Annotated in this window: 49 protein-coding genes and 4 tRNA genes (1 of these 53 only partly in view); 28 read left to right on the forward strand and 25 right to left on the reverse strand. The window is 66.6% G+C overall.

The genetic code is table 11. From position 1 onward, the window contains the following. Window positions 1-178, forward strand: partial view of a TonB-dependent siderophore receptor gene (locus J2X70_RS17395; RefSeq protein ID WP_309911412.1) — the 3' portion only. 2,018 nt of this gene lie to the left of the window's left edge; the window shows 178 of its 2,196 coding nt (coding positions 2,019-2,196); its start codon lies off the left edge, out of view; its stop codon occupies window positions 176-178. A 54-nt stretch (window positions 179-232) separates the two neighbouring features. Here J2X70_RS17395 and J2X70_RS17400 read toward each other — a convergent pair whose 3' ends face one another. Continuing rightward, complete coding sequence (locus J2X70_RS17400; RefSeq protein WP_025878940.1) at window positions 233-934, reverse strand: pirin family protein; 702 nt, start codon at window positions 932-934, stop codon at window positions 233-235. A gap of 140 nt (window positions 935-1,074) precedes the next feature. Between J2X70_RS17400 and J2X70_RS17405 the strand changes: the two genes are divergently transcribed. Continuing rightward, window positions 1,075-1,995 carry a LysR family transcriptional regulator gene (locus J2X70_RS17405; RefSeq protein ID WP_025878941.1) on the forward strand — a complete coding sequence of 307 codons (921 nt, stop codon included), beginning with the start codon at window positions 1,075-1,077 and terminating at the stop codon, window positions 1,993-1,995. Between the two features lie 611 nt (window positions 1,996-2,606). On the opposite strand, the gene J2X70_RS17410 is transcribed toward J2X70_RS17405, so the two are convergent. From J2X70_RS17410 to J2X70_RS17455, 10 genes are all read right to left on the reverse strand, one after another. After that, window positions 2,607-2,683, reverse strand: a tRNA-Arg gene (locus J2X70_RS17410). Window positions 2,684-2,715: 32 nt separating this feature from the next. Further along, window positions 2,716-2,792, reverse strand: a tRNA-Arg gene (locus J2X70_RS17415). A gap of 58 nt (window positions 2,793-2,850) precedes the next feature. Continuing rightward, window positions 2,851-2,927 (reverse strand) — tRNA-Arg (locus tag J2X70_RS17420). After that, window positions 2,918-3,844 (reverse strand): alpha/beta fold hydrolase, encoded by a 927-nt coding sequence (locus J2X70_RS17425; protein WP_309911415.1) that lies wholly within the window; start codon window positions 3,842-3,844, stop codon window positions 2,918-2,920. The genes J2X70_RS17420 and J2X70_RS17425 overlap by 10 nt, the downstream gene beginning before the upstream one ends. After that, a complete protein-coding gene (thiD, locus tag J2X70_RS17430; protein ID WP_032977907.1) occupies window positions 3,841-4,650 on the reverse strand; it encodes a bifunctional hydroxymethylpyrimidine kinase/phosphomethylpyrimidine kinase in 810 nt (269 codons plus the stop codon). The genes J2X70_RS17425 and thiD overlap by 4 nt, the downstream gene beginning before the upstream one ends. A 319-nt stretch (window positions 4,651-4,969) precedes the next feature. Continuing rightward, window positions 4,970-5,638 carry a YoaK family protein gene (locus J2X70_RS17435; RefSeq protein WP_309911417.1) on the reverse strand — a complete coding sequence of 223 codons (669 nt, stop codon included), beginning with the start codon at window positions 5,636-5,638 and terminating at the stop codon, window positions 4,970-4,972. A 10-nt stretch (window positions 5,639-5,648) separates the two neighbouring features. Continuing rightward, the gene (locus tag J2X70_RS17440) at window positions 5,649-6,155 is read right to left on the reverse strand and encodes a hypothetical protein (RefSeq protein WP_099783589.1); all 507 of its coding nucleotides are present in this window, start codon (window positions 6,153-6,155) and stop codon (window positions 5,649-5,651) included. Beyond that, entirely contained in the window at window positions 6,152-7,552 is a 1,401-nt protein-coding gene (locus tag J2X70_RS17445) for a PhoH family protein (RefSeq protein ID WP_025879446.1), read from the reverse strand. The genes J2X70_RS17440 and J2X70_RS17445 overlap by 4 nt, the downstream gene beginning before the upstream one ends. An 84-nt stretch (window positions 7,553-7,636) precedes the next feature. After that, window positions 7,637-8,116, reverse strand: coding sequence for a peroxiredoxin (locus J2X70_RS17450; RefSeq protein ID WP_032977901.1), 480 nt, complete (start codon window positions 8,114-8,116; stop codon window positions 7,637-7,639). A gap of 91 nt (window positions 8,117-8,207) precedes the next feature. Further along, entirely contained in the window at window positions 8,208-8,768 is a 561-nt protein-coding gene (locus J2X70_RS17455) for a glycine cleavage system protein R (protein WP_025879444.1), read from the reverse strand. 164 nt (window positions 8,769-8,932) lie between these two features. On the opposite strand from J2X70_RS17455, the gene dapA reads away from it, so the two are divergent. Continuing rightward, window positions 8,933-9,826, forward strand: a complete 894-nt coding sequence (gene dapA / locus J2X70_RS17460) for a 4-hydroxy-tetrahydrodipicolinate synthase (RefSeq protein ID WP_309911421.1) — start codon at window positions 8,933-8,935, stop codon at window positions 9,824-9,826. 32 nt (window positions 9,827-9,858) lie between these two features. Next, window positions 9,859-10,374, forward strand: a complete 516-nt coding sequence (locus tag J2X70_RS17465) for a hypothetical protein (protein ID WP_025879442.1) — start codon at window positions 9,859-9,861, stop codon at window positions 10,372-10,374. Window positions 10,375-10,850: 476 nt separating this feature from the next. Here J2X70_RS17465 and fdxA read toward each other — a convergent pair whose 3' ends face one another. After that, entirely contained in the window at window positions 10,851-11,174 is a 324-nt protein-coding gene (fdxA, locus tag J2X70_RS17470) for a ferredoxin FdxA (RefSeq protein WP_005409054.1), read from the reverse strand. 186 nt (window positions 11,175-11,360) lie between these two features. Here fdxA and J2X70_RS17475 point away from each other — a divergent pair, with 186 nt between their 5' ends. Next, window positions 11,361-12,785 carry a sugar porter family MFS transporter gene (locus tag J2X70_RS17475; RefSeq protein WP_059063791.1) on the forward strand — a complete coding sequence of 475 codons (1,425 nt, stop codon included), beginning with the start codon at window positions 11,361-11,363 and terminating at the stop codon, window positions 12,783-12,785. Window positions 12,786-13,246: 461 nt separating this feature from the next. Here J2X70_RS17475 and J2X70_RS17480 read toward each other — a convergent pair. Then, window positions 13,247-13,321, reverse strand: a tRNA-Glu gene (locus J2X70_RS17480). A 49-nt stretch (window positions 13,322-13,370) separates the two neighbouring features. On the opposite strand from J2X70_RS17480, the gene pcnB reads away from it, so the two are divergent. From pcnB to J2X70_RS17520, 8 genes are all read left to right on the forward strand, one after another. Beyond that, window positions 13,371-14,750, forward strand: coding sequence for a polynucleotide adenylyltransferase PcnB (pcnB, locus tag J2X70_RS17485; RefSeq protein ID WP_033830828.1), 1,380 nt, complete (start codon window positions 13,371-13,373; stop codon window positions 14,748-14,750). 3 nt (window positions 14,751-14,753) lie between these two features. Beyond that, window positions 14,754-15,239: a 2-amino-4-hydroxy-6-hydroxymethyldihydropteridine diphosphokinase gene (gene folK / locus J2X70_RS17490; RefSeq protein WP_282280227.1), complete on the forward strand. Its 486-nt coding sequence runs from the start codon at window positions 14,754-14,756 to the stop codon at window positions 15,237-15,239. A gap of 34 nt (window positions 15,240-15,273) precedes the next feature. Further along, entirely contained in the window at window positions 15,274-16,089 is an 816-nt protein-coding gene (gene panB, locus J2X70_RS17495) for a 3-methyl-2-oxobutanoate hydroxymethyltransferase (RefSeq protein WP_025878796.1), read from the forward strand. Further along, entirely contained in the window at window positions 16,086-16,925 is an 840-nt protein-coding gene (gene panC / locus J2X70_RS17500; RefSeq protein ID WP_032977891.1) for a pantoate--beta-alanine ligase, read from the forward strand. The genes panB and panC overlap by 4 nt, the downstream gene beginning before the upstream one ends. A gap of 72 nt (window positions 16,926-16,997) precedes the next feature. After that, the gene (locus tag J2X70_RS17505) at window positions 16,998-17,492 is read left to right on the forward strand and encodes a hypothetical protein (RefSeq protein ID WP_033830829.1); all 495 of its coding nucleotides are present in this window, start codon (window positions 16,998-17,000) and stop codon (window positions 17,490-17,492) included. 87 nt (window positions 17,493-17,579) lie between these two features. Then, the gene (gene panD, locus J2X70_RS17510) at window positions 17,580-17,960 is read left to right on the forward strand and encodes an aspartate 1-decarboxylase (RefSeq protein WP_004153087.1); all 381 of its coding nucleotides are present in this window, start codon (window positions 17,580-17,582) and stop codon (window positions 17,958-17,960) included. After that, entirely contained in the window at window positions 17,957-19,471 is a 1,515-nt protein-coding gene (gene pgi, locus J2X70_RS17515) for a glucose-6-phosphate isomerase (RefSeq protein WP_059063792.1), read from the forward strand. Before panD ends, pgi begins: the two co-directional genes overlap by 4 nt. A gap of 26 nt (window positions 19,472-19,497) precedes the next feature. Further along, entirely contained in the window at window positions 19,498-20,457 is a 960-nt protein-coding gene (locus tag J2X70_RS17520) for a hypothetical protein (RefSeq protein WP_309911428.1), read from the forward strand. Between the two features lie 90 nt (window positions 20,458-20,547). Here the strand turns inward: J2X70_RS17520 and J2X70_RS17525 are convergent, their stop codons facing one another. Both J2X70_RS17525 and J2X70_RS17530 read right to left on the reverse strand, forming a co-directional pair. Next, window positions 20,548-21,117, reverse strand: coding sequence for a response regulator transcription factor (locus J2X70_RS17525; protein ID WP_032952096.1), 570 nt, complete (start codon window positions 21,115-21,117; stop codon window positions 20,548-20,550). After that, window positions 21,114-22,334, reverse strand: coding sequence for an ATP-binding protein (locus J2X70_RS17530; protein ID WP_032952097.1), 1,221 nt, complete (start codon window positions 22,332-22,334; stop codon window positions 21,114-21,116). The genes J2X70_RS17525 and J2X70_RS17530 overlap by 4 nt, the downstream gene beginning before the upstream one ends. Window positions 22,335-22,448: 114 nt before the next feature. On the opposite strand from J2X70_RS17530, the gene ispG reads away from it, so the two are divergent. From ispG to J2X70_RS17545, 3 genes are all read left to right on the forward strand, one after another. Then, window positions 22,449-23,714 (forward strand): flavodoxin-dependent (E)-4-hydroxy-3-methylbut-2-enyl-diphosphate synthase, encoded by a 1,266-nt coding sequence (gene ispG / locus J2X70_RS17535; RefSeq protein WP_025878802.1) that lies wholly within the window; start codon window positions 22,449-22,451, stop codon window positions 23,712-23,714. Then, window positions 23,695-24,444 carry a phosphatase PAP2 family protein gene (locus tag J2X70_RS17540; RefSeq protein WP_025878803.1) on the forward strand — a complete coding sequence of 250 codons (750 nt, stop codon included), beginning with the start codon at window positions 23,695-23,697 and terminating at the stop codon, window positions 24,442-24,444. Before ispG ends, J2X70_RS17540 begins: the two co-directional genes overlap by 20 nt. Window positions 24,445-24,646: 202 nt before the next feature. Continuing rightward, window positions 24,647-25,294 carry a response regulator gene (locus J2X70_RS17545; protein ID WP_025878804.1) on the forward strand — a complete coding sequence of 216 codons (648 nt, stop codon included), beginning with the start codon at window positions 24,647-24,649 and terminating at the stop codon, window positions 25,292-25,294. Between the two features lie 283 nt (window positions 25,295-25,577). Here the strand turns inward: J2X70_RS17545 and J2X70_RS17550 are convergent, their stop codons facing one another. The 5 genes from J2X70_RS17550 to zwf all read right to left on the reverse strand — a co-directional run bounded on the left by J2X70_RS17550 (window position 25,578) and on the right by zwf (window position 31,609). After that, complete coding sequence (locus tag J2X70_RS17550) at window positions 25,578-26,237, reverse strand: bifunctional 4-hydroxy-2-oxoglutarate aldolase/2-dehydro-3-deoxy-phosphogluconate aldolase (protein WP_032977879.1); 660 nt, start codon at window positions 26,235-26,237, stop codon at window positions 25,578-25,580. A 237-nt stretch (window positions 26,238-26,474) separates the two neighbouring features. Next, window positions 26,475-28,391 (reverse strand): phosphogluconate dehydratase, encoded by a 1,917-nt coding sequence (gene edd, locus J2X70_RS17555; protein ID WP_025878806.1) that lies wholly within the window; start codon window positions 28,389-28,391, stop codon window positions 26,475-26,477. A 58-nt stretch (window positions 28,392-28,449) separates the two neighbouring features. Then, entirely contained in the window at window positions 28,450-29,172 is a 723-nt protein-coding gene (gene pgl, locus J2X70_RS17560) for a 6-phosphogluconolactonase (RefSeq protein ID WP_025878807.1), read from the reverse strand. Beyond that, a complete protein-coding gene (gene glk / locus J2X70_RS17565) occupies window positions 29,169-30,176 on the reverse strand; it encodes a glucokinase (RefSeq protein WP_025878808.1) in 1,008 nt (335 codons plus the stop codon). Before glk ends, pgl begins: the two co-directional genes overlap by 4 nt. After that, on the reverse strand, window positions 30,173-31,609 hold the full coding sequence (gene zwf, locus J2X70_RS17570) for a glucose-6-phosphate dehydrogenase (RefSeq protein WP_025878809.1): 1,437 nt from the start codon (window positions 31,607-31,609) through the stop codon (window positions 30,173-30,175). The genes glk and zwf overlap by 4 nt, the downstream gene beginning before the upstream one ends. A gap of 352 nt (window positions 31,610-31,961) precedes the next feature. On the opposite strand from zwf, the gene ugpC reads away from it, so the two are divergent. Continuing rightward, window positions 31,962-33,044 carry a sn-glycerol-3-phosphate ABC transporter ATP-binding protein UgpC gene (gene ugpC, locus J2X70_RS17575; protein WP_025878810.1) on the forward strand — a complete coding sequence of 361 codons (1,083 nt, stop codon included), beginning with the start codon at window positions 31,962-31,964 and terminating at the stop codon, window positions 33,042-33,044. Between the two features lie 166 nt (window positions 33,045-33,210). Here the strand turns inward: ugpC and J2X70_RS17580 are convergent, their stop codons facing one another. Next, window positions 33,211-34,086: a folate-binding protein YgfZ gene (locus J2X70_RS17580; RefSeq protein ID WP_025878811.1), complete on the reverse strand. Its 876-nt coding sequence runs from the start codon at window positions 34,084-34,086 to the stop codon at window positions 33,211-33,213. A 39-nt stretch (window positions 34,087-34,125) separates the two neighbouring features. Between J2X70_RS17580 and J2X70_RS17585 the strand changes: the two genes are divergently transcribed. From J2X70_RS17585 to J2X70_RS17630, 10 genes are all read left to right on the forward strand, one after another. After that, window positions 34,126-34,299, forward strand: a complete 174-nt coding sequence (locus J2X70_RS17585) for a DUF1674 domain-containing protein (protein ID WP_080149151.1) — start codon at window positions 34,126-34,128, stop codon at window positions 34,297-34,299. Window positions 34,300-34,355: 56 nt separating this feature from the next. Continuing rightward, complete coding sequence (sdhC, locus tag J2X70_RS17590; RefSeq protein ID WP_025878812.1) at window positions 34,356-34,748, forward strand: succinate dehydrogenase, cytochrome b556 subunit; 393 nt, start codon at window positions 34,356-34,358, stop codon at window positions 34,746-34,748. Then, entirely contained in the window at window positions 34,745-35,131 is a 387-nt protein-coding gene (gene sdhD / locus J2X70_RS17595; protein WP_025878813.1) for a succinate dehydrogenase, hydrophobic membrane anchor protein, read from the forward strand. The genes sdhC and sdhD overlap by 4 nt, the downstream gene beginning before the upstream one ends. Window positions 35,132-35,162: 31 nt before the next feature. Next, window positions 35,163-36,953: a succinate dehydrogenase flavoprotein subunit gene (sdhA, locus tag J2X70_RS17600; RefSeq protein ID WP_025878814.1), complete on the forward strand. Its 1,791-nt coding sequence runs from the start codon at window positions 35,163-35,165 to the stop codon at window positions 36,951-36,953. 66 nt (window positions 36,954-37,019) lie between these two features. Then, window positions 37,020-37,805, forward strand: a complete 786-nt coding sequence (locus J2X70_RS17605; protein ID WP_025878815.1) for a succinate dehydrogenase iron-sulfur subunit — start codon at window positions 37,020-37,022, stop codon at window positions 37,803-37,805. Window positions 37,806-37,878: 73 nt separating this feature from the next. Continuing rightward, window positions 37,879-38,127, forward strand: coding sequence for a succinate dehydrogenase assembly factor 2 (locus tag J2X70_RS17610; RefSeq protein WP_025878816.1), 249 nt, complete (start codon window positions 37,879-37,881; stop codon window positions 38,125-38,127). Continuing rightward, window positions 38,078-38,527, forward strand: a complete 450-nt coding sequence (locus J2X70_RS17615; protein WP_309911440.1) for a hypothetical protein — start codon at window positions 38,078-38,080, stop codon at window positions 38,525-38,527. The genes J2X70_RS17610 and J2X70_RS17615 overlap by 50 nt, the downstream gene beginning before the upstream one ends. Before the next feature lie 23 nt (window positions 38,528-38,550). Further along, the gene (locus J2X70_RS17620) at window positions 38,551-39,792 is read left to right on the forward strand and encodes a lipoprotein-releasing ABC transporter permease subunit (RefSeq protein ID WP_025878818.1); all 1,242 of its coding nucleotides are present in this window, start codon (window positions 38,551-38,553) and stop codon (window positions 39,790-39,792) included. Beyond that, the gene (gene lolD / locus J2X70_RS17625) at window positions 39,785-40,498 is read left to right on the forward strand and encodes a lipoprotein-releasing ABC transporter ATP-binding protein LolD (RefSeq protein WP_032977862.1); all 714 of its coding nucleotides are present in this window, start codon (window positions 39,785-39,787) and stop codon (window positions 40,496-40,498) included. Before J2X70_RS17620 ends, lolD begins: the two co-directional genes overlap by 8 nt. Window positions 40,499-40,659: 161 nt before the next feature. Then, window positions 40,660-41,109: a DUF6491 family protein gene (locus J2X70_RS17630; RefSeq protein ID WP_025878820.1), complete on the forward strand. Its 450-nt coding sequence runs from the start codon at window positions 40,660-40,662 to the stop codon at window positions 41,107-41,109. Window positions 41,110-41,176: 67 nt separating this feature from the next. Here the strand turns inward: J2X70_RS17630 and J2X70_RS17635 are convergent, their stop codons facing one another. The 3 genes from J2X70_RS17635 to ftsY form a co-directional block, all read right to left on the reverse strand. After that, window positions 41,177-41,446 carry an oxidative damage protection protein gene (locus tag J2X70_RS17635; protein WP_025878821.1) on the reverse strand — a complete coding sequence of 90 codons (270 nt, stop codon included), beginning with the start codon at window positions 41,444-41,446 and terminating at the stop codon, window positions 41,177-41,179. A gap of 5 nt (window positions 41,447-41,451) precedes the next feature. Then, a complete protein-coding gene (gene mutY / locus J2X70_RS17640; protein ID WP_309911443.1) occupies window positions 41,452-42,576 on the reverse strand; it encodes an A/G-specific adenine glycosylase in 1,125 nt (374 codons plus the stop codon). Window positions 42,577-42,692: 116 nt separating this feature from the next. Further along, entirely contained in the window at window positions 42,693-44,033 is a 1,341-nt protein-coding gene (ftsY, locus tag J2X70_RS17645) for a signal recognition particle-docking protein FtsY (protein WP_080149139.1), read from the reverse strand. Window positions 44,034-44,164: 131 nt separating this feature from the next. Here ftsY and J2X70_RS17650 point away from each other — a divergent pair, with 131 nt between their 5' ends. After that, complete coding sequence (locus tag J2X70_RS17650; protein WP_025878824.1) at window positions 44,165-44,467, forward strand: hypothetical protein; 303 nt, start codon at window positions 44,165-44,167, stop codon at window positions 44,465-44,467. Window positions 44,468-44,677: 210 nt separating this feature from the next. Here J2X70_RS17650 and htpG read toward each other — a convergent pair whose 3' ends face one another. Next, on the reverse strand, window positions 44,678-46,570 hold the full coding sequence (gene htpG, locus J2X70_RS17655) for a molecular chaperone HtpG (protein ID WP_032977853.1): 1,893 nt from the start codon (window positions 46,568-46,570) through the stop codon (window positions 44,678-44,680). Between the last annotated feature and the right edge of the window lie 493 nt (window positions 46,571-47,063).

Genomic DNA, 47,063 nt, shown 5'->3' on the forward strand with positions numbered 1-47,063 from the left:
CCAGCCGTACTGGCTGCTGGATGCCATGGCCAGGTACCAGTTCAACGATCGCCTGTCGGCCACGGTCAACGTCAACAACCTGCTGGACAAGCGCTATTACACGATCTTCAGCTGGTACAGCACCTACACTTGGGGCGAGCCGCGCAACGTGCGGCTGGCAGTGACGTACAGGTTCTGATCGCGTTGCAACAGGACATGCCCGCGATGCCGGATGGCATCGCGGGCATGCTGGTTACAGCTTCAGGTCGAACACCAGAACTTCGGCGTCGTTGCCGTTTTCCAGGGTCAGCTGTGCCTCGTCGCTGACCTGCAGTGCGTCACCCGCTTCCAGGGTGATGCCGTTGACCTGCAGCTGGCCACGCGCCACCTGCACATACGCGCCGCGGCCGGCAGCCAGGGCATGGTGCAGCTTCTGCTCGCCATCGAGGATGGTGGCGAAGATGCGCGCATCCTGATGGATGTGCAGCGAACCATCGGCGCCATCCGGCGAGGCGATCAGGCGCAGCTGGCCGCGCTTGCTCTCCGGCGTGAAGTGGGTCTCCTCATACGACGGCGCGATGTTCTCGGCCTCCGGGAAGATCCAGATCTGCAGGAAATGCACCGGATCGCTGGCCGAATGATTGAACTCGCTGTGGCTGACGCCGCTGCCTGCGCTCATGCGCTGCACGTCGCCGTAGCGCAGCACCGAACCGGTGCCCATCGAGTCCTTGTGTTCCAGCGCGCCGCCAAGCACGTAGGAGACGATCTCCATGTTGCTGTGGCTGTGGGTGCCGAAACCCTGGCCACCGATCACCTTGTCTTCGTTGATGACCCGCAGCGGGCCGAAGCTCACATAGCGGGGGTCGTAGTAGCTGGCGAACGAGAAGGTATGGCGCGAGGACAGCCAGCCATGCTCGGCCAGGCCACGGGTAGCGCTCTTGCGGATCTGCAGCATGATGGAATCTCCTTGTTCGATGGTTTCGATGAGGCGGGGTGGGCGGGTAGCCGCTGTGTTTCCCCGTTGAAGAGAAGTATCCGCTTGCACCTTGGGTTTGAAAAACGGATAGTTTTGACAGCCATCATCGAAAATTTCGAATGCTCAAGCTCAGCCTCGATGCCCTGCAGATCCTGGACGCGATCGACCGCCGAGGCTCCTTTGCCGGCGCCGGCAAGGCCCTGCACAAGGTGCCTTCGACCATTTCCTACACCGTGGCCAAGCTGGAAGAGGATCTGGGGGTGCAGCTGTTCGACCGGATCGGCCCGCGGGCGGAGCCGACAGAGGCCGGGCGCGCGCTGCTGGAGGAGGGCAGGCACCTGCTGCGTGCGGCCCGGGAGCTCGAGCTGCGGGTGCGGCGGGTCGCCTCGGGCTGGGAGGCGGAATTGACCCTGGCGGTGGATTCGGTATTTCCGACCTGGCTGCTGGGGCCGGATATCGCCGCGTTCCGCGAGGTGGCGGCGCCCACCCGGCTGCGCCTGTTTGGCGAAGCACTGTCCGGTACCTGGGAAGCGCTGCTGGACCGGCGCGCCGACCTGTTGGTCGCGGCTCCCGGTGAGGGTCCCAGTGGCGGGGGCTACGTGGTCGAGCCGCTGGGCAGCGTTGATTTTGTGTTTGCGGTGGCGCCCGGGCACCCGCTGGCGTCCGTACCGGGTGTGCTGGGCCGCGAGCAGTTGGCGCCGTATTGCGCGATCGCCGTGTCCGACTCTGCGCGGCGGCTGCTGCCACGAACGGTGGGCCTGTTGATGGGTCAGGAGACGTTGACCGTGCCGGACATGGCCAGCAAGTTGAAGCTGCAGTGCCAGGGGCTGGGATTCGGCTTCCTGCCCGAGCCCTGCGCGCGCGCGGCGGTGGCGCGCGGCCAGCTGGTGATCCGCGAGGTCGAGGAGCACAAGCCGGAAGAGACCTTCTGGCTAGCCTGGCGCACCGGTGAAGATGGCGCGGCCCTGCGCTGGTGGCGCGAGCGCCTGCGGCGGCCGGAGCTGCTGGCGCAATGGTGGCAGGCGATGGCAGAGGGGTAGGGTTCGGCAGGGCTGCGCCCTGCACCTGCAGTAGTGCCGGGCGCTGGCCGGCAACCTCAACAGCAACAGCAACAGCAACAGCAGAAGCTGGTTTCCTGTGGGGAGGCGGGGTGGGTCCGGTTGCGGGAGACGCCGTAAACCCGTCCATGGGGGCTTGGCCGCGGCATCCATGCCGCGGACACTCCCGCAACCGGACCCACCCCGCCTTCGACAGATTTTCGCGATCTGCCGGAATGGCTTGGCCTGCTCTTGGTGGGTGTCGACCTTGGTCGACACGTAGATCCACGCCAGGCATGGATGTCCTTCGTTCAACTGTCGAAATATTCGAATTCAATGGAGTCATCCACGCACGGCGTGGATCTACCGCAGATCGCGGTGATCTGTCAGGGGCGGGGTGGTGTCGGAGTGCGGGGTGTCCGCGGCATGGATGCCGCGGCCAAGCCCCCATGGACGGGTTTACGGCGTCCCCGCACTCCGACACCGCCCCGCCATCCCACGGAATGCCAGCTGTTGCTGTTGCTTGTGCAGTGGCCTCTGCAGGTGCAGGGCGCAGCCCTGCCGAAAAACACACATAAAAAAACAGCAGGCCGGGGCCTGCTGTTTCGGTGTAATGGTGCGCCCGGAGAGATTCGAACTCCCGACCGCCTGGTTCGTAGCCAGGTACTCTATCCAACTGAGCTACGGGCGCCAATTACATAAACTTGTTGTGTTGATCGTGTGTGGTGCGCCCGGAGAGATTCGAACTCCCGACCGCCTGGTTCGTAGCCAGGTACTCTATCCAACTGAGCTACGGGCGCGCGGTACACAATCAAATTTTACTGCACTTCCAGCGGCGGATGCTGAAGGTCTGTCGAGTGGTGCGCCCGGAGAGATTCGAACTCCCGACCGCCTGGTTCGTAGCCAGGTACTCTATCCAACTGAGCTACGGGCGCCCTGCGACAGGAGCGGAATTATGCGGATGTCGGCGCGAGTCGTCAACGCTTTTGTGAAAATTTTCACCCAACTGAATGAAAAACGCCTCTGCGACAGCCTCCGGGTGTTTCATCCACGCGAAGTGATCGGCCTGCGTACCCAGCTCCTGCGCAGAAAGCACGCGTAATTCCGAGGCGACATTCGGCAGTTTCGCCAGCAGCGCCTGCATTGATCCGCTTGGCGCCAGCCAATCGTCTTCCATCAGCACCGCCTGCGCACTGCCATGCACGCGCGCCATCTGCGCATCCAGGTCCTCGTCCATGCCTGCGGCGGCGTAGTGATTGCTCAGCCCTACGCGTGCCCAGTCGGCGATCAGTCCGCGTGCTTCGGTGCCGCCGAAACCGAGCCGGCGCCCGTGCAGCACGCCCTGGCGCCGCGCGATCCACGGCAGGAAGCGATAGATCAGTGGCAGCAGCCAACCGCGTGGTGGCGGGAACGTGCGCCAGAACGGTGTGCCGCTGGCGGCCAGCCACCATCGATCGAACGCCTGTGGTTGGCGTCCGGCGTGCACGCAGGCCAGCTGCCCACCCAGGCTGTGGCCACCGATGATCCATGGCAGTACCTCCTGCGCGTCATCGGCATCGGCGAGCAGGGCCTGGCTGGCCGGCAGATCGTGGTCGAGAATCTGCCGGTAGCCCCAATCCTGGCTGCGCGACGGGCGCAGCGAGCTGCTGCCATTGCCACGCCATTCGTGCAGGTAGACCGCCACGCCCCTGGCTGCAAGTGCCTGCGCCAGTGGTACGTAGTGGCGCGCGGCCACGCCCAGCGCCGGCAGCCACAACAGCCGTGCCAGCGGCTGTGCGGGCACACAGGCGATCACGTCGAAACGGTGGCCATCGCCGCTGTTCACAGTGAGCGCGTGTAGCGAATCGCTCATGCGTGGGGCGCCGCGCCGAAGTGGTCCAGTACCAGCACCTCGCTGCGACCGGGCGCATAGCCCTGCTGCAATCCGCGCGCTACGTAGTCGATGCCGGCTTCGCAGGCGTTGGCCAGGCTCAGCCCGTTGCAGAGCTGCGCGGCGATGGCCGAGGCCAGCGTGCAGCCGGTGCCATGCGCATCCAGTGGCAGGCGGGCATGGATGAATTCTTCGCTGCTGACGCCGTCGAAGTAGCGGTCGACCACGCGGTTGCCTTCGTGCAGGTGCCCGCCCTTCAGCAGCACTGCACCGGCGCCCAGATCAAGGAGCGAGGCGGCGGCCCGCTCTGCATCGTTGCCATCGGCGATGCTGCGGCCGACCAGCAGCTCCGCTTCGGGTGCATTGGGGGTGACCAGGGTGGCCAGTGGCAGCAGCCGTTGGCGCATTGCCTGCAGCGCGCTGTCCTCCAGCAGGCGCGCACCGCTGGTGGCCACCATCACCGGGTCGAGCACCACGTGCGGTGGTCGATGGCGTTCCAGTGCATCGGCCACCGCGTGGATCACCTCGGCGTTGGCCAGCATGCCCAGCTTCACCGCGTGGATGTCGAAGTCGTCGAAGCAGGCTTCGATCTGCGCGCGCAGGAAGTCGATCGGTGGCACGTGCACGGCGCGGACACCGCGGGTGTTCTGCGCGGTCAGTGCGGCGATCACCGACAGCCCATGCACGCGATGCGCGGCGAAGGCCTTCAGGTCGGCCTGGATGCCGGCGCCGCCGCCGGAGTCGGAGCCAGCGATGGTCAGGGCGGAAACAGGGGTGGTCGGGCTCATGCAGCGATTGTGCCGTGCTGCCTTGCCAGGGGGTAGTGCCGGCCGGGCTGCGCCCGGCACCGGCAGAAGCCGGGGCAACAGCAACAGCGGCTCTGGATTTCTGCGGGGGAGGCGGGGCGGTGTCGGATTGCGGGGACGCCGCAAGTACGTCCTTGTAGGCTTGGCCGCGCCATCCATGGCGCGGACACCCCGCAATCCGACACCGCCCCGCCTTCGATAGCTTCCTGGTGACGGTCAGTAGATCCACGCCATGCGTGGATATCGCGGAAAAGATCGGATGGACAACGTAGATCCACGCCATGCGTGGATGACGCCATGCTCAACGCCGCCAGCGTGCCCACTGCTGGTAGGACACATAGCCCAGCCCGGTCAGTCCGGTCAGCAGGGCAGGGGCCAGCAGGGCGTCGTATTGCCAGCGCACGAACAGCCAAGCGCCGATCACGCCGCCAGCAAGGAAGCCGCTGATGATCAGGCCGCTCAGGGTCAGGCGTCGTACCTGCAGCGGCAGCCCGCGCAGCAGGTGGCCCAGGCCGATGCCGAGATCGGTGAACATGCCGCTGAGATGAGTGGTGCGTACGACGGCACCACTGAAGGTGGTGGCCATCGCATTCTGCAGTCCGCAGGCCATCGCGGCCGCCAATGCGCCCCATATCTGATGCTGCTTGAACAGCGGAATGGCCGCCAGCAGCAACAGCGATTCCAATGTCAGCGCCACGCCGTAGCGCCGGCCGAGCTGCAGTGCGCTGTCCTGGATCAGCAGTCCGCTGACCATCGCGCCCAGCGAAAACGCGATCAGCAGCCCCCACAAATGGCCGACCGCGCGCCAGTCACCTTGCGCCAGTGCCATGCCAAGCTGGCTGGTGCTGCCGGTCATGTGGCTGACCGCCTGGTGTTCAAAACCGAGGAAGCCAACCACATTGACCATGCCGGCCACGCACGACAGGGCGACCGCGCCGATCCAGACCCAGGTGGGCAGGCGGATTCCCATGGCAGGCCCCTCAGGGCCCGCCGAAGCCGCCGTTGAACTGCAGCTCGCTGAAGGTCCCGCTGGCCGGGTCGAAGACCGCGCCCCAGAACTGCGCGCCGCCATCGCAGACCCGCACCGCTTCGCGGGCGGGCCGCAGGCTGTTGTTTTCAGGCAGATGGAACGCGTTGATGTAGATCACCTGCTTTCCGTCCAGCTCGATGCCGACGTACTGGCGATCGAAATCCAGCACGTGTGGCACCTGCGCTTCCAGCGATGCCAGCTTCGCTTCCAGCTGGTCCACCTGCTGCCGGCTCGGTGCCCAGTAGCCGCTGACCCGCCCGGCCTCGCGGCCGGGGCTGGGGCGCGAGCAGGTGTCGAGCACCTGCGCGGCGATGATCGGGCGGGTGACCACCCAGGACTGGCCACTGCGTTCTGTGGTTGGCACGCTGGCCGGTCCCTGCGTGGTCGCGCAGGCACCGAGCAGCGTGGCAATGGCGACCGCCAGCGATGGCAGCAGCAGACGGGTGCAGCGGTTCACAACACCTCCGAGGCGTAATCGGCCAGCCGCGAGCGTTCACCGCGACGCAGCGTGATGTGCGCGCTGTGTGGCCAGTTCTTGAATCGGTCCACGGCGTAGGTCAGGCCCGACGTGGTTTCGGTCAGGTATGGGGTGTCGATCTGTTCGACGTTGCCCAGGCAGACGATCTTGGTGCCGGGGCCGGCACGGGTGATCAGCGTCTTCATCTGCTTGGGGGTCAGGTTCTGCGCCTCGTCCAGGATCAGGTAACGCGACAGGAACGTACGGCCGCGCATGAAGTTCATCGAGCGGATCTTGATGCGGCTGGCGAGCAGGTCGTTGGTGGCCTGGCGGCCCCAGGTGCCGCCTTCCTGGTTGTGCGTCAGCACTTCCAGGTTGTCGGTCAGCGCGCCCATCCACGGCGTCATCTTCTCTTCCTCGGTACCGGGCAGGAAGCCGATGTCCTCGCCGACGCTGACCGTGGCGCGGGTCATGATGATCTCGCGGTAGCGCTGCTGGTCCATCGTCTGCGCCAGGCCGGCGGCCAGTGCCAGCAGGGTCTTGCCGGTGCCGGCGGTACCGAGCAGGGTGACGAAGTCGATCTCCGGATCCATCAGTGCGTTGAGTGCGAAGTTCTGCTCGCGGTTGCGCGCGCTGATGCCCCACACGGCATGGCTGCCGTGGCGGAAGTCATCGACCAGCGACAACACCACCTTGCCATCGCCGACGATCCTGCTGACGCGCAGCTCGACTTCGTCTTCGCCCGGCAGGTACACGTACTGGTTCGGGTACCACTCTTCGCCGTCCTGGGCGAGGATTTCGTAGTGCGTGCGGCCCTTGTCGCTCCAGCTGCGCAGATCCTCGCCGTGGCGCTTCCAGAAGTCTTCCGGCAGCTCGGTGGCGCCGGTGTAGAGCAGGCTGAAATCGTCCAGCGCGCGGTCGTTCTCGTAGTCTTCCGAGACGATGCCGGCGATGGCCGCCTTGATGCGCAGGTTGATGTCCTTGGAGACGAACACCACCGGGATCTCCGGCGTTTCTTCCTTCAGCGCCAGGATCGCGCCGAGGATGGCGTTGTCCGGGATGACCTTGCCAAAGCTCTTGCCCGCGTCGAAATGGCTGGTCTGGAAGCGCAGCAGGCCCACGCTCTGCTTGCCGCGCAGCTGCAGGCCCTGCGGCCGCTGCAGCGGAATGCCCTCGGCCAGGTTGTCCAGGCCCGAAGCCTGCACCAGCTCGTTGAGGAAGCGGCTGACCTGGCGGGCATTGCGGCTCGCTTCGGTCGTGCCCTTCTTGCCGTTGTCCAGCTCCTCGATCACCTGCATGGGCAGGTAGACATCGTGCTCCTCGAATTTGAACAGCGCGGTGGGATCGTGCATCAGCACGTTGGTATCCAGCACGTAGATGCGCTTGCCTCGGGTCATCATCGGTTCCTGGTTACGGACAGGGAAAAACCACCACGGCCTGCTGCAGGGCAGGGTGGTGGCGGACAAAGTGGGCGATGGGACTCACTTGGACTGATTGGCCTTCAGTTCGGCGAGGACGGCGTCGGCATGGCCGGCGACCTTGACCTTGCGCCATGACTGCACGATGCGGCTGTCGGGGGAAATCAGGAAGGTGCTGCGCTCGATGCCACGTACCTGCTTGCCGTACATGTTCTTCATCTTGATCACGTCGAAGGCGCTGCACAGCGCTTCGTCGGCATCACTGACCAGCGGGAACGCGAAGCCCTGCTTGGCACAGAAGTTGTCGTGGGACTTCACCGAGTCGCGGGAGACGCCAAGCACGACCGCGCCCGCTTTCCTGAAGTCGGGCAACAGTGCGTTGAAGTCGATGCCCTCGGTGGTGCAGCCCGGGGTGCTGTCCTTGGGGTAGAAGTACAGCACCAGCCACTGGCCGGCGTAATCGCCGAGGGTGGCCTGGGCGCCGCCGGACAGCGCCAGCGGCAGGGAAAGGGTGGTGCTGTCCAGGGTATCGCCGTTGTTCATGAGGTCCTTCTGTCGAGCCTGGGTTCTTTCTACGACAATTGCATGAAACGCCACGCGCCCGTGAGGAGCGCGCGAAGAATCAGGGTTTCAATCAGAACTTCATCGGGTCCATGATCGCGTCCAGGTTCAAGTGGTCGCAGAACTCGAGGAAATCATCGCGCAGGGCGGCGATATGCATGTTGGCCGGCACGCCGATGGTGACCTGTGCGCTGAACATTTCCGCACCGGTCTGCATGGCGCGGTAGCGCGTGCTCTGCAGGGTCTCGATGGTGATGCCCTGGCGGTCGAAGAAATCGGCCAGCTGGAACAGGATGCCCGGCTTGTCGGCGGCGATCACCTCGACGATGTACGGCAGCAGGTTGGACTGCGCCTGCTTGGCTTCGGTGCGATACCACACCAGCTTCAGGCCTTCCTCGCGCTCGAGCCGGGTCAGCATCGCTTCCAGCTTGGCGACCGAATCCCAGGAGCCGGTGGCCAGCGCGGTCACCGAGACATCGCGGCCCACGGTGGCCAGGCGTGCATCCACCAGATTGCACCCGCTGTCGGCGATGCGGCGGGTGACGGACAACAGGGGGGACTCCGGATGCGTCGTATAGGCGTTGATCAGGAGGTGGTTTTCGCTCGGCGCTGGGCGCGGGGTGGTGTCGGTCAAGGCGATTCCGGGTAATGCATGCGTTAGTCTGAATGCCCGCCAGAGGCGGGGATCCACCGGTGTCCAGCATACTTGCCCGTGCTTTCGCGCCGCAAGTAACATTCAGAACGCCCGCGCCCTTCCGTGGCGGACGTTTTCCCTCCCCAGCCAAGAGCAGCACGTCCTTGTCCCTTTCCGGCCTCATCACCGCGCTGGCGACCCCCTTCCGGGCCGACGGCGCACTCGACCCCGACGGTTGGCAGCGCCTGCTGCACCTGCAGCTGGAGGGCGGCGTCCAAGGCGTTGTCGTTGCCGGCTCCACCGGCGAGGCAGCCACCCTGTCCGATGCGGAGTACGACCAGCTGCTGGCCAGCGCGGTCGAACGCATCGCCGGCCGCGTTCCGGTCCTGGCCGGTACCGGCCTGTCCGGCACCGCCAAAACCATCGAACAGACCCGCCGTGCTGCCGCGCTTGGCGCCACCCACGCGCTGGTGGTCACCCCGCCGTACGTGCGGCCGACCCAGGCTGGCCTGATCGCGCATTACCGCGCGGTCGCCGACCAGGCCGGAATGCCGGTGGTGCTGTACAACGTGCCTGGCCGCACCGGCTGCGACATGCTGCCGGAGACCGTGGCCGAGCTCGCCAGCCATCCGAACATCGTCGGCATCAAGGAAGCGGTGGGCGATACCGGCCGCGTGCGGGCACTGCTTGACCTGCGCAGCCCGACCTTTGCCGTGCTCACCGGCGATGACGGCACGGCCGCACGTTCGATCCAGGCCGGCATGGACGGTCTGATTTCGGTCGGTTCCAACGTGCTGCCCGGCGCCTATCGCCGGATGTGCGACCTGGCCGCTGCCCGCGACCACGAAGCCGTTGAATCCTGGGACGCTCGCCTGCAGCCGTTCCATGACTTCTGCGGTGTCGAATCCAACCCGATTCCGGTCAAGGCGCTGTTGCGTCGGATCGGCATCGGTCACGATCTGCGCCTGCCGCTGCTGCCGCTTTCTGCCGCACACGCGCCTGCCGCCGACCATCTCGCCGGCGATATCGCCGCCCTCGAAGCCCTTTCCAGCCACTGACCTTCCGTCTTGGTCTGATCCAGGAGATTCACATGCGCCAATCCGTTTCCGCCGTCCGCGTGCTGTCCTTCGCGCTCCTTGCCGTGGCCACCGCAGCCGGCACCACCGGTTGCTTCAAGCGTGGCGTCAAGGGCGACTACGCTCTGGCCCCGGAAGTGCGTCCGCTGGAAGTGCCGCCGGACCTGAACCTGCCGGCAGGCGCCGGCAACAACCAGGTGCCGACCCTGAGCTCGGCGACCAAGCCGGCCACCCCGGCCGCCGCTGCCCCCGCCGTCAGCGCCACCGGTTTCACCATTGCCGGCAGCAAGGATGAAGCCTTCGCCAAGGTCGGTACCGCGCTGGAAGGCGTGGAAGGCCTGACCATCGCTACCCGCGCGCAGCTGCTGGGTTCGTACGACGTGGCCTATGAAGGCAGCAACTTCCTGGTCCGCGTGGTCGCCGTCGACGCCGGTGCCTACATCTCCGCGGTCGACCCGCGTGGCCTGCCGGCCACCGCCGAAGCCCCGGTGAAGCTGATTGCCGCGCTGAAGGCCAAGCTGGCCCCGTAATGGCTGGTTGGGCGGGTGCGGACCCTGCTGGTTCGCACCTGCCGTGGTAGAGGCCGACCCTGGTCGGCGCCTTTGTGCCAACCAAGGTTGGCAGCTACCAGGGCCAGAACGGAAAAGGGCGCCTTGGGCGCCCTTTTCATTGCCTGCTGGTTCGCACCCGTCGTGGTAGGGGCCGACCTTGGTCGGCGCTTTTGTGCCAACCAAGGTTGGCAGCTACCAAGGCCAGAACGGAAAAGGGCGCCCTGGGCGCCCTTTTCATTGCCTGCTGGTTCGCACCTGCCGTGGTAGAGGCCGACCCTGGTCGGCGCCTTTGTGCCAACCAAGGTTGGCAGCTACCAGGGCCGGAACGGAAAAGGGCGCCCTGGGCGCCCTTTTCATTGCCTGCTGGTTCGCACCTGCCGTGGTAGAGGCCGACCTTGGTCGGCGCTTTTGTGCCAACCAAGGTTGGCAGCTACCACGGCCATGGTGCCTGCGCCTCAGCGCTCCAGCAACTTCAGCTTGTCCGGCTTGCCATCCCACTCACCGGCGTCGGCCGGCGGGTCCTTGCGCACGGTCAGCACCGGCCATTCCTTCGCCAGTTCTGCATTGAGGGCGACGAAACCTTCCTGGCCGGCGGGAACATCGTCTTCCGGGAAGATCGCGTTGACCGGGCACTCGGGTTCGCAGAGGGTGCAGTCAATGCACTCGTCCGGGTCGATCACCAGGAAGTTCGGGCCTTCGTGGAAGCAATCCACGGGACACACTTCCACGCAATCGGTGTGTTTGCACTTGATGCAGTTTTCGGTGACGACAAATGGCATGGGTAGAGGGCGAATCGCTTTCTGAACCTGCCAATTCTAGAACAGGTTGGCCCCCGGTGTCGGTTGCCGTGTGAAAGTGGGGCGGATGGGCGGCCCGAAGACCCATTTGGCGGCGTGCCCGCCCTGTGCGACGCTGCCAGGGCCGCCGGCCCGCTTCGGTCGGCCCCCTTCCTTGCAGGATCCTTCATGTCGCCAGTCCAGCCCGGTGCCGCCTCCAACGGCGGTGAGAACACTGCCTTCATCGTCCTGATCAGTTGCGCCGCCACCCTCGGCGGGTTCCTGTTCGGCTTCGATAGTGGCGTCATCAATGGCACCGTCGATGGCCTGCGCCAGGCCTTCAACTCCAGCGAGGCCGCGCTCGGCTTCGAGGTCGCCTCGATGCTGCTGGGGTGCGCGATCGGCGCGTTCGTGGCCGGTTGGCTTGGCGATCGGCTGGGACGTCGCGGCGTGCTGATCGTGGCGGCCGTGATGTTCCTGGTGTCGGCGCTGGGCGCCGGCGCTGCACATGCCTCCTGGTTGTTCGTCTGCGCACGCGTGCTCGGCGGGTTCGCTGTCGGTGCGGCCAGCGTGATGTCGCCGGCCTACATCGCCGAAGTCGCCTCTGCGCGCTATCGCGGCCGGCTGGCGACCGTGCAGCAGATGGCGATCATCTGCGGCCTGTTCGCAGCGTTCCTCAGCAACTATCTGCTGGCCCGGGCGGCGGGTGCGTCGACCGAGCCGCTCTGGCTGGGGCAGGAAGCCTGGCGCTGGATGTTCTGGATGCAGGCACTGCCGTCGCTGCTGTTCCTGCTGTTGTTGCTGGTGATCCCGGAAAGCCCGCGCTTCCTGGTGATGAAGGGCCGGCAGGCGCAGGCGAGGGCGGTGCTTGGCCGGTTGTACGGCGAACGTGCCGCGGTGAACAAGCAGGCCGAGATCGAAGCCAGCCTGTCCCAGGACCAGCACAAGCCGCGATTCGGCGACCTGATCAACAAGGCCACCGGCAAGCTGCGCCCCATCGTCTGGGTCGGCATCGGCCTGGCGATGTTCCAGCAGCTGGTCGGCATCAATGTGGTGTTCTATTACGGCGCGGTGCTGTGGCAGGCGGTGGGTTTCTCGGAAAGCGATGCGCTGCTGATCAACGTCCTGTCCGGTGCCCTGAGCATCGGCGCCTGCCTGCTGACGGTGGTGCTGATCGATCGCATCGGCCGCAAGCCGCTGCTGTGGGTCGGTTCGGTCGGCATGTCGGTGGCCCTGGTGCTGATGGTGGTGGCCTTCGCCAGCGGCAGCCTGGCCGAGGGGCGCCTGCAGCTGTCCGACGGCATGGGCCGGTTGGCGCTGGTAGCGGCCAACGTCTATGTGGTGTTCTTCAACATGTCGTGGGGCCCGGTGATGTGGGTGATGCTGGGCGAGATGTTCCCGAACCAGATCCGCGGCCCGGCGTTGGCCGTGGCGGGTGCGGCGCAGTGGACCTCGAATTTCGCGATCACCGTGACCTTCCCGATGCTGCTGGCCGGCATCGGCCTGGCCGGTGCGTACGGCATCTACACCGTCGCCGCGATCCTCTCGATCATCTTCGTCATCCGCTACGTGCGCGAGACCAAGGGCAAAGAGCTGGAGCAGATGGAAGGCTGATGGCTTGGCCTGAGTTTCAGCGCCTCCCTGTTCCGAGGGGAGGCGGCAGGCCAGCCGCTCCAGGACACGCCGTATACCCATCCATGGGGGCTCGATGGCGCCATCCATGGCGCCAACGGTCCTGGAGCAGCTGGCCTGCGGCCTCTCGACAGATCGCGGGTGGCGGACACACGCAAGCGCGTCCGGGCTGATCTGCTGCGGAGGAGCGAGGCTGTTCTTGATCTTGCCGCCGGCGCGGGAATTGTCAGGAGGGGGCGGGCCACCCTGTCCTGGACCGTTGGCGCCATGGATGGCGCCATCGAGCACCATGGATGGGCTTTTGCGTGTCCAGGACAGGGTGGCCCGCCCCCTCCCTCACAGGAACAAGGAGGCGCTCAAGCGACCAGCCCAGTCGGCGACACGAATCCGGAAAACAGAAAAGCCCGCACAAGGCGGGCTTTTTCGGTTCCTGCTGCGGCGACTGGTGCTCCCTAGGGGACTCGAACCCCTGTTTTAGCCTTGAGAGGGCCACGTCCTAACCACTAGACGAAGGGAGCAGTGTGTCGCTGCCGGTGCAGGAGCGCTAGTATATGCACCTCGATGCCATTGGGCAATCCCGAAACTTCAACCGGAAGCGCCAACATCATTTCCTCTGCTACATCACCGTTCAGCCTGCGCGTCATCCCGCGCGACCAGCACACGATCTCCCGCAAGGACATCAGCCCGAACGCTTTGCGCGTGCTTTATCGACTGCGCGATGCCGGCTTCGGCGCCTACCTTGTCGGCGGCGCGGTGCGCGATCTGCTGGTCAATGGCCAACCCAAGGATTTCGACGTGGCCACCGATGCCACGCCCGAACAGGTCAAGCAGTTGTTCCGCAACTGCCGCCTGATCGGCCGCCGTTTCCGCCTGGCCCATGTTGTGTTCGGCCGCGAGATCATCGAAGTCGCCACCTTCCGTGCCAACATCGATGACGGCAGCGGCGACCGCGAGATGGAAAACGGCATGCTCGTGCGCGACAACGTGTACGGCAGCATCGAAGACGACGCCATCCGCCGCGACTTCACCTGCAATGCCCTGTATTACGCCATCGAGGACTTCTCGGTGCGTGACTACACCGGCGGCTTCGAAGACGTGCAGGCACGCCTGATGAAGCTCATCGGCGACCCGGTGCAGCGTTACCAGGAAGACCCGGTGCGCATGCTGCGTGCGGTCCGCCTGGCGGCCAAGCTCGGCTTCCAGATCGAAGAGGGCACTGCCGCACCGATCCCGCAGCTGGCCGGCCTGCTCAACGAAGCCGCACCGGCGCGTCTGTTCGAGGAAGTCCTGAAGCTGTTCCTGTCCGGGCATGGCGTTGCCAGCTTCGAAGGACTGGAACGCTACGGCCTGTTCGACGTGCTGTTCCCGGAAAGCGCCAAGGCGCTGAAGTCGAACCGCACCGGCGCGCTGCGCCGCATGCTGGTCGAGGGCCTGGCCAACACCGATGCACGCGTGGCCAATGACGAGCCCGTGTCGCCGGCGTTCCTGTTCGCGCTGCTCCTGTGGCCGGCGTATTGCCGCGCACAGGCAACGCTGCTCAAGCAGGGCGTGGCACCGGAAGAGGCACAGCGTCGTGCCGCCGACCGTGTCACCGTGCAGCAGCTGAGCACCATTGCATTGCCGCGCCGTTTCTCGCTGCCGATGCAGGAGATTTGGCTGCTGCAGGCGCGCTTCAGTTCGCGCCAGCGCAAGCGCGTGATGCGCACGCTCAGCCACCCCCGTTTCCGTGCCGCCTTCGATTTCCTGGCCCTGCGCCAGGTGGCATCGGCAGAGCACGAAGCCGACGTCGCGTTCTGGCGCGAAGCGCAGGCGCAGTCCGGGCATGAGCTGGATTCGTCGCTGGATTCCCTGCACAGCGATGCCGGCGATGAGGAGGGTGGAGCGCCGCGCAAGCGTCGTCGTCGCCGTCGTCGTCCCGATGGCGCAGCTGCCGGTGCTGCCGAGTAATCCATGACCGGTGCCTGGATCGGGCTGGGCGCCAATCTTGGCGACGCAGCCAACACCGTCCGCGCGGCCATTGCCGCGCTGGACGAGCTGCCCGGAACCCGGCTGACGCAGGCCTCGCGGTTGTACGCGACGCCGGCATGGGGCAACCAGGACCAGCCACCGTTCGTCAACGCAGTGGCCTCGGTCGACACCGATCTGCCCGCCGTCGAGCTGCTGCAGGCCATGCTCGCGCTGGAGCAGCGCTTCGGCCGCGTACGCGACCCCGCCGTGCACTGGGGGCCGCGTGCGCTGGATCTGGACCTGCTGCTGTTCGGCGAGCAGGTGCTGGACCTGCCCGAGCTGAAGGTGCCGCATCCCTACCTGCACGAGCGTGCTTTCGTGTTGGTGCCATTGGCCGAAATCGCCGCCGATCTGGCCATTCCCGGCCACGGTCGCGTACGGGATGCAGTGATGCGGGTGGATGCCTGCGGGATCGCGCCGTTAGGGTGATAATGCCCGGGTTATCTCCCCCGGTTATCAGCACATGAGCACCCACGCAGACAGCAAGCCCTGGACCGTTCCCGCCCTGGCCGAGGCCAAGCGCAATGGCCAGAAGCTGGTCATGTTGACCGCCTACGACGCAGGCTTCGCCCGCACCTTCGATGCAAATGGCGTCGACCTGATCCTGATCGGCGATTCGCTGGGCATGGTCGTGCAGGGGCACGATTCGACCCTGCCGGTGACCGTCGCCGACATGGTCTATCACACCCGCGCAGTCGCCCGCGTGCTGCAGCGTGCGCTGCTGATCGCCGACCTGCCGTTCGGCGCCGATGCCACCCCGGAACGCGCGCTGGATGCTTCGCTGCAGCTGCTGCAGGCGGGTGCGGAGATGGTCAAGATCGAAGGCGCCGGCTTCAAGGTCGACATCATCCGCTACCTGGTCGAGCGCGAGATCCCGGTCTGTTCGCACCTGGGCCTGACCCCGCAGTCGGTGCTGCGCCTGGGTGGCTTCAAGATCCAGGGTCGTGGTGATGCCGCGCGCCAGCTGGTGGACGATGCCAAGGCCGTGGCTGAAGCCGGTGCCAGCATCATGGTGCTCGAATGCGTGCCGACCCCGGTTGCCGCCGCCGTCACCGCCGCGGTGCCGGTGCCGACCATCGGTATCGGTGCCGGTCCGCAGTGCGACGGCCAGGTGCTGGTGCTGCACGATTTCCTCGGCCTGGACAGCGGCCACCGTCGCCCGAAGTTCGTCAAGGACTTCCTGGCTGAAGGCGGTTCGGTGGCCGGCGCCACCCGTGCCTACGCCGATGCCGTGCGCGATGGCAGCTTCCCCGACGAAGAACACGCGTACGCCCAATGATCCAGACCTTCAACGAACTCGGTGCGCTGCGCGCGCAGATCGCGCAGTGGAAGGGCGAGGGCCTGCGCGTGGCGCTGGTGCCGACCATGGGCAACCTGCACGGCGGGCACCACGCGCTGGTCACCCTGGCAAAGCAGTACGCCGACAAGGTCGTGGCCAGCATCTTCGTGAACCCGACACAGTTCGGGCCGAACGAGGATTTCAGCCGCTATCCGCGCACCCCCGAAGCCGATGTGGCCGGGCTGGAGCAGGTGGGCTGCGATGCGGTGTGGCTGCCCAGCGTGGAAGCGATGTACCCGCTGGGCGTGGACAAGACCACGCAGATGCATGCGCCTGGCGTCAGCGAGGTGCTGGAAGGCGCCAGCCGCCCGGGCCATTTCGATGGCGTGTGCACGGTGGTGGCGCGGCTGTTCCTGCAGGTACAGCCGGATGTGGCCGTGTTCGGCCGCAAGGACTACCAGCAGCTGGCGGTCATCAAGCAGATGGTGGCCGAGCTGTCGTTCCCGATCCAGATCGTCGGTGCCGAGATCGTGCGTGATGAGGATGGCCTGGCCAAGAGCTCGCGCAACCAGTACCTCAGCGCCGAACAGCGCCCGCTCGCGACCACCCTCCACCGCACCCTGCTGGGCATGCGCGAAGGCTATGTGGCCGGGCACGCGCGTGAACGCATCGAGGCCGACGCCGTCGCTGCGCTGCAGGCAGCGGGCTTCCAGGTGGATTACGCGGTACTGCGCACTCCGGAGCTGGCCGAGCCGAGTTTCGATGGCGGCGGCCGCGTGGCCCTGATCGCCGCGCGCCTGGGCACCACCCGGTTGATCGACAACCTGGAGTTCTGAACCGCCCCGCGCGGTTGTGCAGGGCGCCCGCAGTGGGCGCCCGTGTTCGCCGGACAAGGATGACCTGCCGATATGACCTCGTTTCCAGCCAGCCCCGGCCGCCGCGCCGTGGCGGCGATCCTGGCGGTGTTCGCCGCCGCGCTGCTGCCTTCGCTGGTGATCGGTGGCCTGATTGCCGGTCTCAGTCTCGGCCAGGAAGTGGCCACGGCCGCGCTGGCGGCCGCATTGATGTTCGTGCTGGCCTTCGCCCACGCCGTGGCGGTGCTGCTGCCGATGGGCCTGATCCTGCTGTCTTCCGGCCGCCTGCGCTGGGTGTGGTTCGCGCTGGTCGGGGCAGGGCTGGGCGCGCTGGCCATGGCCACCTGTGCCTGGCCCGACGGCTCTGGCGGCGCTCTGATGAGCCCGCTGTCCTCTGCGGGCAACTTCGACTGGGCCAGCTATGCCTTCTCGGTACTGGTGGCCGCCGGATTCGGCCTGATGGCCGGACTGGCGTTCCATGCCGTGTTCCGGGCCGTGCTGGCCGGTGCCGCGGCGCCATCGCCGGGCGCGCAGCAGCGCACCGGCTGAACGGTCTTCAGCATCCTGCGGCCGCTACCTGACCGCTGCCGCGTGGGTGCTAGAATCCGCTCTTTCCTTTGCCGTTGCAGCGCCCCCATGCACCTGTCCCTGCTCAAGACCAAGATCCACCGCGCCACCGTCACCCATTCCGAGCTGAACTACGAAGGCTCCATCGCCATCGATGACAACCTGCTGGCTGCCACCGGCATCCGTGAGTTCGAGCAGGTGCACATCTGGGACGTGACCAACGGTGCGCGCTTCTCGACCTATGCGATCCGCGCCGAAGCCGGCAGCGGCGTCGTCTCGCTCAATGGTGGCGCCGCGCGCCACGTGCAGGTCGGTGACATCATCATCATTGCCGCCTTCGCCAGCATGACCGAGCAGGAAGCCGACAGCTTCAAGCCGAAGCTGGTGTACGTGGATGGCAACAACCAGATTTCCCACACCAACGACACGATCCCGACCCAGGCCGCATGACAACGAACAACGGATTCGACTCGCTGCATTCCCACGCCCAGCGCCTGAAGGGCGCAAGCATTCCCGGCCTGCTCGCCGCCGAACCCGGCCGTGTACAGGACCTGGCGCTGCGGGTCGGTCCGTTGTATGTCAACTTCGCCCGGCAGAAATACGATGCCGCAGCGTTGCAGGCGCTGTTGGCGCTGGCTGCCGAACGTGATGTCGGTGGTGCCATCACGCGCCTGTTCCGTGGCGAGCAGGTCAACCTGACCGAAGGCCGCGCTGCGCTGCATACCGCGTTGCGCGGTGATGTAGTCGATGCGCCGGTGGCGGCCGAGGCCTATGCCACCGCGCGCGGCATCCGCCAGCGCATGGGCGTGCTGGTGCGCGCGCTGGAAGACAGCGGCGTGACCGATGTGGTCAGCGTCGGCATTGGCGGTTCCGATCTCGGCCCGCGACTGGTCGCCGATGCGCTGCGCCCGGTCACAGGCGCACGCCTGCGCGTGCATTTCGTGTCGAACGTGGACGGCGCCGCCATGCAGCGCACGCTGGCCACGCTGGATCCGGCGAAGACCGCCGGCATCCTCATTTCCAAGACCTTTGGTACCCAGGAAACCCTGCTCAACGGCCAGATCCTGCATGACTGGCTGGGCGGCAGCGACCGTCTGTACGCGGTCAGCGCCAATCCGGAACGCGCCGCCAAGGCCTTCGCCATTGCCGCCGAGCGCGTGCTGCCGATGTGGGACTGGGTGGGCGGCCGCTATTCGCTGTGGTCGGCCGTCGGTTTCCCGATCGCACTGGCCATCGGCTTCGAGCGCTTCGAGCAGCTGCTGGAAGGTGCCGCGCAGATGGATGCGCATGCGCTGGACGCACCACTGGAGCGCAACCTGCCGGTGCTGCACGGCCTGACCGACATCTGGAACCGCAATCTGCTGGGCCACGCCACGCATGCGGTGATGACCTACGACCAGCGCCTGGCGCTGCTGCCGGCCTACCTGCAGCAGCTGGTGATGGAAAGCCTGGGCAAGCGCGTGCAGCGCGATGGCCAGCCGGTCACCACCGACACCGTGCCGGTGTGGTGGGGCGGTGCGGGCACCGATGTGCAGCACAGCTTCTTCCAGGCGCTGCACCAGGGCACCAGCATCATCCCGGCCGATTTCATCGGCTGCGTGCACAACGATGATCCGTATACGGTCAACCACCAGGCGCTGATGGCCAACCTGCTGGCGCAGACCGAAGCACTGGCCAACGGCCAGGGCAGCGACGATCCGCACCGCGATTACCCGGGCGGCCGCCCGAGCACGATGATCCTGCTCGACGCGCTCACCCCGCAGGCGCTGGGCGCCTTGATCGCGATGTACGAGCACGCGGTGTACGTGCAGTCGGTGATCTGGAACATCAACGCTTTCGACCAGTTCGGTGTCGAACTGGGCAAGCAGCTGGCCAGTGGCCTGCTGCCGGCCCTGCAGGGCGAGGATGTCCAGATCAATGATCCGCTGACCCGTGAGCTGCTGGCGCAGCTGAAGGGCTGAGCGCGGCGCGCCGGATGCGTGCGTCGATGCACTGGCGCGATCTCGTTCGACGAAGGCAGCCCGAGGTGTGGGCGGGTCTGCACCTGACCGTGCAGGCCCCCGTGCGCCCTGCGCTTGTGGTTTCGGTCTGCCCGCCGGACCGGATACGGGTGGGTACCGAGGAACGCCCCATGTTGTGGGCGAGGGTGGAGCCCGACTACTTCGGTGTGGACCTGCTTCGCAGCGCCTCCCCGGCCTCGCCGGCGATCATTCCACCGATCACGGCTGCCGAGGTGCGGGCGTTGCATTCGGATGATCCGGTGCGGACTGCCGCAGCGTGGGCACGTCATTTCGCACGGGCCCTTACCCGTTCGGATCGATCTCCGCTGGCCCAGGGCGAATGGCTGCTGCAGCCGACGCTGCATGGCCTGGAGCGTGCGCGGATGCCGCTCACGCTCGCGTCAGATGCGCTGGCCCGACCGGCGGTGGATACCTTGGACTGGTCGAGCGTGACGCACGGCGAATGCCTGCCTCCCGTCCTGCTGCGGGCACCGTCTCTGGCCACGGCTGGGCGGGTCAAGGCCTGGGCCAGGCAGGCCCGGGCAGGATCACTGCCACCGGTGCTGCTGATGTGGGTCAGTGGCCTGCAGGCACACGTGGTGCTGGACGGACACGACCGGCTGCAGGCAGCCGTGCAGGAGGGCGCCGATGTGCCGGTGCTGGTTCTGCTGCGTCATGGCGAGCGGTGCGTGGATGAGCAGGGCCTGGCGCGGGCTGACATCATCGTCGAGCGGTCTGGCGGCGCGGACATGACAGTCGAGGCCCGCAACCGACTGCTGCTCGATCTGTATAGCCCTGCGCGCGACGTCCTGCCCAGTCGGGCAGATCTGATGCGTGGTGGGGTGGATCAATGGATTGCAGAAGTGGACGCCGAGGCCAGGCAGGGCGAGGATGTCCAGATCAATGATCCGCTGACCCGTGAGCTGCTGGCGCAGCTGAAGGGCTGACGCGGGCGGGGAATGCCGCCGGGCATGGCCCGGCGCTACCCTTCGTCATGCCGGTAGCGCCGGGCCATGCCCGGCGAATACGACGACGCATCACCGGCTCGGATCGCGTTCCGGGCTCGGCCGCTTGGCCAGCTTGCGCTGCAGCGAACGCCGGTGCATGCCGAGCAGCCGCGCGGCCGCCGACACATTGCCGCCGGTTTCATGCATCGCCTGCTGAATGTGTTCCCACTGCAGGCGGCTGATCGGGGTCATCGCATCAGGCACTTCCATCTCGCCGTCATCGGCGGGGCCATCGTCTTCCTCGCCCAGCGCACGCAGGATCATCGGTACCGTCGATGGTTTCGGCAGGTAGTCGTCGGCGCCCAGCTTGATCGCCTCCACTGCGGTGGCGATGCTGGCATAGCCGGTCACCAGCAGGATCCGCATGTCTGCGCGCAGCGCGCGCAACGGCTGTATCAGGGCCAGGCCGGAATCGCTGCCCAGCTTCAGGTCGATCAACGCGAACGCCGGCGGATGCTGGCGGGCCAGTGCCAGCGCACTGGCCGCATCCTGTGCGGTCTGCGTCTCCAGCCCTTTGCGGGCCAGGCTGCGCTGCAGGGTGCGCAGGTAGAGTTCGTCGTCGTCGACCAGCAGGCCAAGGGTGGAAGCAGTCATGGTCATTCCTCGCGGGGGGCCAACGGCAGGCGGAAGCCGACGCGGCTACCGGCCCCTTGGGCCGGGCGCATCCACATCTCGCCGTCCAGGCGTTCGATGGTGGCATGGGACAGGGCAAGACCGACGCCCATGCCTTCACTCTTGCTGCTGCCGAACAGCTTGCCCGGCAGCACGGCGGCGCGGGCGTTGAAGCCGTGGCCGTAATCGCGCACTTCGCCGATCAGGTCGTCGCCTTCGATGCGCAGGCTGAGATCGACGCGCGGACGGCCGGCCTGCTCGCCGGCATCGGCAGCGTTGTTCAGCAGCACCATCAGCAGGTGGCCGACGCCCGGGTCCAGCGGCAGGCGCAGCGGTGCGTCGTCGTTGCGATGCAGGTCGATGGTCGGGCGCACCAGCCGCCATTGCTCCAGCACCTGCTGGGCCGTGGAGTGGGCGCGCCCGGGGCCGTCATTGGAGGCCGGGGCGGCCAGGGCCAGCACGCGCTCCCGGCACTGCACCAGCAGTTCGCGCAGGGTTTCCATGTCCTCGCGCACTTCCGGTTCTTCGCTGCGTTCGGCCACGTCGTCGGCGAGCAGGGTCATCGTCGCCAGAGGCGTGTTCAGTTCATGCGCCACCGAGGCTGCATGCGTGGCCAGGGCGACGATGCCCTCGTTGCGCGCGAAGCGTTCGCGCAGTGCCGACAGTTCCAGCTCGCGCTCGCGCAGCGCGATCGCCAGCCGGGTAGAGAAGATCAGTACGACCGCAGCGGACAGCAGGAAGGTGGCGATCACGCCCCAGCGATTGAGGTCCAGTGCGTTGAAATAGCCCGCCGGCAGCGGTTGCCCGAACAGTCCGCTGGCGGCGTAGCCCAGCAGGCAGGCGCTGGCCACGGCCAGTGCCCAGCGCAGGGGCAGGGCGAAGGCCGCCAGGGCGATCAGGATCAGGAACAGCGAGCCGAACGGATTGGCGATGCCGCCGCTCCAGCTGACCATCCAGGTGAGGATGATCACGTCCACCAGGATGTGGCCGAAGGCGGTCAGCGGCGCGGTATCGGCCGGCTCCGGGCGCAGCTGCGTATACAGGTTGAATACGGCGAGCACGGCCACGCCCGACCACAGCGGCAGTTGCGGCAAGGGCAGTCCCAGCACCCAGGTCGCAACCAGGATGGTGGCCGCCTGGCCAGCCACGGCCAACCAGCGCAGGCTGCACAGGGTTCGGAGAAACGGGGCGTCGGGACCGGTCATTCGCGCCCATCGTATGCGTTCGCGGGGACGGCTGCCTGCGACAATCGGCCGCAGCCGGACTGTGGCCTGAATGCGACACACCCGGAAGGTCGGGGCGGGCGTTAGAATGCCCGCATGCATGACGCCGTCACCCGCCCTACAGCCCCCTCCGATGCCACTTCCTGGCCCCGTCGCCTGACCCAAGCGGTCCAGATCGGTGGAGTCACCGTGGGCGGTGGCAAGCCGGTCGTGGTGCAGTCGATGACCAATACCGACACGTCCGATGTGGCGTCCAGCGTCAAGCAGGTCGCTGAGCTCTGGCGTGCCGGCTCGGAAATGGTGCGCCTGACCGTCAACACGGTCGAAGCGGCCGCGGCGATCCCGCGCATCGTCGACAAGCTGGCGATGATGGGCATCGACGTACCGCTGATCGGCGACTTCCACTACAACGGCCACCAGCTGCTGACGGCCGAGCCGGCCTGCGCCGAAGCACTGGCCAAGTACCGCATCAACCCGGGCAACGTAGGCTTCGGCAAGAAGAAGGACCTGCAGTTCGCGCAGCTGATCGAGTTCGCCATCCGCTACAACAAGCCGGTGCGCATCGGCGCCAACTGGGGCTCGCTGGACCAGGCCCTGGCGGCCAAGCTGATGGACGAGAACAACCACCGCGAACAGCCCTGGGACGCCGGCCGCGTGCTGCGCGAGGCGCTGATCCGTTCGGCACTGGATTCGGCCGAGCAGGCCGTCGAGCTGGGGTTGCCGCGCGATCGCATCATCCTGTCGGCCAAGGTCAGCGGCGTGCAGGAGCTGATCGCGGTCTACCGCGACCTGGCCCAGCGTTCGGACTTCGCCCTGCATCTGGGCCTGACCGAAGCCGGTATCGGCAGCAAGGGCATCGTCGCCTCGGCGGCGGCGCTCAGCGTGCTGCTGCAGGAAGGCATCGGCGACACCATCCGCATTTCGCTGACGCCCGAACCGGGCCAGTCGCGCACGCAGGAAGTGATCGTCGCCCAGGAACTGCTGCAGACCACCGGCCAGCGCGCCTTCACTCCGCTGGTCACGGCGTGCCCGGGCTGCGGCCGTACCACCTCGGAATTCTTCCAGGAGCTGGCCAAGGTGGTGCAGAACCACGTGCGCGAAAAGATGCCGCTGTGGAAGATCCAGCACCCGGGTGCGGAGAACATGACCCTGGCGGTGATGGGCTGCGTGGTCAACGGGCCGGGTGAGTCGCGGCATGCCAACATCGGCATCTCGCTGCCGGGCACCGGTGAAGCACCGTCGGCACCGGTGTTCGTCGATGGCGAGAAGAAGGTGACCCTGCGTGGCGAGAACATCGCCCAGGAATTTGTCGCCCTGATCGATGATTACGTTGAACGCACCTATGTCCGAAGCGCCGGGTAAGCCGACGATCCTCGCTGCACCGGAGCCCGCCTCCGGCTTCCGCCACTGGATGGCGCGCAATGCCTGGCGGCTGCTGCTGCTGTTTGCCGGCGTGCTGCTGCCGCTGGCCGGATTCGTCGCCCTGGCCGACGAGGTGCACGAGTTCGAATCCTTCCATTTCGATGCGCCGCTGCTGTGGCAGATGCACGGCCTGCATTCGCCGTGGCTGGACCATGTGTTCGTGCTGCTGTCGAAGCTGGGCTACGAGTGGTTCCTGATCCCGGCCGATGTGCTGATTGTCGGTGCACTGGCCTGGCACCGGCGTTGGCGTGAAGCGACCTTCGTGGCGGTGAGCTTCGTAGGGTCGGCGCTGCTCAACATGGGCAGCAAGCACTTCTTCCAGCGCGACCGGCCCAGCCTGTGGGAATCGATCGCGCCGGAATCCACGTTCAGTTTTCCCAGTGGCCACGCGATGGGCTCGATGACCCTGGCGGTCACCCTGGTGCTGCTGGCCTGGAACACCCGCTGGCGCTGGCCGGTACTGCTGCTGGCGCCGTCGTTCAGCCTGCTGGTAAGCGTTTCCCGGGTCTATCTGGGGGTGCATTACCCCTCCGACATCCTCGCCGGGTGGTGTGCCGCGCTGGTTTGGGTGGTAGGGTGCTATCTGGTCATGTTCAGCCGCCGTCATCCATGGCGACGGCACGGTTCGCCGCCAGCGACGGCCAGCGAAGCGATCACGCAAGGGGAGTGACGTGGATGCCCTCCCAAGGGCGTCTACCTGAGGGACGGGTTGTTTCGTTGTAACGGGTTCTGCAGGGCAAGGGGCACGATCAGTGCGTGAAGAATGTGATGCGCAAGGCAGAACGCCGGAATTGCGCAACATCCGCGCTTGCAGTGGTCAGGTGCTCCTGCCTAGGTTGACCCGTATTGGCCGCATTCGAAGAGGTACGTGAATGACGATTCGAGTCTACCTGGTGGATGACCATGCGTTGGTCCGCACCGGGATGAAAATGATACTGTCGAGTGAAACCGACATTGAAGTGGTGGGCGAGGCCGAAACGGGCGAAGACGCGCTGCCCGCGATCCGCCAGCTGCAACCGGACGTGGTGTTGTGTGATCTGCACCTGCCCGGCGTAAGCGGGATGGAAGTAACCGAGCGCATCGTTCGTGGCCACCGCAGCACGCGGGTGGTGATCGTGTCGGTGCTGGAAGACGGTCCGCTGCCCAAGCGCCTGCTCGAAGCCGGGGCTGCCGGTTACATCGGCAAGGGCTGCGATGCGCAGGAACTGCTGCGTGCGGTGCGCGACGTGGCCGCCGGACGACGTTACCTGGGCACGAGCATCGCGCAGAACCTGGCGTTGTCCACCGTGGAAGGCAACGGCTCGCCGTTCGACAACCTGTCGCCGCGTGAGCTGGAAGTGGCATTGCTGCTGACCCAGGGCCTGCGCCAGGAAGACATCGCCCGCCGTCTGAGCCTGAGCGCGAAGACGGTCAATACGCACAAGGCGCGGTTGTTCGAGAAGATGGGAATCCACGACAACATCGCGTTGGCGCGGATGGCCAGCCAGTACGGGCTGGTGGATCCGGCGCGGCCGCTGTAAGGATTTCAGCCAACGGCTGAGCCCCTCGCGGTGGTGCGACGGAGTTCGTGGGGTGGCCCTGCGGAGGGATCGCGCAGGGGACGCCGTGAATCCATCCCTGGAGGCTCGGGCGCGCCATCCATGGCGCTTACGCCCCTGCGCGATCCCTCCGCAGGGCCACGGACAGGTTCCGTGTGTCGCCACCGCGGAATGAAGAAGGGAACGGAAGGAGCGGGTCGCGCGCTTTGCGCGCTTGGGGGCGGATCCCTTTCCCGGCGGGAAAGGGCTCTCACCCCGCAGTGCGTCAGTGACCGCGTACGCGCTTGACGATCTTCGCGGCCTGCGCGGCGCTTTCGCGCACCTTGTCCCACTGGCCGGCGTCGATCCAGTTGCCCGGCACCATCCACGAGCCACCGATGCAGACCACGTTCTTCTGCTCCAGGTACTCGGCGGCGGTGTTCTCGGTGATGCCACCGGTCGGGCACAGCTTGAGGTCGGCGATCGGGCCGGCTACGCCCTTGATCATCGCCAGGCCGCCCACGGCCGTGGCCGGGAACAGCTTGCACACGCGGAAACCGCGCGCGTAGAGCGCCAGCAGTTCGGTCGGCGTCGCCGCACCCGGTACCACCGGCAGCGGTGCCGCAGCCAACGCATCGGCCAGCACCGGCGGCGTGCCCGGGGTCACCAGGAAATCGGCGCCCGCATCGATCGACTGCTGCATCTGCTCCACCGTCAGCACCGTACCGGCGCCGACCACCACATCCGGCAGCTCACGCTTGAGCATCGCCAGCGCTTCCATCGCCACCGGCGTACGCAGCGTCAGCTCGATCGCCGGCAATCCGCCTTCCAGCAGCGCCGCGCTGACCGCACGTGCCTGGTCCAGCGTATGAATCGTCACCACCGGCAGGATGCCGGCCGCATGCAACAGCTCCGCCGCCCGCACCTGATGTTGTTCGATACCCATAGCTCTGCTTCTGCCTTTGCTTTCGCTCTAGTTGTGCTTTCAATGATCACTTCGCGGCGTATCGGCGCCGGAAACTGTGATGCGGCGGAGGGCAGGGCGTCGCCAGGACCGTTCGCGCCATGGATGGCGCGATCGAGCCTACAGGGATGTATTTACGGCGTGTCCTGGCGACGGCCTGCCCTTCGCCGCCCCCTGGAAACCAACCGCCGCCACATACCCGCAACGCGCTTCAATCCCTCAGGCGTCCTTCGCCTCATGCGGCGCCGCCGCCGCAGCAGCATCGTGCCCCAGCTCATACTCCGCGTCGTAGTCCCACGGCCCACCGTCAGCCGCCGCCGGACCGCACGAAATCGAGATCGCGCCCTGATCGGCCGGACCCACCACGCGCCGGTTGATCGCGAACAGGTTGCGGCCCAGGTCATTGGCGGCCGGCGCCGTATTCGGCGCATGTGTACGCGCGGCCCATTCGGCTGCGTCCACCAGCACTTCAAGCGTGCCGGCCTCACCATCCAGGCGGATGATGTCGCCCTCGCGCACCTTGCCCAGCGGACCACCGCGTGCAGCTTCCGGCGTCACGTGGATGGCGGCGGGAATCTTGCCCGACGCACCGGACAGGCGACCATCGGTGACCAGCGCCACGCGCCGACCCTGGTTCTGCAGCAGGCCCAGCAGCGGCGCCAGCGAATGCAGTTCCGGCATGCCGTTCGCGCGCGGACCCTGGTAACGCACCACCGCCACGAAATGCTCGGGCAGCAGGCCGCCGGCGTGCAGCTTGTTCAGCACCTGCGGCGCATCAACTACCACGGCCGGCGCTTCGATGGTGCGGTACTGCGGCTTCACTGCCGACAGTTTGATCAGCGACTTGCCAAGGTTGCCGCGCAGCAGGCGCAGGCCGCCCTGGCTCTCGAACGGGTTGTCGACACCGCGCACCACTTCTTCATCGGCGCTGCGTTCCAGGCCCGGCAGGTACACCAGCTTGCCATCACGCAGCTGCGGCTCGCGCGCGTAGTCGGCCATGCCGCCACGGGCCACGCTGACCAGGTCACCATGCATCAGGCCGGCCTTGATCAGTTCACCGAACACGAACGCCGGGCCACCCGCTGCAGCGAAGCGGTTCACGTCGGCCTCGCCGTTCGGATAGACGCGCGCCAGCAGCGGGATCAGCTGCGACAGCTCGTCGAAGTCGTCCCAGGTCAGCACGATGCCGGCCGCACGTGCCACCGCGATCCAGTGGATGGTGTGGTTGGTCGAGCCGCCGGTGGCCATCAGCGCGATGATCGCGTTGATGATCGCGCGCTCGTCGATGATCCGGCCCAGCGGACGGAAGTCGTCGCCCAGCGCGGTGATGTCCAGTGCGCGCTCGGTGGCTTCGCGGGTCAGTGCATCGCGCAGCGCCGTGTCCGGATTGACGAACGATGCGCCCGGCAGCTGCACGCCCATCGCTTCCAGCAGCACCTGGTTGGAATTGGCGGTGCCGTAGAAGGTGCAGGTGCCTGCGCCGTGGTAGGACGCCGATTCGGCTTCCAGCAGTTCTTCGCGGGTGGCTTCGCCGGCGGCGTAGCGCTCGCGCACTTCGGCCTTCTGCTTGTTGGGAATGCCCGGCGTCATCGGGCCGGCCGGCACGAACACCGCCGGCAGATGGCCGAAGGCGAGGGCGCCGATCAGCAGGCCCGGCACGATCTTGTCGCACACACCGAGGTACACGGTGGTATCGAACATGTCGTGGCTGAGCCCGATCGCGGTGGCCTGGGCAATGACATCGCGCGAGAACAGCGACAGCTCCATGCCGCCACGGCCCTGGGTGACGCCGTCGCACATCGCCGGCACAGCGCCGGCCACCTGTGCCGTCGCGCCCAGTTCGCGGGCCACCGCACGGATCTGTTCGGGATAGGTCTCGAACGGCTGGTGCGCCGACAGCATGTCGTTGTAGGCGGTGATGATGCCCAGGTTGGCCGTCACGCCGCCGCGCAGGCGGCTCTTGTCGGTGCCGCCACAGGCGGCGAAACCGTGGGCGAGGTTGCCGCAGCTGAGGCGGCTGCGGAACGGGCCATCGCGCAGGGAGGCGTCGATCGCTGCCAGATAGGCGGCGCGCGAAGCGGCGCTGCGACGGATGACGCGCTCAGTGATGGCTTGCAGTTGCGGATGGAGGCTCATTGGCTACCGGCGTTCGAGGTGGCGAGAGGCTGGCGGCAGCAGGGCGCCGCCGCCGACATCAATCAGCCCAGTGGACGCGCAGGCGCGCGCCTTCCAGGTTGATCGCGTTGAGGATCGGATACTGCTGCGGGTCGTTGCTGTCCAATGCCTGGCGCAGCACCTGCAGCTTCTGCTTGCCGCGCAGCAGCAGCAGGCGCTGGCGGCACTGGGCCAGGCCGCGCGGGGTCAGGGTGATGCGCAGCGGCCACTGGTTGGCGCCGGGGCATCCGGTGGCATCCAGCGCGGCGTACGGCAGGGTGCTTTCCAGCGCGCGGGTCAGGTCCTTCGAGCCCGGGAACAGCGAGGCGGTATGGCCGTCGTTGCCCATGCCCAGTGCGACCAGGCTTGGCGCCTGGCTGTGCTGGGCCTGCAGGTTGGCGGTGTACACGCATTCGGGCAGCGGCTTGCCGATCCGCACCAGCGGATCGAAGTGCGCACCTTCGGCACGCGTGAGCAGGTTCTCGCGCACCAGCCATGCATTGCTGTCGCGATCCTGCGGCGACAACCAGCGCTCGTCGGCCAGGCTCACTTCAACGCGGTCCCAATGCACGTCCAGCTCGGCCAGCGCCTGGTATACCGGGGCCGGCGTAGTACCGCCGGACAGCAGGATGCGTGCGCGGCCCAGTTCGGTGATGTCGTGGTTGATCGCCTGGGCCATTTCGGCTGCAACCGCTTCGATCCAGCCATCGGCATCGCCGTGGTTGATGAAGTCGATACGGTCGTCCTGGAAGATGGGGGTCATGCGGCAACTCCTGGTGCGTCACGTTCGGCGTCGGCAGCATAGGCAGCGGCGCCCAGCAGTCCGGCGTGGGGATGCATCACGGCCAGCGACGGCACCCGCGCCATGATCGAAGAGAACCGGCCCTTGTGTTCGAAGCGCTGGCGGAAACCGGAGTGCTGCAATGAATCGAGCATCTTCGGAGTCAGCCCACCGGTCAGGAACACACCATCCCAGGCGCCCTGGGTCAGCACCAGATCACCGGCAATGGCGCCGAACACCGCGCAGAACACATCCACGGTACGCATCGCCTGTGGATCGCCGTGCAGGGCGCGGGCGGTCACGTCCACCGGTTGCAGTTGGCCCGGGTCGATACCCGCCATCTCGCAGATTGCGCGATGGATGTTGACCAGGCCGGGGCCGCAGATCAGCCGCTCGTTGGAGACGCGCCCGAACTGCTCGGACAGGATCTCCAGGATGCGGATCTCTTCCGGCGTTCCCGGCGGGAAGCTGACATGGCCGCCCTCGGTTTCCAGCGGGTAACAGCGGCCGTGGCGAAGGATCAGGCCGCCGACGCCGAGGCCGGTACCTGGGCCGATCACTGCGTAGTTGCGCGGCTGACCCGGCTTGCCCGGAACCCAGGCGGCACCGCCGACCTGGACGACGTCATCGGGTTGCAGCAGCGAAATCGCCATCGCCTGCGCGGCGAAGTCGTTGATCAGGTGCAGTTCGTTGAAACCAAGCATCGCGGCCGTGCGGCTGCGCGAGATCACCCACGGATGGTTGGTGATGCGGGCTTCGTCACCATCGACACGACCGGCGACTGCGAACACGCCACGGCTTGCGGTGGCGCCGATCTGCTCCAGATGGTGGCGCGCGGCATCACCCAGCGACGGGAACTCCGCCACGGCGTACTCGCGGATGCTCTCTTTCAGCAGCGGGGCGTCCTGCGAGGTGTCGGCAAGGGCGAAGCGGGCATTGGTGCCACCGATGTCGGCGACCAGCACGGGCTGCGAGCTGGCACTCATTCCGACGCTCCGCTATCTGGCGCATCCACGCCCTGCGGCAGGAAGTCGACCGCGTTGGCCGGGCCCCACTGGCCGGCAGGGTAGGGTTCCAGCGGCAGGTTGGCCGCCTTCCAGGCATCGGCAACGCTGTCGATCCAGGCCCAGGCGGCACGCACTTCGTCATCGCGCACGAACAGGGTGTGGTTGCCGTTGAAGGCGTCCAGGAACAGGCGCTCGTAGGCGATACGGCGATGCAGGCCGGTCGGCACCGACAGCTCCAGCTCCAGCGGCTGCAGTTCCAGCGCGCCCCATTCCGGCCCGGCCAGGCTGCTCATCAGGCCCAGTTCGATGTTCTCCTGCGGCTGCAGCTGGAACACCAGGCGGTTCGGTGCGGCCTGCGCACGCTGCGGACGCTCGAACAACCAATGCGTGACCGGCTTGAGTGTCACCACCACGCGGGTGGTGCGCTCGGGCAGGCGCTTGCCGGTGACCAGGTGGAACGGCACGCCGCTCCAGCGCCAGTTGTCGATGTGCGCGGTGACACCGGCGAAGGTCTCCACGTCGCTGCCTTCCGGCGGCTGGTAGGCCTGTGCGGGCTGGCCGTTGATGCTGCCGGCGGTATAGCGGCCGCGCACGCTGTCACGCGCGGCGTGCTTGGCATCCAGCGGGCGCAGTGCGCGCAGCACCTTGACCTTCTCATCGCGGATGCGGTCGGCTTCCAGCGACGCCGGCGGCTCCATCGCCACCATGCACAGCAGCTGCAGGATGTGGCTCTGTACCATGTCGCGCAGGGCGCCGGAGCGCGCGTAGTAGGCATCGCGGCCATCCACGCCTTCGCTTTCGGCGACCAGGATGTGCACCGATTCGATGTAATTGCGGTTCCACACCGCTTCCAGCAGCGTGTTGCCGAAGCGCAGCGCGATCAGGTTCTGTACCGCTGCCTTGCCCAGGTAGTGATCGAGGCGGAACACGCGGTCTTCGTCGATCCACTGGCCGATGGTGGTGATGATCTCCTCGGCGCTTTCGCTGTCGCTGCCGATCGGCTTCTCCAGCATCAGGCGCGCGGGTGCGGCCAGCGCGCCGCCCTTGGCCAGGCCCTCGCAGGTGGAGATGTACAGGCCCGGCGGGATCGCCAGGTAGCTCACGCAGCGGCGGTCGACCAGGTCGGACACGGCAGCGGCGACCGAGTCGACGTCGCGCAGGTCCACCGAGCGGTAGTCGATGCGGCGCAGCAGGGAGGCGATGTCCTCCTGGCTGGCCATCGGCATCGCCTGCTGCAGGCGCGGGCGCAGGATGTCATGGAAGGCTTCGGTGTCGTGGCCCGACAGGGCCAGCGCACGGATGCGGAAATCCTCCGGCAGCAGGCCGTCGCCGAGCAGGCGCAGCAGCGAAGGGAACAGGTAGCGCTGGGCCAGATCACCTGTGGCACCAAACAGGAAGAGTGTGTCGTGCATCGCTCGAGTTTCAGATCCGGGTGACATCGTTGTCAATCGCTTCATGGCTGGGTTCGGGGGACATCCGCGCAACTGCCTGTCCGAGGCTCATCTGGATCGGTTTTCCGGCTTGCCGGAGCACCGTTCCAATCGAAACCACTACAGCGGCAACCCTTCGTTCGGTCGACGATGCAGGTCGGCGCGCACCGACTGTCGGATAGTGCCACGTGAAAACGTTTACATGGCAGAATGGGCAACTGTATTCGATTGCAGTGGTCGCCGTCATGCGGCAACCGCGCAATCATCACTGCCATCGGGAGGGCCGAGGCAGTCCCAAAAGACAGCCCGGCGTCGGGCGGACTGGATGAGTGAAATGGCAAAAGTGCAGTTACAGGGTGTGCGCAAGGTCTACGACAACGGCCAGGTTGCAGTGAAGGACGCCACCTTCGAGGTCGCCGACGGCGAGTTGATGGTGCTGGTCGGTCCGTCGGGGTGTGGCAAGTCGACCCTGTTGCGGATGGTGGCCGGGCTGGAAGAGATCAGCGGCGGCACGTTGACCATCGGTGATCGCGTGGTCAACGACGTGGCGCCGAAGGATCGCGACATCGCGATGGTGTTCCAGAGTTACGCGCTGTATCCGCACATGACCGTGGCCGAGAACCTGGCCTTTGGCCTGAAGCTGCGCGGGCACGACAAGGCGACCATCGACAAGCGCATCAGCGAAGCCGCGCAGACGCTGGGGCTGACCGACATGATGGACAAGTTGCCCAAGGCGATGTCCGGTGGCCAGCGCCAGCGCGTTGCATTGGGCCGTGCGCTGGTGCGTGAGCCGGCGGTGTTCCTGTTGGACGAGCCGCTGTCCAACCTGGATGCCAAGCTGCGCCACAGCGTGCGCACCGAGATCGCGCAGCTGCACCGCAAGCTGGGCACCACCATGATCTACGTGACCCACGATCAGGTCGAGGCGATGACCCTGGGCCAGCGCATCGTGGTGCTGAAGGACGGCATCATCCAGCAGATCGATACGCCGATGGCGCTGTACGACCGCCCGGCCAACCTGTTCGTGGCCGGCTTCCTCGGCAGCCCGGCGATGAATGTGCTGCGCGGCACGCTGCAGGGCGACGCCGGTGGCGTGACCGTGGTCGATGGCCAGTGGCGTGCTCCGCTGGGGCAGGCGACGATCGATCCGGCGTGGCTGCAGAAGCCGATCGCCGTGGGCGTGCGTCCCGAGCACCTGCAGCCGGCAGGTAGCGAAGACACGCATGCGTTCACCGCGCGCATCGAAGGCATCGAGCCGGTCGGCAACGAGATCTTCGTCAACATGAGCAGCGGCCAGCACGCGCTGACCATGCGCGTGGCGCCGCAGTCGCTGCCGGGCGTGGGCGAGGACATCCGGGTGGCGATCCACCCGCAGGGCCTGCATTTCTTCAACCCGGAAACCGGCGAGCGCCTGTAACCGGTAGTGCCGGCCGCTGGCCGGCAACCTCAACCCGGCGTGGTTGCCGGCCAGTGGCCGGCACTACCCATCCGGTGCGGAACCAACATTCCGCACCCACCGTGATCCCCAGTAGATCCACGCCATGCGTGGATGACATGCGTGGATGAAATGCCCGGCGGGCGCCTCAGCGCGCCAGGCCGTCCAGCAGCGGCATCCGCTGCGCGACCGCGTTGCCCACCTGCAGTTCGCTGTCGCCGGTCTCCAGCGGCAGCACAGCCAGTGCCAGATCGCCGGCCACGCTGGCCAGGGTGCCGAGCGCGACCCCGTCCTGCTGCACGCCATCGCCTGCCTGCGCAGGTGCAGCGGTATGCAGCAGCTGCACCGCGCGCTTGGCCTTGCCGAGGAAATGGGTGCGCGCGACGATTTCCTGGCCGGGGTAGCAGCCCTTCTTCACGCTGTAGCCGTTGAGGCGGTCCAGACCCAGCTGCTGCGGGGTCCACACCTCGCGCTGGCTCTCTGCCAAGCGTGGCAGGCCAAAGCGCAGGTCGGCCTGGCGCCAGGCCAGGGCGAAGGCGGCATCTTCGGCTTCGTCGCTGGCCGGGAAGGCCTCGACCGGGCCGATGCGCAAAGTACGGGGAAGTGCGTCGCTGCCCAGATCCAGCTCCCAACCCTGACTGCCGACCAGCGCGATGGCGGCGCCAGCGGCGGCTTCCGGCGCAGTAAAGGCACCGGCCACGGCCAGGTCTGCATGCACCTGCAGTTTCACTTTGCGGCGGAACACGAAGCGCTGCAGTTGCGACGCAATCGCATCGGCATCACCGTCGGCGAGCACCAGCAGCACATGGTCATCGGCCAGCCGCAGCAGCTGGAACACCGCCAGGGTGCGGCCTTTGGCGCTCAGCCACGCGCTCCACTGCCAGTGCAGCAGGGGCAGGGCGGTCACGTCGCTGCTGAACTGGGCATGGGCAAAAGCCACTGCATCCACGCCCTGCAGGCTCAGCAATTGATGGCCGGGCAGGCGCGGATATGCGACGAAAGCAGGGGGAAGGTTGTCAGGCACGTGAACGAGGTCTAAAATTTGTGCGTTGCGAGACCCATCATGATAGGCCAAACAACCCCCACTCCCGACGCCGAAGCTGAAGCCCCGCTGGTTCCCCCGGTCCCTGTGCCCGTGGAACAACCAGAGGTGGAAGAAGAATTCGGTGGCCGCGGCGGACTTGATCCGGTGCGGTATGGCGATTGGGAAAAAAACGGACGCTGCATCGATTTTTGATCAGCATTGAGCCAACGCGGCCTTATGCCGCCCAGCCGAGACAACGAGCCCAGCGAATGGCGACCAGACAACGTCCCCTTTCTCCGCACCTTCAGGTGTATCGCTGGCAGATTCAGATGGCCACCTCGATCCTGCATCGAGCCACTGGCGTCTTTCTGTCTGTTGGTGCCCTCATCATCGCCGGAGGCCTGTTGGCTCTGATGATGGGGCCCGAATCCTGGAACTGCTTCACCGGCCATGCCGGGGCCTGGTATGGCCGCGTGTTCCTGTTCGCGTGGACATGGTCGTTCGCCTATCACCTGTGCAATGGCATCCGCCATATCGTGCAGGACTTCGCGATCGGATTCCGCATTGCCACCTTCATCCGCAGCAGCTGGATGTCGGTGATCGGCAGCCTGCTGATCACCTTGGCCGTGTGGGCCTATGTGCTGTTCGGAGGTGCCGCATGAGCAAGTTCCGTACCCCGTTGAAGGGCGTGCGCGGTCTCGGTTCGGCCAAGACCGGCACCGAGCACTTCGTGCATCAGCGCCTGACCGCCGCCGCGCTGGTGGTGCTGGGCATCTGGTTCCTGGTGTTCGTGCTGGGCCTGCTGGGCTCGGATTACGTGACCGCCACCGCCGCGATCGCCAAGCCGTGGAACGCCGTTCCGCTGATCGGCCTGCTGATCGCCATGTTCTGGCATGCCCAGCTCGGCCTGCAGGTCGTGCTGGAGGACTACATCCACGAATCGCTGCTGGCCCTGGTGCTGCAGACCGCGGTGAAGTTCGTTGCCGTGCTCGGCATGATCGTCAGTGTGTTTGCGGTGGGCCGCATCGCCCTCGGCGTTGCCTGAGCCCAGGCGCCAAGACAGGAATCCAGACTAGATGTCCGCTTACAAGATTACCGAACACAAGTACGACATGGTCGTGGTGGGCGCCGGCGGCGCCGGCCTGCGTGCCACGTTCGGCCTGGCCGCCAAGGGCCTGCAGACCGTGTGCCTGACCAAGGTCTTCCCGACCCGTTCGCACACCGTTGCCGCCCAGGGCGGTATCTCCGCCGCGCTCGGCAACATGGGCGAGGACGACTGGCGTTACCACTTCTTCGACACCATCAAGGGTTCGGACTGGCTGGGCGACCAGGACGCCATCGAGTACATGTGCCGTGAAGCGATTCCGGCGATCATCGAGCTCGAGCACTACGGGGTGCCGTTCAGCCGCACCGCCGAAGGCAAGATCTACCAGCGTCCGTTCGGTGGCATGACCACCCAGTACGGTGAAGGCCCGGCGGCGCAGCGTACCTGCGCGGCGGCCGACCGTACCGGCCACGCGATGCTGCACACGCTGTACCAGCAGTCGCTGAAGCACGATGCACGCTTCATGATCGAGTACTTCGCACTCGACCTGATCTTCGATGACGAAGGTGCCTGCCGTGGTGTGCTGGCGCTGGACATGTCCGACGGCACGCTGCACCTGTTCCGCGCCCAGGGCGTGGTGCTGGCCACCGGCGGCTACGGCCGCGCCTACTTCAGCGCCACCTCGGCGCACACCTGCACCGGCGACGGTGGCGGCCTGGCCATGCGCGCCGGCATCGCCATGCAGGACATGGAGTTCGTGCAGTTCCATCCGACCGGCATCTACGGCGCCGGCTGCCTGATCACCGAGGGTGTCCGCGGTGAAGGCGGCATCCTGCGCAACAGCAGCGGCGAGCGCTTCATGGAGCGTTACGCACCGCACTACAAGGACCTGGCTTCGCGCGACGTGGTCAGCCGTTCGATGACCATCGAGATCCGCGAAGGCCGTGGCGTTGGCGAGCACAAGGACCACATCCTGCTCGACCTGACCCACCTCGGCCCGGGCGTGATCGACGACAAGCTGCCGGGCATCGCCGAGAGCGCGCGCATCTTCGCCGGCGTCGACGTGCACAAGCAGCCGATCCCGGTGATTCCGACCGTGCACTACAACATGGGCGGCATCCCGACCAACTACCACGGTGAAGTGGTGCGCAAGGACGGCGAGAACCCCGATGCGGTCGTGCCGGGCCTGTACGCCATCGGCGAAGCGGCCTGCGTTTCGGTGCACGGTGCCAACCGCCTGGGTTCGAATTCGCTGCTGGACCTGGTGGTGTTCGGGCGTGCGGTGGCCAACCGTTGCGCGGCGACGATCACCCCGGGCGCGGCGCACAAGACCCTGCCGGCCGACGCCTGCGACAAGGCGCTGGGCCTGCTGGACAAGCTGCGTCACGCCAACGGCGATACCCCGACTTCGGTCATCCGCGATCGCATGCAGCGCACCATGCAGGCCGACGCGGCGGTCTTCCGTACCAGCCAGACGCTGAAGGAAGGCTGCGAGAAGATGGACAAGATCTTCGATTCGTTCCAGGACGTGAAGGTCTCCGACCGTTCGCTGGTCTGGAACTCGGACCTGATCGAGACCTACGAGCTGAACAACCTGCTGCTGAATGCAGTGGCGACGATCAACTCGGCCGAGCAGCGCAAGGAAAGCCGCGGCGCACACGCGCACGAGGACTTCCCGGACCGCGACGACGTCAATTGGCAGAAGCACACCCTGGTCAGCGTGGACGAGAAGGGCAAGTGCAGCTTCGACTACCGTCCGGTGCACATGTACACGTTGACTGATGACGTGTCCGTGGTGCCGCCGAAGCCGCGCGTGTACTGATCCGACCCCGCCTAACATGCAATCCGCGCCCTCGGGCGCGGGCCGCCTGAGCCAACGAGAGCAGCCATGGCCGAGTTTTCACTCCCCAAGAATTCCAAGATCACGAAGGGCAAGCACTTCCCCGCCAAGACCGGCGGCAAGAACGTGCGCACCTTCAAGATCTACCGCTGGAGTCCGGACGACGACAGCAATCCGCGCACCGACACCTATGACGTCGATCTGGACGCCTGCGGCCCGATGGTCCTGGACGCGCTGATCAAGATCAAGAACGAGATCGACCCGACCCTGACCTTCCGCCGCTCGTGCCGCGAAGGCATCTGTGGTTCGTGCGCGATGAACATCGACGGCACCAACACCCTGGCCTGCACCCGAGCCATCTCGGACTGCGGCAAGAAGGAAGTGCCGATCTACCCGCTGCCGCACATGAACGTGGTCAAGGATCTGGTTCCGGACCTGACCCACTTCTACGCGCAGTACGCCTCGATCAAGCCGTGGATCCGCACCCAGACCCCGGCACCGCCGGACCGTGAGCGCCTGCAGTCGCCGGAAGACCGCAAGAAGCTCGATGGCCTGTACGAGTGCATCCTGTGCGCGTGCTGCTCGACCAGCTGCCCGAGCTACTGGTGGAACGGCGAGCGTTACCTCGGCCCGGCGATCCTGCTGCAGGCCTACCGCTGGATCATCGATTCGCGCGACGAGGACACCGGTGCGCGCCTGGACGATCTGGAAGATCCGTTCAAGCTGTACCGCTGCCACACCATCATGAACTGCGCCCGGACCTGCCCGAAGGGCCTGAACCCGGCGCTGGCGATCGCCGAGATCAAGAAGCTGATGATGGAACGCCGCGCCTGATACGGTGCCGGGTGGTTGCATGACCCCAGCAGAGCCACGCCATGCGTGGCTTTGCTGTATCTGGAGAAACACAATGGATGAAGAAATCCTGCTGAAGAAGCTGCGCTGGCGCTGCCGTCGCGGCATGCGCGAACTGGACCAGTTGTTCGGTCGCTACCTGGACCGCGAATGGAGCAGTGCGCCGACCGAAGACCGCGAGGTTTTCCTGTTCCTGCTCGATTGCGAGGACGATAAGTTGTGGCGCTGGTTCATGGGCTACGAGGCCTGCCCGCATGCACACGCCGTCCCCCTCATGCACAGGATCCTTGCCCTCAAGCCTTGAGTGGCGCCCGTCGCGGCTGCAGGCCGGCGCCCAGCTGGCGGTACTGCTGGCCGCACCGTGGCTGCTGCATGCTTCGGATCTGCCATCCGCGCATCTGCTTCCGGCGTTGATCGGGGTCTGGGCGCTTGGCCTGGCTGAGCTGGCCTGGCGCCTGCGGCGGCGCCCTGTCGTGCTGCAGCTGCCGCCCCTGCCAGCGCTGCTGCGGCTGGACGGCGGCGATATTGCCGAGCCGCGGCTGGTGGTGCGCGGGCCCTGGCTGCTGCTGCACTGGCGCGAGGGCTGGCGTCGCAGGCGCCTGTTGTTCTGGCCGGACGTGCTTGATCGCGCACAACGACGTGAACTGCGACTGGCCGTGGCCGCACGAAGCGTTTCCCGTCGGCCCCGGTCGGTGGCACCATAGGCTGAATCGACTGGCGTGCCTGCATGTTCAAACCCATTCCCGTGGCCATTGGCCTGCGCTACCTGCGCGCCAAGCGCCGCAACGGCTTCATCTCCTTCATTTCGATGGCATCGATCCTGGGCATCGCGCTCGGGGTGACGGTGCTGATCACCACATTGGCGGTCATGAGCGGTTTCCAGAAGGAAATCCGCAGCCGCCTGCTGCAGATGACCGCGCACACCACCATCAGCCGCGACGGCGAACCGATGCCGGACTGGATGCGCGTGGTCGATGTGGCCAACAAGGATCCGCGCGTGGCCGGTGCTGCGCCGTATATCGAGATCCAGTCGATGATCAGCGGCCCGCGCGTGCAGGGTGCGATCATCCAGGGCATCGACCCGGCACTGGAGCCGAAGGTGTCGGTGATCGACAAGAAGGTCACCAAGGGCAGCTACGGCAGCCTGACCCCGGGCAGCTTCAACCTGTTGCTGGGCAAGGAACTGGCCGTCTGGCTGGGCGTGGACGTCGGTGACCAGGTGCTGGTGACCTTCGCGGAAGTGCAGGGCACGCCAGCGGGCGCGGTGCCGCGGATGAAGCGCTTCACCGTCAGCGGCATCTTCGAGGCCGGTTACAACGAGGTCGATCGCGGTGTGGGTTTTGCCAACATGAAAGACCTGGAGCGCGTACTGCGTTCCGATGGCGCCACCGGCGTGCGCCTGAAACTGCATGACATGGACCGCTCGCTGGAGGTGGGCGTGGACCTGGCGCAGAACCTCGGCGGTGCCTATCGGGTCAGCGACTGGACCCAGCAGAACGCCAACCTGTACCACTCGCTGCGCATGGAAAAAGTGGTGATGGGCATCCTGCTCTCGCTGATCATCGCCATGGGCGCGTTCAACCTGGTGTCCTCGCAGGTGATGCTGGTGACCGACAAGCAGGCCGACATCGCGATCCTGCGCACCCTCGGCCTGACCCCGGGCGGGGTGATGCAGGTGTTCATGGTGCAGGGCTCGCTGATCGGCATCTTCGGCACCCTTGCCGGCCTGATCGGCGGCATCACCCTGACCTTGAACCTGGAACGCATCCTCGGCGCCATCGAGTCGGTGTTCAACGTCAAGCTGCTGCCGGAGGATGTGTACTACATCACCGGCCTGCCGACCGACATGCAGACCAGCGACATCGTGGTGATCACCCTGGTCGCGCTGCTGATGAGCTTCCTGGCCACTCTGTATCCCGCCTGGCGGGCAGCACGCACCCAGCCGGCGGAGGCCCTGCGCTATGAATAAGGTCTTCAACCGCGGCGATGAAGTGATCCGTGCCGAAGGGCTGGGCAAGACCTACGCCGAAGGGCGCATGCAGACACCGGTGTTCGACGGGCTGGACCTGACGGTGACTGCAGGTGAGACGGTTGCGATCATCGGTGCCTCCGGTGCCGGCAAGAGCACGCTGCTGCACCTGCTGGGCGGGCTGGATACGCCCACTGCGGGCGAGGTATATGTCACCGGCCAGCGCATGTCGGCGCTGTCGGACACCTCGCGCGGCCTGCTGCGCAACCAGGCGCTGGGTTTCGTCTATCAGTTCCACCACCTGCTGCCGGAATTCACCGCGCTGGAAAACGTGATGATGCCGGTGATGCTGGCCGGTACCGCGGTGGCCGAGGCCAGCACGCGTGCGACTGCGCTGCTGGAATCGGTCGGCCTGGGTCATCGCCTGGACCACAAGCCCGGCGAACTGTCCGGCGGTGAACGCCAGCGCGCCGCGGTGGCGCGTGCATTGGTCAATCACCCGGCCTGCGTGCTGGGCGACGAGCCGACCGGCAACCTGGATGACCGCACTGCTGCGACCGTGTTCGAGCTGATGCTGGAGCTCAACCGTGCGCGGCATACCAGCCTGGTGCTGGTGACCCATGACCGCTCGCTGGCACGGCGTCTGGACCGGGTGCTGGAGCTGCGCGAAGGGCGCCTGCACGCGCTGGCCCACGCCGACGTCTGAGCGGCCGGCCAAGCGCCAACCAAGGTTGGCGACTACCGGATTCGATGCAGGGCCTGGTCGGCTGGGGGCCGCCGACCAACGGCTGAACCAGGCTGCCGGCCGTTGCGCCGGCACCACCCCGGCGGGTGCATGATCGGCACAGTTCCCCCGTGGAGATGGCCATGAAGACCCCACTGTTGATCGCCGGGCTGTGCCTGGCTCTGGCTGGCTGTGCCACCACCGGCCGCCTGGGCAGTGCCGAGAAGCTGGAGCTGTATCGTGCCCACGCCGGCGCACCGCAGAAGGACATGCAGTTCTTCGGCAGCCTCAATGGCTGGACCGAGCTGGGCGACAGTGCGCTGGCGGTCTGGACGCGTCCGAGCGAGGCCTACCTGCTGGAATTGAATGGTCCCTGCCAGGATCTGTCGTATGCGACCGCCATCGGCCTGACCAGCCGGATGAACCGCGTCTCGGCGCCGTTCGACAAGGTGCTGGTACGTGACCCGACCGCTGGCCCGCGCATGCCGTGCTTCATCAAGACCATACGCAAGCTCGACGTGAAGGCGCTACGCGCCTCCGAGCAGGAGCTGCGCCAGGCGCAGGTGCAGGAGCGCGAGGAATCCGCGAAATAGAGCGGTAGCGCCGGGCCATGCCCGGCGGATGGCTGGACGCCGGGCATGGCCCGGCGCTACCGGCAGGTCAGGCTTCCGGGGTGAACCCGGCGGGCTTCTCCGCGTCCTTCTCGAACAGGAACTTCACCAGTTCCGTCTCCAGGAAGGCGCGATGCTCCGGCTTTCGCGGGGAAAGGCGGTTCTCGTTGATCAGCATGGTCTGGTGTGCCAGCCATGCGGTCCACGCCGGCTTGCCGATGTGGTTGAACACACGCTGGCCCAGTTCCCCCGGGTAAGGCACGAAGTCCAGGCCCTCGGCATCGCGTTGTTCGTACTGGCAGAAGACGGTTCGGGGCATGGCACTCACTCGTGGTTGCGGGATTTTGCGGAAGTTCGCTTCGGGCTCTTGATGGGCGCGCCCTCAAGCAGTTTGCGGATGGGGGCAGGCAAGCCCAGTGCAGGCAGTTCGGCGGCGCCAACCCAGCGCAGCGTGGGTACTTCCACGCGCAGGCCGCGCACCTGCCGTGACAATACCTGCAGGTGCAGCTTGTAGTGGCTGAAGGTGTGCTGCAGCACTGGCAGTTCCTCGGCATCTTCCAGCGAACCATCGACGTGGACGTCGAACCAGTCCTGCAGCTCGCTGCCCGCTTCGGCCTGCGGAAGCGTCCACAACTGTGCCCAGATGCCGGTGTCCGGCCGCTTCTGCAGCAGTACGCGCTGCTGCTCGTCGCGCAGCAGCAGGGCCACCGCCTCGCGTTCGGGCAGTGTCTTGCTTGGCTTTGCGGTTGGCAGCTCGGCAGTGCGGCCTTCGCGACGTGCCACGCAATCGGCCTGCAGCGGACAGATCACGCAGGCCGGTCTGGACCGGCTGCAGACCGTGGCACCGAGGTCCATCTGCGCCTGGGTGTAGTCGGCCATGCGTCCAGCCGGCACCTGGGCGACCTGCGCTTCGGCGATGGCCCACAGCTGCTTTTCGATGGCGGGCAGGCCAGGGAAGCCTTCGACGCCGTGATAGCGGCTGAGCACGCGCTTGACGTTGCCATCGAGGATCGCGAACGGGTCGTTCCAGGCCTGGCTGAGGATCGCGCCGGCGGTGCTGCGGCCGATGCCGGGCAGGTCGTGCAGGGCATCGAAATCACGCGGCAGGTCGCCGCCGTGCTCGGCGACGCAGCGCTTGGCGGCCGCGTGCAGATTGCGTGCACGTGCGTAGTAGCCCAGGCCGGCCCACTGCGCCATCACCGCGTCGTTGCTGGCGGCGGCAAGGTCGGGCAGGGTGGGGAAGTGCTGCAGGAAACGGTGGAAGTACGGAATGACCGTGGCCACCTGGGTCTGCTGCAGCATGATCTCCGACAACCACACCCGGTACGGGCTGCGCGGATGCTGCCAGGGCAGGTCGTGGCGGCCGTGGCCGTCGAACCAGTGCAGCAGGCGGGCAACGAAGCCGTGCTCAGGGGCGGACGTGGCGCTGGCGTTCGGCTGGCGGGGCATCGGTACTCCAAAAGGCAGCCACCCATGGGGTGGCTCTACTACGGCAGCGGCCGGTCACCCATGGGGTGGCTCTACCGGGTTGCAGTAGAGCCACGCCATGCGTGGATGCGGACGCGTCAGGCAGTGCCCAGCGCTTCGGGCAACAGGGCGTCGACGAAGGCTTCCGGATCGAACACGCGCAGGTCTTCCGGGCGCTCGCCGATGCCAGCGAAACGGATCGGAATGCCGAACTCGCGGGCCAGCGCGAACACCACGCCGCCCTTGGCGGTACCGTCCAGCTTGGTCACCACCAGGCCGGTTACCTTGACCGCGGCATTGAACTGGCGCAGCTGCGAAAGCGCGTTCTGGCCGGTGGTACCGTCGATCACCATCAGCACTTCGTGCGGCGCGTTCTCGTCGATCTTGCCGAGCACGCGGCGGATCTTGCCCAGCTCGTTCATCAGCCCGGACTGGGTGTGCAGGCGGCCTGCGGTATCGGCGATCAGTACCGAAGTGCCGCGGGCCTTGCCGGCCTGCAGCGCATCGTAGGCCACCGAGGCGGCATCAGCGTTCTGCCCCTGCGCGACCACGGCCACGCCGTTGCGCTCGCCCCAGATCTGCAGCTGGGCGACGGCGGCGGCGCGGAAGGTATCGCCAGCGGCCAGCATCAGGCTGTGGCCCTCGTCCTTGAAACGCTTGGCCAGCTTGCCGATGGTGGTGGTCTTGCCGACGCCGTTGACGCCCACGGTCAGCACCACGAAGGGCTTGGCGTTGCGGTCGATGATCAGCGGCTTGGATACCGGCTGCAGGATCGCGATCAGGTCCGCGCGCAGTGCCGCCAGCAGGGCATTGGCATCGATGAACTCGCGCGCCTTCATGCGCTTGCGCAGGTCGGCGATCAGGTCGGTGGTGGCGGCAACGCCAACGTCGGCGGTCAGCAGCGCGGTCTCGATCTCGTCCAGCAGGTCGTCATCGAGCTTGGGGTTGCGCGAGAACAGGCCGCCGAAACTGCGGGCGAACGCACTGTTGCGCAGGCGCTCGCGCCAGCCGGGCTTGCCCGCCGCAGCAGCCGGGGCATCAACCAGTACCGGCAGGTCGGCGGCTGGGGCGGCTGGTTCCTGCGCCGGGATGACCGGGGCCAGCGGGGCGAGCACCGCGGCGGCGGCGGCCGCTTCGGCTTCGAAGTTCTCCGGCGCCAGCACGCGTGCGGGCGCGGCTTCGGGGATGGTTTCCTGCGCCGTCTGCAGTGGTGCTTGCGGGGCCGGCGCGGTTGACGTTGCGGGCGCAACGACCTCGGGCGTGGCAGCGGGCACAGGCGCTTCCACCATCGGCGGGGCTACCGGTGCGGCCGGGGCCTGCTCGGGTGGCGCGGCCGACGGGAATGCCGCCGCCAGCTCTTCAGCCGAGTAGTGCTGGGTCTTGGGCGCGTCCGGTGTGGCGGCGTCCTGGGGCTTCTTGCGGCGGAAAAAACTGAGCATTGGCAAAAGGCGCTGAAATCAGAGGGATATGCTACCACCCGGGCCTGTATGGCCGGCGTGGACTCAAGGTCGCAGCTACGCGGCCGTTAACCGGTCCGGAGGGCTGCGTTGGGTGGCCTGGGAGACCGCCGATGAACGATGTGACAGGTGTTGCGCTCAGCGGGATGCGTGCGGCCCAGCAGGGCGTGCAGGTGGCCGCGCACAATGTGGCCAACCTGGCGACCCCGGATGCGCCACGACTGCAACTGCAGCGCGATGCCGCAGCGCAGGGTGGGGTGGACACCCGCGTGACGTCCCATGGCGACACCGATCCGACCGCACCGCTGGGCGACCTGTTGGCTGCCAAGGCCGAGGTGGTGGCCTTCGCTGCCAATGCCGCGCTGATCCGCCGCGAGGACCAGATGCTGGGCTCGCTGCTGGATCGGCAGGCCTGATCGGACCGCATCTGGGACGGGTCTGATCCGACCTGCTCCGGGACGGGTCTGATCCGACCTGCTCTGGTAGGTGCCAACCTTGGTTGGCACGCTTTTGCAGTCAAGCCATGCTCGGCAGCTTTTCAAGCGCCAACCAAGGTTGGCATCTACCGGGGCAATGGCGGTGCCAACCGAGGTTGGCACCACCAGGCCGGGCGATCCCGGCATCGGTCAGGCCGACAGCTCCAGCAGCAGCTTGTTCAGACGGGCCACATAGGCACCCGGGTCCTTCAGGCTGTCGCCGGCGGCCAGTGCGGCCTGGTCGAACAGCACCCGGCCCAGGTCGTCGAAACGTGCGCCATCGGCTTCAGCATCCAGCTTGGCGATCAGCGGATGACCCGGGTTGATCTCCAGTACCGGCTTGCTGTCGGGTACCTTCTGGCCGCTGGCTTCCAGGATCTGGCGCATCTGCAGGCCCAGGTCCTGTTCGCCGATGGCCAGCACCGCCGGCGAATCGGTCAGGCGGTGCGACACGCGCACTTCGGCCACGTCATCGCCGAGCACGTTCTTCAGGCGCTCGACCAGGCCCTGCTTGTCCTTGGCTGCGGCTTCCTGCTCCTGCTTGTCCGCTTCGCTCTCCAGCGCGCCCAGGTCGAGGTCGCCGCGGGCGATGTCGACGAAGCCCTTGCCGTCGAAATCGGTCAGGTACCCCATCAGCCACTCGTCGATGCGATCGGTCAGCAGCAGGACTTCGATGCCCTTCTTGCGGAACACTTCCAGGTGCGGGCTGTTGCGCACCTGGCTGTAGCTCTCGCCGGTCAGGTAATAGATCTTGTCCTGGCCTTCGGCCATGCGGCCGATGTAGTCGGCCAACGAGACGGTCTGCGCATCGGCCTCGCCACGGGTGGAAGCGAAGCGCAGCAGGCCGGCGACCTTCTCACGGTTGTTGTAGTCCTCGGCCGGGCCCTCCTTCAGCACCTGGCCGAATTCCTTCCAGAACGTGGCGTACTGCTCGGGCTTGTCGCTGGACAGCTTCTCCAGCATGTCCAGCGAACGCTTGGTCAGCGCGGCCTTCATCGAATCGATGACCGGGCCGGACTGCAGGATCTCGCGCGAGACATTCAGCGACAGGTCGTTGGAATCGACCACGCCCTTGATGAAACGCAGGTACAGCGGCAGGAACTGCTCGGCCTGATCCATCACGAACACGCGCTGCACGTACAGCTTCAGGCCCTTGGGCGCATCGCGGTGGTACAGGTCGAACGGCGCGCGGCCCGGCACGTACAGCAGCGAGGTGTACTCCAGCTTGCCTTCGACCTTGTTGTGGCTCCACGCCAGCGGGTCGCTGTGGTCGTGGGCGACGTGCTTGTAGAACTCGGTGTACTCCGCATCGCTGATCTCGGTGCGCGGGCGGGTCCACAGCGCGCTGGCGCGGTTGACGGTTTCCCACTCGATCGCGGCGCCTTCTTCGCCGCCTTCCTTGGGCATCTGGATCGGCAGGCCGATGTGGTCGGAGTACTTCTTGAGGATGCTGCGCAGGCGCCAGCCGTCGGCGAAGTCGTGCTCGCCGTCCTTCAGGTGCAGGACGATGCGGGTGCCGCGCTCGGCCTTGTCGATGGTAGCGACATCGAAATCGCCTTCGCCACGCGAGGTCCAGCGCACGCCTTCATTGGCGGCCAGGCCTGCGCGGCGCGAAGTGACTTCCACTTCGTCGGCGACGATGAAGGCGCTGTAGAAGCCGACGCCGAACTGGCCGATCAGCTGCGAGTCCTTCTTCTGGTCGCCGGACAGCTGGCGCAGGAAGTCGCCGGTGCCGGACTTGGCGATGGTGCCGAGGTGGGTGATGGCATCGGCGCGGCTCATGCCGATGCCGTTGTCTTCGATGGTGATGGTGTGGGCGGCCGGATCGAAGCTGACGCGCACGCGCAGCTCGCTGTCGCCTTCCAGCAGCTCAGGCTGGGTCAGGGCTTCGAAGCGCAGCTTGTCGGCGGCGTCGGCGGCATTGGAGACCAGCTCGCGGAGGAAGATCTCCTTGTTGGAGTACAGCGAGTGGATCATCAGCTGCAGCAGCTGCTTGACTTCGGTCTGGAAGCCAAGGGTTTCGGTCTGGGTCGTCTCGGTCATCGGGTAGGGCTCCATGTGCGGTGCCGCGCAAGCGCGTGCGGCCTCGCCAAGGGGTAGGGGTGATTGTCCCGAAATCAAGGGGTTGGTCGGCCGGGCTGCGCCCGGCACCCGCCGAGGCCAAAGCAACAGCAACAGCAACAGCAACAGCTGGCTCTGGGTTGTCTGTTTGCTTGGCGGGGCGATGTGGGTTGGCAGGACACGCCGTAAACCCTTCCATGGGGGCTCGTAGGCGCCATCCATGGCGCCTGCGGTCCTGCCAACCCACACCGCCCCGCCTCTGACAGTTTCCGGTGGCGGAGCCGACGGCTGGCTTCCGATCTCATCAAACCCTTCGATATCTGACAGATGTTCATCCACGCATGGCGTGGATCTACTGCAGATCGCAGGAAACTGTCGAAGGCGGGGTGGGGGCGGGTGGGGGGGGGGGGGGGCCCCGGGGGGGGCGGCCCCGCCCCCCAGGGCCGGGTTTAGGGGGGCCCCCCCACCCGGCCCC

This window comes from Stenotrophomonas sp. 1337, assembly GCF_031455455.1.
In the GTDB taxonomy this organism is placed as follows: domain Bacteria; phylum Pseudomonadota; class Gammaproteobacteria; order Xanthomonadales; family Xanthomonadaceae; genus Stenotrophomonas; species Stenotrophomonas indicatrix.

Coding starts and splice junctions, on each gene's coding strand:
- J2X70_RS17400 (WP_025878940.1), bottom strand. CDS start 934: ATGCTGCAGATCCGCAAGAGCGCTACCCGTGGCCTGGCCGAGCATGGC.
- J2X70_RS17405 (WP_025878941.1), top strand. CDS start 1,075: ATGCTCAAGCTCAGCCTCGATGCCCTGCAGATCCTGGACGCGATCGAC.
- J2X70_RS17425 (WP_309911415.1), bottom strand. CDS start 3,844: ATGAGCGATTCGCTACACGCGCTCACTGTGAACAGCGGCGATGGCCAC.
- thiD (WP_032977907.1), bottom strand. CDS start 4,650: ATGAGCCCGACCACCCCTGTTTCCGCCCTGACCATCGCTGGCTCCGAC.
- J2X70_RS17435 (WP_309911417.1), bottom strand. CDS start 5,638: ATGGGAATCCGCCTGCCCACCTGGGTCTGGATCGGCGCGGTCGCCCTG.
- J2X70_RS17445 (WP_025879446.1), bottom strand. CDS start 7,552: ATGACCCGAGGCAAGCGCATCTACGTGCTGGATACCAACGTGCTGATG.
- J2X70_RS17450 (WP_032977901.1), bottom strand. CDS start 8,116: ATGAACAACGGCGATACCCTGGACAGCACCACCCTTTCCCTGCCGCTG.
- J2X70_RS17465 (WP_025879442.1), top strand. CDS start 9,859: ATGCGCCAATCCGTTTCCGCCGTCCGCGTGCTGTCCTTCGCGCTCCTT.
- fdxA (WP_005409054.1), bottom strand. CDS start 11,174: ATGCCATTTGTCGTCACCGAAAACTGCATCAAGTGCAAACACACCGAT.
- J2X70_RS17475 (WP_059063791.1), top strand. CDS start 11,361: ATGTCGCCAGTCCAGCCCGGTGCCGCCTCCAACGGCGGTGAGAACACT.
- folK (WP_282280227.1), top strand. CDS start 14,754: ATGACCGGTGCCTGGATCGGGCTGGGCGCCAATCTTGGCGACGCAGCC.
- panB (WP_025878796.1), top strand. CDS start 15,274: ATGAGCACCCACGCAGACAGCAAGCCCTGGACCGTTCCCGCCCTGGCC.
- panC (WP_032977891.1), top strand. CDS start 16,086: ATGATCCAGACCTTCAACGAACTCGGTGCGCTGCGCGCGCAGATCGCG.
- J2X70_RS17505 (WP_033830829.1), top strand. CDS start 16,998: ATGACCTCGTTTCCAGCCAGCCCCGGCCGCCGCGCCGTGGCGGCGATC.
- panD (WP_004153087.1), top strand. CDS start 17,580: ATGCACCTGTCCCTGCTCAAGACCAAGATCCACCGCGCCACCGTCACC.
- pgi (WP_059063792.1), top strand. CDS start 17,957: ATGACAACGAACAACGGATTCGACTCGCTGCATTCCCACGCCCAGCGC.
- J2X70_RS17520 (WP_309911428.1), top strand. CDS start 19,498: ATGCACTGGCGCGATCTCGTTCGACGAAGGCAGCCCGAGGTGTGGGCG.
- J2X70_RS17525 (WP_032952096.1), bottom strand. CDS start 21,117: ATGACCATGACTGCTTCCACCCTTGGCCTGCTGGTCGACGACGACGAA.
- J2X70_RS17530 (WP_032952097.1), bottom strand. CDS start 22,334: ATGACCGGTCCCGACGCCCCGTTTCTCCGAACCCTGTGCAGCCTGCGC.
- ispG (WP_025878802.1), top strand. CDS start 22,449: ATGCATGACGCCGTCACCCGCCCTACAGCCCCCTCCGATGCCACTTCC.
- J2X70_RS17540 (WP_025878803.1), top strand. CDS start 23,695: ATGTCCGAAGCGCCGGGTAAGCCGACGATCCTCGCTGCACCGGAGCCC.
- J2X70_RS17545 (WP_025878804.1), top strand. CDS start 24,647: ATGACGATTCGAGTCTACCTGGTGGATGACCATGCGTTGGTCCGCACC.
- J2X70_RS17550 (WP_032977879.1), bottom strand. CDS start 26,237: ATGGGTATCGAACAACATCAGGTGCGGGCGGCGGAGCTGTTGCATGCG.
- edd (WP_025878806.1), bottom strand. CDS start 28,391: ATGAGCCTCCATCCGCAACTGCAAGCCATCACTGAGCGCGTCATCCGT.
- pgl (WP_025878807.1), bottom strand. CDS start 29,172: ATGACCCCCATCTTCCAGGACGACCGTATCGACTTCATCAACCACGGC.
- glk (WP_025878808.1), bottom strand. CDS start 30,176: ATGAGTGCCAGCTCGCAGCCCGTGCTGGTCGCCGACATCGGTGGCACC.
- zwf (WP_025878809.1), bottom strand. CDS start 31,609: ATGCACGACACACTCTTCCTGTTTGGTGCCACAGGTGATCTGGCCCAG.
- ugpC (WP_025878810.1), top strand. CDS start 31,962: ATGGCAAAAGTGCAGTTACAGGGTGTGCGCAAGGTCTACGACAACGGC.
- J2X70_RS17585 (WP_080149151.1), top strand. CDS start 34,126: ATGATAGGCCAAACAACCCCCACTCCCGACGCCGAAGCTGAAGCCCCG.
- sdhC (WP_025878812.1), top strand. CDS start 34,356: ATGGCGACCAGACAACGTCCCCTTTCTCCGCACCTTCAGGTGTATCGC.
- sdhD (WP_025878813.1), top strand. CDS start 34,745: ATGAGCAAGTTCCGTACCCCGTTGAAGGGCGTGCGCGGTCTCGGTTCG.
- sdhA (WP_025878814.1), top strand. CDS start 35,163: ATGTCCGCTTACAAGATTACCGAACACAAGTACGACATGGTCGTGGTG.
- J2X70_RS17605 (WP_025878815.1), top strand. CDS start 37,020: ATGGCCGAGTTTTCACTCCCCAAGAATTCCAAGATCACGAAGGGCAAG.
- J2X70_RS17610 (WP_025878816.1), top strand. CDS start 37,879: ATGGATGAAGAAATCCTGCTGAAGAAGCTGCGCTGGCGCTGCCGTCGC.
- J2X70_RS17615 (WP_309911440.1), top strand. CDS start 38,078: ATGCACACGCCGTCCCCCTCATGCACAGGATCCTTGCCCTCAAGCCTT.
- J2X70_RS17620 (WP_025878818.1), top strand. CDS start 38,551: ATGTTCAAACCCATTCCCGTGGCCATTGGCCTGCGCTACCTGCGCGCC.
- lolD (WP_032977862.1), top strand. CDS start 39,785: ATGAATAAGGTCTTCAACCGCGGCGATGAAGTGATCCGTGCCGAAGGG.
- J2X70_RS17630 (WP_025878820.1), top strand. CDS start 40,660: ATGAAGACCCCACTGTTGATCGCCGGGCTGTGCCTGGCTCTGGCTGGC.
- J2X70_RS17635 (WP_025878821.1), bottom strand. CDS start 41,446: ATGCCCCGAACCGTCTTCTGCCAGTACGAACAACGCGATGCCGAGGGC.
- mutY (WP_309911443.1), bottom strand. CDS start 42,576: ATGCCCCGCCAGCCGAACGCCAGCGCCACGTCCGCCCCTGAGCACGGC.
- ftsY (WP_080149139.1), bottom strand. CDS start 44,033: ATGCTCAGTTTTTTCCGCCGCAAGAAGCCCCAGGACGCCGCCACACCG.
- J2X70_RS17650 (WP_025878824.1), top strand. CDS start 44,165: ATGAACGATGTGACAGGTGTTGCGCTCAGCGGGATGCGTGCGGCCCAG.
- htpG (WP_032977853.1), bottom strand. CDS start 46,570: ATGACCGAGACGACCCAGACCGAAACCCTTGGCTTCCAGACCGAAGTC.